This is a genomic window from Sorangium sp. So ce1504 (assembly GCF_051521635.1).
Classification (GTDB): domain Bacteria; phylum Myxococcota_A; class Polyangia; order Polyangiales; family Polyangiaceae; genus Sorangium; species Sorangium cellulosum_B.
In genome coordinates this window covers 8,835,962-8,893,029 of the sequence record NZ_CP150365.1, presented here as the reverse complement: position 1 = coordinate 8,893,029, position 57,068 = coordinate 8,835,962, and the positions used below count along the sequence as shown (strand labels likewise).

Sequence of the window (57,068 nt, the reverse complement as noted above, 5' to 3'; positions counted from 1 at the left end):
CGCGTACCGTGTTTTCCGAGAAGGGGTATCACGAGGCGAAGGTCGACGACATCGTCGCGCTCGCGAAGGTCGCGAAGGGGACGTTCTACCTCTACTTCCCCGACAAGCGCTCGGTGTTCGGCGAGCTCGTGCGCGGCCTCTTCTCGCGGCTCGGCGGCGCCATCCTGCGCGTGGACCCGTCGGCGGACGTCGAGGCGCAGGTCAAGCACAACATCCGCGCGATCGTGGCCGTCCTGCTCGACGATCCGGCGCTGACGAGCATCCTCCTGTCGCACGCGGCCGGGCTCGACCCGGCGTTCGTCAAGGAGCTGCGGGCGTTCCGCCAGGAGGTGAAGCTCCTGCTGCAGCAGAGCCTCGCGGAGGGGCAGCGGCTCGGCGTCATCGAGCCGGGGGACACCGAGCTCTACGCGACGTTCACGATCGGCGCGCTGAAGGAGGTGCTGTTCGAGAACGCCCTCGAGGAGCAGGCCCGCCCGCGCGAGCGGATCGTGACGGCGCTCCACGATTTCCTGCGGCGCGGCTACCTCCGGATGGACCCCGCGGCCGGGCTCGCGGCGCGGGGCCCGGAGGGCGAGCGTGCCGCGCCCGCGACGGGGGACGCCGCCGGCGAGGCGCAGGAGCGGGTGAGCCCGTCGCGCGGTCGGCGGGCCAGGTCGAGAGGCGACTGACCGGCGCGTCAGTCAGGGCGAGGACTACCCAGGTCAGGTCGGCGGCGTAGGGATCAGGCGCCGCGCACGACCACGTGCCGGATGAAATTGTGCAGCGTCCGTGTGCCGAGCTGATCCGGCGCGATGGGGGCGAGGAGCGCCGGGACGTCGCGGCCCTCGGCCTGCAGGATCTCGCGCCGCCACGCGATGTAGCCGGCGATGACGTCGTGGTCCATCTCGGGGTGGAACTGCACGCCGTAGCACGTGTTCGTGAAGCGGATGACCTGGTGGTCGTCGAGCTCGGTGAACGCGAGGCTCGTGGCGCCCTCGGGGAGCGTGCCGACCGTGTCGACGTGGGTCGCGTGCGTCTCGAAGCTCGACGGCAGGCCGTCGAAGAGCGGGTCGTCGGCGCGGCGCTGGACGCGGATCCTGCCGATCTCGCGGCCGCGCGGGTTGCGGACGACCTCGCCGCCGAGGGCCTGGGCGAGGATCTGGTGGCCGAAGCAGATGCCGAACGTCGGGGTGCCGGCGTGCACGACGCCGCGCAGCCACGCCTCGCAGCGGAGCATCCAGGGCTCGCGGTGGGGGACGTTGGCCGACGAACCGGTGACGACGAAGGCGGCGGTCTCGGGGGCGCCGGGCGCGGGGAGCTCGTCCGTGCGGGCGTCGACGGTGGCGTATCCGCCGCCCCAGCTGGCGCCGATCGTGTGCTCGATCAGGTCCGCGAACTGGCCGCGTCGCTCGAGGACCGGGGGGACGGGCTCGCCGGTCTTCACGATGACGATCTTCTTGCGATGTCGCACCCTTCCAACATAGCGCAGCGTCGCCGCCGGGCGAGGGCGGGGCTTGGCAGCGCGGGGCCGGGGCGCGAAGATGCGCCCCGATGTCCGCATACGTCGTGTCTCGCCCCGTCTGGCGCCGGTTTCGCCCGCGTTTCCTGAGCCGCGCAGCGGCGCACGTGAGGGCCGGCGGGCACGCGGCCATCGTGCTGCCGGACGAGCGGGTCGACCTCCTGCTCTCCATCGGCGAGGACGGGAAGCTCACGGAGCTCGGGCTGTGGTCGCTCCTGTCGATCGAGCAGCAGCGCTTTCGCCGCGTGGGCGAGGGGCCGGCCAAGGGGCTCGCGACGGCGCGGGTGAAGCGGCAGTACGAGGGCTCGGTCCTCGACTGGTGCGAGCGCGACAGCACGCACCCGGGGGCGATGCGCGAGGTGGCGCTCGACTGCCTGGCGTGCGGCGCCTGCTGCCACGACGCCAACGTGCTGCTCGACGAGGTGGACCTCGCGCGCTTCCGGGGCGCCGGGCGCGGCGATCTCACGGGGCGCGCCTACGTGCGGCGGGCGCGGGACGGGAAGATCACGCTGCGCTTCGCGGCGAGCGGGCGGTGCCAGCACCTCTGCGAGGACCGGCGCTGCGCCATCTACGAGATCAGGCCGGACAACTGCCGCGCGTTCGTCGTGGGGAGCGAGGCGTGCCTGTCGGCGCGCGAGGAGACGCTCGGGATACGGGACGGGGCGCCCGCGGAGCCGTGAGCGCGCTTCAAAACAGGAGCCGGACGCTTCCGCCGAGCGGACCGAGCTGCAGCTCGGCCCGGGTCGTGGCGCGATCGATTTTCATCTGACCGGTGATCCAGAGCGGTACACCCGTGAGGGCCATCGCGCCTCCGACGCTCATGAGCACGGTGGGAAAGACCCATGCGCGGGATGCGCAACCGCAGGAATCATCCCCGCTCGGTCGGGTGAGGAAGAACATGCCCGCTCCGACGGAACCGAGGACCAGTCCGCCCACGGACAGGCCGGTGCCCACGTCGCGCCGGGTGGTGTCGACGGCGGGCGCTGGCGCCGTCGACTCGGCGTGCGCGTTGCCCACGAGCAACAGGATCACCCCGAACGCGGCGAAACGCATGCCGGCGAGGATCCCTGGTCGCGGCGCGCCCGTCAAGACGAGGCCACGATGCCCTGGGCCGGGAGCTCACGTCCGAACGCTCGTGAGCTGGCCCGCGACCGCGGCCTCATGGAACGCCGAGAGGTCGTGATGGGCGGCCGCCGGGTCCGGCAGGCCGCTGGTGGCCAGCCAGGCAATGCCTTCCTCGACGCTGGCGAAGACACGATGTGGAAACTGCTGGCGTCCCAGGGCGTTGAGCCCCGTGACGATGCTGCGCACGACGGACGCGCGAAAGCCCGACCCGATGTGAATCACCGCCGAGTGGGACACGATGCCATCCACCGAAGACAACATCCCGGCGAGAGCGCTGCGGCTGCGCGTGTCGGGTACGATGGCTTCCGGGGTCACGATCTGCAGCAGCCACACCTTGCGGGACGGGGAGCTTGCCTGCGCCCCCACGATCGCCGCCTTCAGGGAGGCGGCGTGGTGCGGGTGGGTCGTCTTCATCCAGACCGCGGTGGCCAGGGAGCTCCAATAGCCTACCGCAACATCCACCGTCGCCTCGACGACCTGACAGCTCGCGCGCAGCTGGTGCTGCTCACCCGCCTGGGTGAGCGACCGCTGCGGCGCGTCGATGAGAGGCCCCCGTGACGTCGACGATCTGTCCACTCCGCTCGATTCTACGCGAACCTGGCGAAGATCACCGACAAGAGTGGCGTCGAGCAGGTCGATCGCAAGCTGGATGACTTAGGATCGAACCGCTCGGATGCAGTTGATGAAAAGCCACATCCGACGGAGCCGAGGACCAGTCCGCCCACGGAGAGGCCGGCGCCCACGTCGCGCCGGGCGGTGTCGACGGCGGGAGCTGGCGTCGTTGACTCGGCGCGCGCGGCGACGGCCGCACGAGGGAGCGGCTCGACCGATGGGAACACACGGGGGCACCTGAACGAAAGAACATGTTGTGAAGTTCCGGAGGGGCGGTACGATGCCGGGTTATGCGGCTTGGGTACTGGCTCGTCGTTGGAATGGCGATGTTCGCGGCGCCTTCGGCCAGGGCAGAGGCGCCGAAGACGGACGCCGCGATCCGGAAGGCGCTCATCGCCGAGTCACGAGCGGCGTACAGCGGGAGCTGCCCGTGTCCTTACGATACCGATCGAGCGGGCAGACAATGCGGCAAGCGCAGCGCCTACTCGCGGCCGGGAGGCACCGCGCCTCTCTGTTATGATCACGACGTGACGAAGGAGATGATCGCCGAGTACCGCGCGCGCGACGCCGGTCCTTGAGCTGTCTCGAGCGAGCTTGCGGCGCGGCTCGCGACGAGCACGACTACTGGAGTGTAGGAGTCTCCCAGGGAATCCAGGTGTCGGTGTCGATCGTGTACTTGGAGCGCAGGATGTCCGTGTCGACGTCCTCCTTACCAAGGAGATACCTGTCGACGTACGCCTCGAGGTCGGGCGTGAAGCCGTTGTGCCAGACGCAGTGGTTGGTGTTCTCCTCCGATGCGCCCAGCCGGAACGGGACCCCGAGAGCCGCCCAGATTTCGCGCGCCGCCAGCGCGTCGACCCGGGCCGCTTCGGCCCCCATTCGCGCGATCGCGGTGCTCTCGATCGCCAGCAGGGCGCGAGGAGCCACCATGGCCATCAGCTCATGGTGATCGTAGGGGAGCTTGTCGGGCGCGTTGTTGAACTGCATGAGGGCCGCCGCGTACCAGGGGGCCCCCTGCGCGTGCAGCAGGTTCTCCACCTCGGTTTTATCACGCTTTTCGAGCATGTCGGAGTAGCGCCACGAGATCGTCCCCCCGCCTCCGGACTCATGGGGGATGGTGAGCGCGATGCGCTCATCGAAGGCACCGGAATAGAGGGCTATCTTGCCCTGGAACGAGCAGCCGGACACCGCGATGTGCTTGGTGTCGATGTTGGCCTCGGGGAGCATCTCGAGCGCATCGATGATGCGGCTGATCCCCCAGGCCCAGCGGATCATGGATCCCGCGGTGGTGCCCGGGTAAAGCTTGTAGAAGTTTCCGTCGGTCCGCGAGCCGCCGGAGAAGCCGTTCGACATCAGCTGGTCGGAGTTGAACGTGATCGTGGCGATGCCTCGGCTGCTGAAGACCTGGGCAGGAAGGCTGCCCGTGGGCGAGTTGACGCCGATGATCGCAGGGATCGGGCCGTTTGGCGCGCCCGCGGGTCGGTTGATGGGTGCGGTGATGGTGAACGAGCTGCCTCCCTCACCCACCTTGATGCTGAGCGTGTTGCCGCTGAGGCTCGCCTCGAACGTGCCCGGCTTGCCCGGCTTTTCCCCTGCCCCGTACTTCTCGATCTCGGCCTTGATCTCGGCGCGCCGGCAGCGCCAGTCTGAAACCGAGCTGATGCGATCCCCGCTTGCCATCTCGAATGGATCGGGCAGGTGCGAGATCGACTCGAGCTCGCTGAACGCAGGGAGCGGCGGTTCTGGGCAGTCCTCGCCGGTGTCCTCCACGTCATGGACGAGCGGCGGCGGACCGCTGCTCTGGCCCCCTGTCGAGGTCGTGCTCGTGCTGCTGGACCCGTCCGTCCCGCCCGTGCCAGCGGCCACGCTACCTGTCGAAGAGCCGCTGCCCACCGCCGAGGTTTCGCCGCTGGCCCCGCTGCTGGCGCTGGCTCCGCCGCTCCCGGGCCCGACGGCGGACCCGCCGCTTCCCGCAGGGTCAGGGCCCGTTCCGCTCTCGGAGCTGCAGCCGATGAGTCCAAAAAGGATGAGCAAACTTGCGGATGCGGTCAGTTCAGCGCGCATAAATCCTCGCTTGTACGTTGCAGAAAAGACGGCGGCAGAGCGGTGGGGACGCGTCATTCTGCTACCAGTGTCGTGCTGGCCTCGGCCAGACCATTCGACTTCGCGCTCACGACGATCTGCCCCTTCTGTCCAGCCTTGGCTCGAACAATCGCGAGCGCCAGCCCGTTGAACGCCTTGCGATCCTTCGACGGAAAAGCTGTCATGTCCGTCGGATCGCCGTTGTCCGTCGCGACGATCTCGCCCGGTCCGCTCACCTCGAAATGGATCGAGTTCATCGCGCGAGGGGCCATTCGATCCTCGTCGTCTGCCACCGCGACCGTCACGAACGAGAGATCTCTCCCATCCCCCGCGATGGTCGACCTGTCAGGCGTCAGGAGGAGCTTGCTGGCGGCGCCGGCGGTCTTCACCGAAGCCGTCGCCCATTCCATCCCGGATTTGTAAGCAACGACGGCCAGCTCACCCGCCTCGTACCTCACGTCATCCCAGCGCAGGCGGTACTCGAGCTGCGCCTTCCGCTTGCGTCCGAGCGACTGGCCATTGAGGAACAGCTCCGCCTCGTCCCCTGAGGTGTACACATGGACTGGCGTGACCTGGCCTGTCCGCTCCGGCCATGTCCAGTGCGGCAGGATGTGAGCCATGGGGAGCTCGGGGCGCCAATACGCCTGATAGAGGTAGAAGCGATCCTTCTTGAATCCCGCCAGATCGATGATCCCGAAGTAGGAGCTCCGCGAGGAGTCAAAGGGCGTCGGCTCTCCCAGGTAGTCGAAGCCAGACCAGACGAACTCTCCGCCCACGAAGGAGTACCTGTCCTGTGACGCGAATTCCTTGTCGGGGGAATAGGCCCAGGACGCAAAGTACAGATCGTAGGAGCTGACCTGTCGACCTGGACTGTCTTGGCCCGCGGTGTCCGACGCCGGAACGCCGGCGCCAGAGGCGACAGGGAACGTATAGACCCCTCTGCTGCTCAGGGTGGCTGTGGTCTCGGTGCCCACGATGAACTTGTCCGGGAAGCTGGAATGAAACACCGGGTATTGTGCCGGCCCGCTGCGAACCCCGGTCCCCTGGTAGTTCAGGCCCACGGCATCGATCGGCCCAGGAAATGGACCGTCGGCCTTGGCAGAGTTCATGCCGCTCACCGTCGGGCGCGTCGGGTCCTCTTCATGACAGATACCCGTGAGCTCCTTGGCGATCGCGGCGCCTTCCGCGCCACCGCCCTGTTCACCGACCTCGTTGCCGATGCTCCACATCACCACGGAAGGATGATTGCGGTCCCTCCTCAACAGGGACCGCAGGTCCTGCTCGTGCCAATCCGGAAAGATCTGGTGAAAGTCCAGAGCCGCCTTTTCGCGCACCCACACATCGAACGCCTCGTCCATGACGAGGAAGCCCATCTTATCGGCAAGCTCGAGGAGCTCCGGCGCAGGGGGATTGTGGGCGGTCCGCAGGGCGTTGCACCCCATCTCCGCCAGCATCTCCAGCTGCCGCTCCAGCGCGCGGACATTCACGGCGGCCCCCAGCGCGCCCAGATCATGATGATTGTTCACTCCGTTCAGCTTGATGTGCTCGCCGTTCAGAAAGAAGCCCGCGTCGGGGTCAAACTTGAGCGTTCGAACACCGAACGGCGTCTCATGGACATCGACGGTCTCGCCTTCCTGCTGCACGGTCGTCACCGCCACGTATCGGTTGGGCCTCTGATGAGGGCCGGTTCCCCATAACCTCGGGCTGGCGATCGCCCCCTCGGTGTCGGCCGTGGCGCTCGTGCCGGCGGGGATCTGCAGAGCCACGGGCGCGATGGATGCCACGGCGACGTCCGACCTGCGACCGTCTGCGTCGAGCTCGAAGATGGCTGTCGCCACGCTCACGTCGGCATCCTGCTTCGAGTCATTGTCGACGGTCAGCTTCAGGGCGACGGTCGCCGATGTCTCGGACACCTCCGGCGTGGTGATGTAGGCGCCCCACTGAGCCACATGCACGGGATCCGTCTTCACGAGCCATACGCTCCGATAGATGCCTGCTCCTGGATACCAGCGGGAGGAACCTGATTGCCAGTTGGAGTCCCTGGGGACTGGATTGTCGAGCCGGATCGCCAGGACGTTGTCTTCGCCGGGCTTCACGTAAGGCGTCAGGTCGAGGCGATAGGAGGCGTATCCGTAGGGCCACCCGCCCACGAACTGGCCGTTCAACCAGACCATGCTGTACGACATGGCGCCGTCGATATCGATAAATATGGACTTTCCGGCGTCGCTCGCTGGCAGGCTCAGCTTCTTCCGGTACCACGCGACTCCCGGAGAAGGCAGGCGTCCCATGCTGCCGCTGACGCTCGTGGTGAACGGGCCTTCGATGGCGTAGTCGTGCGGCAGGTTCACGCTCTTCCATGAGCTGTCATCATGGCTCGCCGTGACGTAGGCCACGCCGTCCCCGAGATTGCCGTCCGGACGCGCCGCCCTCTTCGCCGGATCGTTGAGAAAATCATTCCCGCTGGGCAGCACCCAGGATCTCACGGCAGGTGTCGAGTAAGCGAGGTCTGTCGTGCTCCCTGGCGGATCGCCCTTGGTAAAACGCCAATCATCATCGATCAGCAATCGCGTCCGCGGTCGAGCACCTCCGCCGGGCTCCTCCGGTCCCCCGCCGTTTCCGGAGCTCCCGCCATTTCCGCCTGAGCCGGGGGTCGCCCCGCCGTTGCCGGCCGAGCCGGGGGTCGCCCCGCCGTTGCCGGCCGCGCCAGGGGTCGCCCCGCCGTTGCCGCCGTATTTGCCGCCGGCGCCAGCCTCACCGCCGCTGGAATCATTGCTGCAACCAAGGTTGCCATGGGCGAGGACTGCGAGCCCGACCGCGAGCAACGTGATCGACCTTGATCTCATGACCGTCTCCGTGGGTTTCCTGGAACACCGTCCGCTCGAGGTCGTGGCTTGTGCCATCGGAAGAACGAGGCGAACTCCAGGGAGTGCCGCCTCGCGGTGGGCGTGACATCGCCTATCTGCCCCCGTCGGGCTGGAGCGCGCCCGCCCCCAGGCAGCGGGCCGCAGGGGAGGGAAGAAAAAACGCGAGCGCGCGAGCGTCAGTGGAGCTTCCGTCAAGCAGTAGCGGCTGGCCCTCGAACCGGCTCACGACGAGAGCGAATGGCGCCAGGATGAAATGTTGCCGTCAGAGCGTGGGCCTGCTCGCCGCGACGTGGCACGCTTCGCTGCGACTCCCGAAGCAGAGCGTTGTCACCGCTGGTTTTGCTCTCGCGGTGAGCCGATCCGAGGGCGAGCCGCTACTGCCTGACGCGTGCTCCGCTGGCTCTTCACGTGGGGTCGCGCAGGCAGGCGAGCTCTTGACGAAGGAAGGCGTGCGCGCGCACGCCGAGCGCAGCTACGTTCGGAGTACGCAAGAAGGCCTGACATGCAGCAGTCGCGCACACCGCACCGCACCATCACCGGGACGTTCAGCGCGACGGCCATGGCGGGCAGACGCGCGGCGCCCCGCTGCCTGGCCGCGGTCGCGTCGCTCGGGCTCGCGGCCTGCGAGCAGGGGCCGATCGACGCCGTCGAGCTGACGCCGACGACGTTGACCCAGGGCATGGTCGCCTACTGGACGTTCGACGAGGGCGAAGGGACGATCGTGACCGACTGGTCCGGCAACCGGCGCGACGGCGAGCTCACCGGCGGCACGTGGGTGGAGGGCGGCCGCTTTGGGCGGGCGCTGCACCTCGATGAGGGCGAGTTCATGACGGTGGGCGACTTCCCGAACGCCACCTCGAGCTGGACCGTCTCGGCGTGGGTTCGCGCGCTGGCGGGCGAGCCCCCGGCCAACGACACCCTGAGGACCGTCATCAGCACGGAGAACACCGGCGGATGGGAGCTCAACATCGACTACGACGGCGAGGCGCGGGGCATGGACTTCGGGTTCTGGAAGGGGCCCGAAACCAGCGACCACCACCGCGTCCAGTGTTCCTGCCTTGAGCTCCAGCGGTGGACGCACGCCGCCGGGGTCGTCGACGGCGAGGGGCTCTCCATGAGCCTCTACATCGATGGGCGCCTCTACCGCACCGAGCCCATCGAGAGGACGATCTCGCCCGGCTCCACCAGCCTCCACGTCGGTCGATGGCCGCAGGAGGGGCGGCTCCTCGTCGGGGATGTCGACGACATCGCGATCTACAGCCGCGCGCTCGTTCCGGAGGAGATCGCCGAGCTCTTCCAGCACGCCGTCCCGGCGGAGGTCGAGGCGGACCTCTCGACGGGCACCACCTACACCCTGGTCGGCGTCCAGAGCGGGCGCTGCGTGGACGTCGACGCCGCCGTGGACATGGCCGACGACCTCGTCCTGCAGCTCTGGAATTGCAACGGCGGCACCAACCAGCACTTCCGCTTCGAGGCGGTGGACGGCGGGTATCACCGGATCCGCAGCGTCAGGAGCGACAAGTGTCTCGACGTCCGCGGCGGGTCGACCGCCGACGGCGCCTTCATCGTCCAGCTCCCCTGCGACGGCGATCCCAGCCAGCAATGGTCCGTCACCGATCCCGGCGGCGGTGCCGTCCGCATCACGTCGCGCCTCAGCGGCAAGGTCATCGACGCTCACGGCTCCCCGCCGACCGACGGCACCGCCCTCTTCCAGAGGGCTTCCAGCGGCGGCAGCAGCCAGCTGTTCACGCTGAACCCGGTCGGAACCGGCACCGACGCCGGTGCGGGCACCACCGGCGGCCCGGAGCCGTGACACCCCCTTCGATCACAGCCACCCCATGAGGCTGAGGCTGCCGAGCAGCGCCGGGCGCGCGCCGCGCGCCGCCTCGGTCTCGATGAAGCGGACCACCGGATACGGGTGCGCGACGAGCGCGTGCGCCTCGAGGACGACGTCGAGCCGCCTCACGATCCCGAGCTCGACGCCGGCGCCGGCGTCCGCGGCGAACGCCCATTGCGCGCTGTGGACCCCCTGGTACGGCCACGATGCCTCGCCGTCGACGGCGACGTGGAGCGCCCCGAGGCCCACCGAGAACCTCGGGCGCAAGCGCAGCTCGGGCCAGGGGAGCGCCGCGAGCTCGACGAGCCCGAACCGCTGCTGCACGGTCGCGCTGCCCTGCGGCCCAGCGACGCGCGGCGCCGTCCCGAGCCCGGCGAACGAGAGGCGCGCCTCGAGCGGACCGATCGGACCGAGCGGCGCGAAGCGCAGACGCGCGACAAGGAGCAGCGCCGGGCCGATGCCGCCCGGGCTCGCGAGGAGCCCGCCCCCCAGCTCGACGCCCCACGTCGATCGGCGCGACGCGTAGACGCGCGGCCGCTCTGCCTGTCGAGGCACCTGCTGGCTCGCCTTGCTCGGGGGCGGGGCGGCGGCGGGCGCGGGCGCCGCCGAGCGCTGCGAGGACATCAGGAGCTCGAGCAGGCTCGCGCGGAGCAGCTCGACAGCGCGCACAGCGAGCACCTCGACGATGTGCTCCCGCGCCTCGCCGCGCGTGTCGATCCGCCGCACGAGCGTCTCGTGCGTCCGCGGGTCGACCACCCAGAGCTCGGCGGCCTGACCGTCCGGCGCCAGGAACAGCCCGATCAGGGCCGCGGAGCCGGCCTGCTGCCCGGCGTCGTCCATCGTCGGCCGGGGGGCGGAGGCCGCCGACTGCGCCGCATCGAGGACCTCCACGTCGAATCCATCGGCGACGAGCTCCCCTCGGATGCGGATCAGCGCCTCGGAGATCGACGGATCGGCGGCGGCTGGCCGCACGAGGACCACACGCGCAGGCTCCCCCGACGCCGCGGGGCTCGCCGCGCAGAGGAGGAGCGTGAGGGCCCCGGCCAGCGCCTGCGCCCGCGCGAACCTCACGGCGTTCGAGCGAGGGCCCGCGCCGCCTGCGCGTAGGTTCCGCCTGGGAACCGGCGCAGGTACGCCCGCGCGACGGCCTCGGCCTGCGCGTCGCCGTGGAGCCGCTGCACGATCACCATCTTGCGCCCGAGCGCTTCGGAGGCATAAGCCCCCTGCGGGGCCTCCTTGAGGTAGGTCTCGAACCAGGCGAGCGCCGCGGCGCCTCCCTCCTGGGCCTCCGCGAGGCGGCCGAGCAGGAACGCCGCCTCCTTGCCCCGTTGCGTCGCCGGAAAGCGCCGGCGCTGGGCGAGGAGCGCCTGCCGCGCGATGTCGTTCCGCCTCGTGTAGCGCGCCGCGTCCGCGAGGACCGAGAGCTCCTCGTTGCTGCTCTCCGCGAGCGAGACGTCGAGCCCGCGGCGCTGCGCCTCGTCGACGATGACGTCGAGCTTCCCGGCCGCGAGCTTCCCGGCCCAGTCGCGCCTCGGCTCGGCCGAGAGCGCCGACGCGGTCGGGCTCGCGGGCATCCCGGGCGGAGCCGGAACCGGCGCCGCGCCGGGCTCCTCGGTGCGGTCGGACGACGGCGGGGCGGGCGCCGGCGACGCCTCCGCGCCCTGCTGAAGATCGAGATCGCGCAGGAGCACCTCTCCCGTGCGCTGCCGCAGGGTCAGCCACTGCCCGGCGCGCACCGCGATCGGCTTGCCGGACAGCGGCCCGCTGACGACGACGGCGCCATTCTCGAGCCGCAGATCGAGGCGCTCGTCCTCCGGCGCCCAGGAGAGCGCGAAGGCCGTCCCGGTCACGGTCACGAGGAACGGCCCCGCGTCGAACAGCCACTGCGCCTCCGACCGATGGACCACGCGCGCGTGGACCTCTCCCCGGTCGAGGGCGACCCTGGCGCCCTGCTCGTTCACCGACACGATGTGCGCGCGCGCCATCTCGGCGAGCTGAACCTCGGTGCCATCGGAGAACCGGACCTTCGGACGGCTCGATGTGTCCGCCTGGACGGAGCCGTCCTGCTGCACGGCGCCGCCCTCCACCTCGTAGGAGAGCCGATCGGAGCGCGTTCCCCGCTGCCACCCGTTGACGCCGAGCAGGACCGCGGCGGCCGCCGCGAGCGCGAGCGCTCCGGCCCGGAGGGGCGACAGCCGGAAGCCCGGGCGCCTCGCCGTCCGCTCCGTCACGCGGAGCAGCCCCTGGACACGCTGCTGGGGAGACATCACGCCGAGCGAGCTGCGAGCGAGCTCGACCGCGCGCGCGGCCTTCGGGCCGAGCGCCGCGTCCTTCTCCTCGTCAAGCGTCATCCCGCGCCTCCGGCCTCATGCAGTAAGCGGCGAGGGACGTGTCGTTCTCGACCTGGGACGAAACGCGCTCCGTCGCCCGGCTGAGCCTCCGCTTCACGGTGGCCAGCGATACCCCGGTTGCCTCCGCGATCTCCGGCAGGCTCATCCCTTCCATGTGGCGGAGCACGAACGCGGTCCGGTCGTCCGCGCTCAGCGTGTCGAGGATCGCATAGAGGCGGCCCAGCGCCTCGCGCGCCTCGCTGTCCGCCGGCTCGACCGCCTGCTCCGGGAGCTCGGCCGTGTCCGCGAGCTGGAGGATGCGCCTCACGCGCCTGCGGCGGAGCTCCCATTTCAGGAGTCGAACGGTCACCGAGAACACGAAGCTCCCCAGCGCATCGGGGTCTCTCAGCCCGGATACTCTGGAGAACACGCGAACAAAGACCTCCTGGGTGACGTCCTCTGCGTCGGCGCCGGGCCCGAGCACGCGCGCGACGATCCGGAACACCTTGGGCGCATGTGCGTTCCACACGGCGGTTGCCGCCCATGGTTCCCCTTCGATGAGCGCGCGAACCACCTCACTTGCGTCAGTACCGCCACGCTCTGACGGAGCGATGGCAAGGCTGGCTCTACGCACGACGTCATCGCTCCGAGGGCTCGTGACTTCGCAGATCGGTCGTGATGAGCGAGCACAGTACCGAGCCGAGGTTCCCGGCGCAAGGCGGTCCGCGGGCGCCGCCGGGGAGGTCGTTCCGGCGAGCTGCCCTGGTCCCAGCACGGGGGGTGGCGCGATCGTCGCCGCCACCATCGGAGTGAGCCGCGCGACGCAGCCGGCAGCGAGGTCCCTGTACACCCGGACCGCGGCGACGGCCCACCGGATGACCTGGAGTGGAGTCAACATCGCATCGGACGCTCGCCATCTGCGTTGCCCGGATCCCGGCACGGCGACCGCCACGGATGTCCGCGGAGGCCGCAAGGATCTGGGTAGGTACTTCGACCCAGCCAGCCAAGCGCACGTCTGTCAGGCAGTAGCGGCGCGCCCTCGAACCGGCTCACCGCGAGAATAAATATCGTGATGGCGGAAAATTCCTGTCGTGAAGACGGAAACGGCGCGGCGCGGGAGGAGAGGAGCGCGCGGATGCGCCTGCCCCGCCGAACCTCGGCCCAAAACACGCGCGATTCGGCGGCGCCTCAGAGGTACGCGCAGGCCTTGGAGCAGGTCATACGGTACGGGCAATCATCCAGCGTGCTGCAGTACGTGTCCTCGGGGCACTCCGAGGAGGATTCGCACAAGAACAAGCAGCTACCGCGGTAGCAGGTGGCGCCCTCCATACACGCCGTGTCGGAGATGCAGCCCGTGTTCGCTTGACACACGCCGAACGTGTCGATCGTGGAGCCCTGGCAGAGCTGACCCGCGGGGCAATCGCTGTCGGCGGTGCACGTACCGGGCGCGCCGCATTCCCCCGGGCTGTTCGTCCCATACGGGAAGACGCAGATCAGGCCTTCATTGCACCAGTCGTCGTCTTCGCACTCGCCGCCCAGCGGGCTCGTCGGCGGCGGCTCTTGCAAGAGCAGGCACCCTCCCGGCAGCAGAAAGAGCAGCGCAGCACACAGCGTGCGGAGCAACATCAGAACGTCCCCATGATGGAAAGTGAGGTGAGCCCGATGCCGGGCGCGCCGACACCGGCGGCGAAGGTGCGGCCGGGCGTCGAACGCCCCCCGGTCGCGGGCGGCTCCTTGTCCGGCGCAAAGACGTACGAGCTCAGCACCATGCCCGCGCCGAGCCCGGCGACGGCCCAACCTACGGTGTTCCAGGTGCGGAGCGTGCCGAAGCTGGAGGGCGTACTGCCGATGTTCAGGAGCGCGGTCGTACCGACCGTGGCGCCGCCGGCGACGATCGTCACCCAGCCCCAGCCGCGCGTCTGCCCGACCCAACCCGGCGTCTTGCCGGGCGCGTCCTTGCCCACATAAAACCAGGGCGGATCGGGCTTGTCGGCCGCGCCGCTGAGCGCGAGCCCGCCCGACGCCGTTTTACGCTCGACACGCTCGACTTTGAGCGCCCCGGTCTTCTCGCCGAAGCTCAGCCCGAGCGACGACAGCGCGGTGGCCGAAGGCACGCCGAAGCCCAGGCCCTCGATGCCCTGCCCGGTCGCCTTGAACGTCATGATAGCGACCACCTGACCCTCGTCGTCGACCAGCGGCCCGCCGCTGTTGCCTGGGCTGATGCTGGTGTCGGTCTGGATCAAGCTGTTGCCGTCGAACGTGCGCTGGCCGCTGACGATGCCGCGCGTCACAGAGAACGACAGCCTTTCGCCGCCGGGCGCGCCGAGCGCAAACACGTCGTCGCCGGTGCTGGGGGGCGGCATGCGCAGCGTCAAGCACGGCGTCTCGCGCGAGCCATCCTTCAGCTGCAAGAGCGCGACGTCCGACTGCTCGTTGACGCGCATCACGGTCGCCGGAAGCTCCTTGCCGTCGCGGAAGCGCACCACCACCTCGGGCGTCGTCGCCACGTGCGCCGCGGTGAGCAGCAAGCCATCCGGAGAGATCACGACCGCGCTGCCGACGCCGTCGTTGAGCTTGACCAGCGCCGTGGCGTTCAAGACGTCCTCGCTCATCTTCGGCATCGCCAGGGTGCGGGCCGGGCAGCCGCGCATCTCCCCGGGCGGAAACTCGGGCGCGGCCGGCGCCTCCGCAGGGGCGCCCGAGCCCCGGAGGGCCTGCACGAACATCGGCCGGGCGAGCAGCGAGCGCAGGCTGCCGAGCAGCAGCGCGTTGCCGGCCGCCGCGCGGTCGAGCTCGCGCATCTCCATCTCCTCGTGGTTCGACGTCATCTGATAGACCACGGTCTTGGAGGAGCGATCGAGCAGCTCCCACTTGATGGTGATGCCGCAGGTGAGGCCTCGCTCGTCGGCGCAGTCCGCCGCCGTCATCGTCCCGGCCAGGATGAAAGCCGCCTCGCTCGAGCGATCCAGGTTCAGCGCCAGGTTCTCGCGGCCGAGCGCGCGGTAGCCGAGCTCGCGCATCTCCTCCAGAAACATCACCAGGAATTTTTCCTTGACGATCAGCACGTCGTCCAGGTTCGGCGCCTTCAGAATGACGTTCGAGATCGTGATCGTCCCGAGCTCGCTGCCGTTCACCTTGATCGGCTCCACCGGCCGCACCGACTTCGCCTCCGCGAAGCGCGGCGCCAGCAACAACGCCGAAACGCCGAATCCGAACCGCAACGCGCAGCGCAACCAAACCCCGAGGGTCCGCAATTGGTTCATCCCGTGCTCACGAAATCCTGAAACCTAGCCTCTGAGCTGCCTCTCCGCGTTCGCAGCTCCGGCTGGAAGCCATTTCCAGCGACCAAGAAGCCCTATGCTCCTCGGTAGCGCCCACGATATCTACCTCAGGCGCGGTGTCGAGCCCCATGGCTCAGTCCGCCACCGCAATCGACGCGGAAGTTTTCCCTTTCAACGGACAGGCAATCCCGGATTGGACGCCCCCGTGCGCGGCTGCGGCTCATCGTTTCTGGTGGCAGTTGATGTCGACTCGGCATCACAGCCCGGGTTGGATCGCCGGCCGCCACTCAGGTGGAGCGGCTGGACCTCGCGAGGCGCCGGCGCAGCTGCGCGGTGGCGAGCGCCCCGAGGGCGAGCAGCCAGGCCGGCGCGCCCTGGCTGCCTGGCGTCATGCGGCAGCCGCCGCCCCCTCCTGCGCTCGGGAGGTCGCCGCCGCCGCTGCTCTGCGCGCCGGTTGCGCCGGTGCCGGCGCTGCTGGCGTCATCGCCGCCGGCGGCGGTCGTGCTGGTCGTGGTGGATGTGGCGCCAACTTCACTGCTGGCACCTCCGCCGTCGCCGCCGGTGGCAGCGCCGCCTTCGCCACCGCCACCGCTGGTCGGGTCGCCGCCACCACCGCTGGTCGCATCGCCGCCGGCGCCGCTGGTTGAATTTGCGCTGGCACTGCCGGTTGCGCTGCCGCCGCCACCGCTGTTCGCGCCGCCGCCACCGCTGTTCGCGCCGCCGCCACCGCTGTTCGGGTCGCCGCCACCACCGCTGTTCGCGCCGCCGCCGACGCCAGCGCTGATGCCACCGCCGTCACCGCTTGTGGCCGTGCCTCCCGCCCCGCCGTCGCCGCCCGTACCGCTGCCCGCGCCGCCGCCCGCGCCGTCTCCGCTCGTGCCGCCTCCACCCGGCACGCAGGCGCCCGCCTGGCACGCCCCGCCCGACGCGGGCTGCGCCGGGACATAGAGCCACGCATGGTCGATCTTCTGATACGGCTCGGCCAGAGAGCCGGCGGCGCCGCCGGCGATCAGGACACGACCGTCGTTGAGCAGCGCCGTCGCGTGGCCGTGGACCATCACGGCCAGCGCCGGCCCGAGCGCCCAGGTGTCGCTCGCCGGATCGTAGAGCTCGACGGCGAGGGCCCCATCGTTCACGTCCTGCGAGCTGCCCGCGACCATGACCCTGCCGTCGGCGAAGAGCACCGCTCCATGAGCTCTCCGCGCCGTGGCCATCTCCGTCGCCGAGGCCCACGTGTCGGTCGCAGGATCGTAGATCTCGGCCGTCTTGCCGCTGTCAGCGCCCCAGCTTCCGGCCACGAGCACCCGGCCGTCTGGAAGCCGCGTCGCCGTGTGCCGCATGCGAGCCCAGCGCATCGAGGCGACGGGCGTCCACGCGTCGGTCGCCGGGTCGTACACCTCCGCGCTCGTCAGGTGGTGCTCCGGTCTCTCGGAGGGATACCCGTCAGCGCCGCCCGCGACGAGGACCCGGCCATCCTGAAGCAGCGTCGCCGAGTGGCCCTGTCGCGCAACGTTCATGGGCGCTCTCGCGGTCCACGTGTCGGCGACCGGATCGTAGATCTCGACCAGGACGCCGCCGGGACCGCCGGGCTGGTCGCCGCCGGCGACGAGCACCAGGCCGTCCTGGAGCAGCGTGGCCGTGTGACCGAAGCGCGGCGCGACCGTGGACGCGGCCGGCGTCCACACGCCCGTCGCCGGGTCGAAGCGCCTCGTCGGCGCGGGGCCATAATCGGGGTACACGAACGGGCTGTCGCCGATCACCAGGACCGTCCCGTCCGGAAGCAATGTGGGCGTCAGCAAGCTCCGCAAGCCGTCGATCGGTTCGGTCGGCGCCCACGCGCCCGTGCTCGGATCGTAGCGGGTCCAGACACGCCGAGTTTCGTTCCGGCCGGGCACCGGGGCCCCGCCGATGACGAGGACCGTCCCGTCCAGGAGCACCGTGGTCTGCAACCCGGAGAGGATGGAGCGGTCGATCCGCGCCGTCTCCTGCCACCGATCCTTGGTGCCCGGGAAAGCGCAGGGGGTGCCGTCCGGCAGCGCGGGTCCGGGCGCCGCGCACCCGGCCGCGGGGTCGCACGCCGGCGCCTCGTGGCACTCGTCGGCGGGCAGGCACACCACGAGGCTCGACCCCACGCAGGCCCCGCCCACGCAGGCGCTCGCCGTCGAGCACACGTCGCCGTCGCCGCATGGCGTCCCGTCCGGCGCCGCCGCGCCCCCGACGCACGCGCCCGCCTCGCAGACCCCGCCCGCGAGGCACGCGTCCGCGTCGTCACAGGCGACGCCCGTGACCGGCGTGCAGGCGCCGTCCTGCGACGCGCCTGACGCGGCCGCGCAGGCGTCGCAGGGGCCGTCGCAGCGCGCGTCGCAGCACACCGAGCCCGCGCAGAAGCCGCTGCCACAGTCGCTGTCCGTCGCGCAGCCCGCGCCGAGCGGCGAGCGCTCGTGGAAGAGCACGGCCGAGGCCGTCGGGGTCGTGGCGTCGACGTACCCGCCGGCGATGAGCACGCTGCCGTCCCTGAGGACCGTCGAGGAGTGGAGCGCGCGCGCCAGGGTGACCGGCGATTCCAGGTCGAGGCTCGACCAGGCGAGGGTCGCCTCGTCGAAGAGCGCCTTCGTCCCGTAGAACGGAACTCTGTACGTGCTCGTACCGTACGTGCCGCAGGTCTCCAGGCCTCCGGTCAGCAGCACCTTCCCGCTCGGGAGCAGCGATGTGCGCGTCCCCCGGACGCTCCATCCCGGGGCCGTCTCGCACGACGAGGCCGGAGCATAGGGCCCGGACGTCGCCGCCCAGCGGTCCTCTTCGGGGAAGTAGACCTGCGAGAAGGCGTGGACCGCCGGGTCGGGACCGAAGAGGGTGCCTCCCGTGACGAGGACACCGCCGCTCGCGAGCGTCATCGCGTCAGGGTACCTGTACGCCGACGTCGGCAGCACCGACCCGTGCTCGTAAGTCCAGAGCCGGGTCTCCAGGTCATAGATGCTGCAGCGGCTCCCGACCGACATCACCCGCCCGTCGTGGAGCAGCGTCGCGCTCACGGGGTTGATCGTCGAGTCGAGGCAGAAGGCCGTTTCCGTCCAGGAGCGCGACGCCGGGTCGTAGACGGCCGCGTTCATCTCGTCGATGAACAGCAAGTTGGACCAGGCCATGCCGACCAGCACGGGCCTGCCGTCGACGAGCACCATCGAGGGCACGGGGTGGGGCTTGGCCAGGTTCGCCACCTTGGTCCAGGTGTCGTTCGTCGGGTCATACAGCTCCGCCGAGCCGAGCTCTGTCCCGCTCTGCTCGCTTCTGAGCCGGCCGCCCGCCACGAGGACCTGGCCGTTCGGCAGGAGGACGGCCGCGTGACCGCGCCGGCCCTGGTAGAGCGGCGCCGCAGGCGCCCACGTCCTGGTGGCGGGGTCGTAGATCTCGACCGCCGTGAGGCCCACCGCCGTGCGCGCTGCGTACGGCGTCCCGTCGTCCACCTCCGTGAATCCACCCGCGACGAGCACGCGGCCGTCCTGGAGCACCGTGGCCGAGTGCTCGGCCCGCGGGGTGATCATCGAGGGCACGGCCTCCCACGACGGCGTGCTGGCCGCCCACGCGGCGCCCGCGGGCAGCGCCACGAGCCCGCAGGCGAGGGCGGCTCCGAACCTCCAACTCGATCGCATGGTCCTCTTGGCCTCCGCGGCCTCTGTTGCGCGGGGTCGCGTGAACATTCACCGCGCGCGGAATATCCCGTCCGTCGGCGGAGGGGGCGGCGCGCGGACAGGAGGTGTCGTGTTCGATCTCCTCCCTGCCGCGCGCCGCAATCGCGTCCGGGGCGAGGCCTCAGCGCCCCTCGACGCTGCGCCCCGTGCGCTCGCTATCGGATCGTCGGCGCCCCCCGGAGCTGGCGCACGCGGGATGCGGCGCCTGGACGTCGGGGGCTACGCGTCTTTGGCAAGAGACTTTCCTTCTGCTTCGAGGGCAGCCTTGATGACCCCGATCGCCTTGGGGCCCACGCCATGAAGCGCCATGAGCTGGGCTTCCGTGAGCCGAGCGACCTGGTCCAGGCGAGAGACGCCGGCCGAAGCGAGCGCCCGCAGCGCTGGCTTCCCGATGCCCTTCGGAAGTGGAGATTCCGGTCGTTCTTTCGTTCTGCTCGGCATGCGCCTCGTTCCATGTCGGTCGTCGCCTGGGTCGCTGGCGCTCAGCTTCGCCGGTGAGCCCCAGCGTCATGAACACGTACAGCATGTCGAGGACAGCGACCGTGGTACAACATCGCAGCGTTCCCGGGCCGGGGTAGCAGCGGCCGGGGCCGTGCCGCACCCGGCGAGCCTCCGGCGGACGGCGGCGCGACCGGACCCAGGTCCCTGTTGCCGAGCATGGCAGTCCTCGAGGAGCCCGTCGCATGAACGCCGACGCCATCGTCCTGCAGACGCCGCCTGGCGCACCGTTCACCTTCGGAGTCACCGTCGACGGCGGGGGGCCGCGCAGCTTCCAGGTGACCGAGCCGGGGCAGGACACGCGGCGTTATGAGCTCGCCCGGGTGGAGCAGACGGACTACCTCGACCTCTTCGAGGCGCTGGCGCGCGACCTCGGGACCCGCATGCCGCTCGCCCGCACCCCGCCGCCGCCGCGGAAGTGCGGGGCGCCGCTGCGGCCCCTGCTGACCGAGTCCATCGCGCCGGAGATCCTCTACGGCTATGGCGACCCGTGCGTGGTGCGGGTGGGCGAGCGCGCGTGGCGCTTGCTCGTGACCTCGAACGACGCGCCGAACGCCTTTCCCATCCTGGCCTCGAACGACCTGACGACCTGGCGGTTGACCGGCTTCGTCTTCCCGGAGGGGCGCGCGCCGGCCTGGACGCTGACCGGCCGCAACCAGGCGGATTTCTGGGCGCCGGAGATGCACCGGGTCGGGAACGAAACCTGGCTCTGCTTCACGGCCCGCATGCACGACCGCTCGCTCGCGATCGGCCTCGCCCGAGGCGCGAGCCCGGACGGCCCCTTCGAGGCGGAACACGCGCCGATCGTCACCGGGGACGTGATCGACGCCCACATCCTCGTCGACGCCCACGGCGCGCCCTGGCTGGTCTGGAAAAAGGATGACAACGGCGTGTGGCCCCGCCAGCTGGCCGCCTTGCTTCACCGGGAGCCCGCCCTGGTGCGCGAGCTGTTCGTGGCCCGCAAAGACCAGCGCACAGCGGTCCTGGCGCTGACGCTGTGGCCGTGGGTGGCGACGCTCGATCCCATGGAGCAATTCTTCGTCCTGCAGCCGCTGATCGAGGCGGCGACCGCGGAGTTCACGGGGTTCGCGGGGCGGCTGGAGGAGCTGCGGGCGCGGGCGTGCGGCGCGGAGGCGGAGGAGATCGCCGGGATATCGCGGGCGCTCAGGACCCGCATCTACGCCCAGCGGCTGTCGGCCGACGGCCGCAGGCTGGAGGGGGAGCCCGCCGTCATCCTCGAGAACGACCAGCCCTGGGAAGCGCACCTCATCGAGGGCGCCTGGATCACCCAGGAGGGCGGGCGCTATTATCTGCTTTACGCCGGCAACGACTTCTCGACCGCGAACTACGGCATCGGCGCGGCCGTGGCGGACGCCCCCACGGGCCCGTACCGCAAGTCGTCGGAGGTCTTCCTGAGCTCCAGTGAAGAATGGTGGGGGCCAGGGCACCCGTCCGTGGCCGTGGGCGCCGACGGGCGCCACCACGTGTTCCTGCACGCCTTCCGCCCGGGGGTGGCAGGGTACAAGGCGTTCCGGGCGCTGCTTGCCGCGCCGATCCGCTTCGAGGGCGGCGTCGTCTCGCTGGACACGTCGGTATGGCCGGCGGCGCGACCCGACCCAGGTTGAGGTGACCGCCTGCTACGTGTGCGGCGCGTGAGATCACGCCGAGGTCTCGCGACGCGTATTCGGCCCCTTCGCCGCACGTCTCCACTCGCCGGGCGACTGTCCGGTCTTCTGCCGGAAGAGCTTCGAGAAGTGCTGTGGGTGCTCGAATCCGAGCGCGTAGGCCACCGCGCTCGCGCTCGCGTCCGACGCGAGGAGCCGTGCCTTGGCGGCCTCGATGAGGGCTCGGTGGATGTGGTCGCGCGCGCTCGTTCCTGTCTCCGCGCGGAGGAGATCGCTCAGGTAGTCGGGCGAGTACCCGAGCGCGCGCGCGCAGGATCGAACCGTGGGGAGCCCGCCTTCGACCTGCGCGGCCGACGCGAAGCACGCGTCGAGGTGGCGGTCGAGTCGCTCCGCCACGCCGCCCGCCCGCGCTCGGACCTCGAGCTGGCGCGCGTACGCGCGCTGGCAGTACGTGAAGAGGAGCTGGAGCTGCGCCGAGAGCACGTCCGGCGCGAACGAGTCGGGAGGGACCGAGGACTCGCGCTCGAGCTGCCGGACGAGGCCCGTGAACGTCTCTCGCTCCGGCCGTGTGAGGTGGAGCGCCTCGTGCGTCGCGTAGCCGAAGAACCGGTACTGGTGCATCGCGTCCGAGAGCGGCGTGTCGCGTAGCACGTCGGGGTGGAAGACGACGGTCCAGCCCTCACCCTCGTGAGCGAGCTCGCTCTCGCCGCCGATCGGCGTGATCACCTGGCCCGGTGACGCGAAGACGAGGATGCCCTCCTGCCCGTCGTGCACCTGTCGCCCGAACTCGGCGTGGCATTCGTCCCCGCGCTTCAGGCTGATCACGTAGAGCCCGGACTCGATGGGACGCCCGATGATCGGGATCTCGATGCGCAGCGGCTCCTGCCACGACGCGGCGATCACGGAGATCAGCGGATGCGCGGGCGGCGGGCGCCCGATGAGCCCGTGGATCTGCTCGATCGACCCGAGCCTCAGCGCGTCGCGTGTGCTCACGCGAATCGGGGTATCACGCGCCTACCTCGATCACAACGTTGCCCCGCTTGCGTCCCGTCTCGACGTACCTGTGCGCATCCGCGATGGCCTCGAGCGCGTAGCGCCGGTCGATGACCGGCCGGAGCGCTCCGCGCGCGACGAGCTCCGAGACCTCGGGGAGCGCGGTCTTCTTGTCGACGGACATTCCGAAGACGAGCTTCCTGCTCCCGAAGAGCCGGCTCCATGCGTCGCGCAGGTAGAGCTCGGCGCCCCCGACCGTGATCAGGTATCGGCCTCCGCGCGAGAGGCAGCGCCGCGCGCGCGCGAACGAGCTCGCGCCGACCGTGTCGAACACGACGTCGAACGCGTCGGCGCGCGCCGCGTAGTCGTCTCGCGTGTAGTCGACGACGTGGTGCGCGCCGAGCGAACGCACGAGCTCGGCGTTTCGCCCGCTGCAGACCGCCGTCACCTCCGCGCCGAGGTGCCGCGCGACCTGGACGGCCGCCGTGCCGATGCTCCCGGACGCGCCGACGATCGCGATCCGCTCGGCGGTCCGGAGCCGCGCCCGGTCGCGGAGGAAGTAGAGCGCGGTGGTCGGTCCGTCGACGAGCGAGCACGCTTCTTCGTGGCTCAGGCCGGCGGGGGCGTGCGCGATCGACGCGTCCTCGGACAGGCACACGTACTGCGCGTACCCGCCGGACCCGAACCCGGTGAAGCCGAACACGCGATCGCCGGGGCGGAACCGCGTGACGCGCCGGCCGACGCGCTCCACGGTGCCGGCGACCTCGATCCCGAGCACCCGGAAGCGCCGCCGCGGCCGGAAGAAGCCGAGTACGACCCGCGCCATGAGCGTGTCGCCTCGCCGCATCATCTGGCACGCCGCCGTCGCCGTGGTCGCATGCACTCGGATGCGCACCTGATCGTCCCGCGGCTCCGGCGCGGGCATCTCGCGCAGCTCGAGGACCGATGGAGAACCGTATCGCTCGTAGACGGCTGCCTTCATCTGCATGCAAAGCAGACTAAGGACGCGGCGGGGGGGCCCGAAAGCATCGGATCCGGGAAAGATGGATCTCTTTCCGGGATGTGCTCAGCGCGGGCGCGCCGGCGCGGGATCTCACGGGGCGATGCGCCACGCCCGAACCGCCCGGCGGGCCTGTCAGTCGGTCTCGGCGACGTCCGCGCGCTCGTACCTGTCCAGGTCCTCGCGGCAGCCTCCCTCCGGGATGCTATCGAGATCGATCCGGGTGGCCGCACGCGACGCCGGGCTGCGCTGCCGCCACAGGGTCGTCGCGTCGCGCCCCACCGCCTCGCACAGACCGTGGGTGATCGCCTCGAGCACGCCGTTGCCGGAGGCCAGGCCGTTCGAGCTCGCGACGAAGCCGGCCATGGTCCGGGTCTGGCCGTACCAGGCGAGCGGACACATTTCGGAGGGGATCGAGCGCTTCGGCGCTCACCAGAACTGATGGGACGACGATGTCCGCGCGATCCCTGCTCGGCGCGCGCCGGCGCCGCAAGCCCATCGTGGACGGCGGCGGCGTGCAAGGCGATCGATAATCCCATTGCCTCTACCAAGTGCGTAAAACGTTCTATCGATTTCCTGGGTAAATGAGTGAACCTAGAACTTCCTCCGGTGTTTCATCGACGACATGCGAATGGGCGCTCGTTGTGATTGCTGTTCCATGGCCTCTCGCTTCCATGGTCAGAATAGATTCCGGGCGATAGTAGGCCCACGGATGCTGGCTGTTGTAGTCTGATGGAACGTTCGTGCCGCGTCCGGTCGAATTGCGAGTCAGTCGAATGAATGACGTCAAATCAAGCTGAGCTATGAGTTTGTCGATCGGATCGACCGTGTCGAGACCTGAAAATGGGGTGCCGATGTGGGTGTCCAGGCCTAGCCCCGGATTTCTCGGGACAATCGCATGGATCGTGTCCCGATCCAGCACCCAATCGTATCTATATTCCGATCCGCCTTGTCCGGCGGCGCATTGCGCGAAAGACACCGGATGCGCGATCGAGCATGCTTTCAGTACCGCCTCGGCCGGTAGGCCTGCAAGCTTGACTGCGCCGTGTAATTCAATGGTTCCGCTTTGGTCCGTCCGGAAGCCTTTTATCCGGTTCGCCCGAAAAAATGCTCGACCGTCTTTGGCCTGAGCGGCAGTCATGTTCATTGTCCAATTCGGCTCGAGCTGGTCGCTGTGCACGCTCTCCCGGCTGTCGAAGGTGTAAACGTAGGTGGACGAATCTTCGAGGGGAGACGCTCCGAGCAATCGCTCGCGACGAAAGTAAATGGCTTGTCCCTCGTTGCCGTGCATGCAATCGAATGTCTCGTCGGGAAACCTGGCCATGAGCTCGCTCGGCGGCTCTGCGGCCATGTAATCTCGGCCGCTTGACGTGTGGACCGTCGTTGTGTCGTTGATGTTCGTGATGTACTCAATTGCGCTGAGGCGAAGATATCCCCATGCGTGTGTCGAGTTCTTTGAGAATGGAATTTTTGCGAATGGATCATCCCCTTGGATGGCGCTCAGCAAGGGTTCGATCGGGCGACTTTCCAGGTAGCGTCGTCCATGAAGTTCATTGAGGAGCGTTCCCTTCTCCTCTTGTAGTAGAAATTCGATGGCGAGAGGTCGAATGTAAAGAGGCGGGCGGTTGCCCGAGGAATGTGCCAGCGTGATGAATGTCATTGATGGCCCTCCTGAAATTTCAGGGGCCAGGCATCATAGGAACCTGGCGTCCGCAAGGTCAATCCTGCTGCGGGTTGACGCTGGCTGAGCACCACGCCGGTGAGATCGGTTCGCTCGCTCGATCCGGCGGCGAGCGGGCCCGACGCCCGTCAGATCGCGCCGCCGTCCTCGAAGCGTTGGTCCGGGGTCCGCGTCCACGGGTTTCCGTCCCCGACCGGTGAGGGCGCTCCCGGCGTTCGCGAGCCCGGGGGCGGCCGGCGTCGGCGATGCCCGGACGCCGGCGAGTTGGACTCTTGCGGTGTGGTGGACAGCGACGGGATGCGCGCCGATCCTCGCGAGCCGTGGGAGCCGAGCAGCGACGACGATGGCTACCGCTTGCCCTCGCCGCCTGCACCAGCGACCACGGTGACGGCCCGGATGTCAACGAATACCGGAGCCAGCTCGTCCTCGTGGCGGATCTCATGCGGCTGCCAGCGAGTCCTTGAATCCAGGCATGGCTTGAGGAGATGGATGATGCGTTGGAACCACATCGCGACGTGTGTGCTGCTGTGCTCTTCGCTCGCAGCGTGCATCGGCCCCGTGCAGGGCGGGAGCAACGGCGGCGGTGACGGCGGTGACGGCGGAGCCGGCGGCAGCGGCGGCGCCGGTGCTCAGGGCGGCTGCGACGATGACGGGGATGGCGGCAGCGGCGGCGGCGCGCCCGACCCGAGCGACACGGATCGCGACGGCGACGGATACGACGACGACATCGACAACTGCCCCGAGGCCCCGAACCACGGCCAGAGCGACGTCGATCGGGACGGGCTTGGCGACGCGTGCGATGACGACCTCGACGACGACGGCGTGCCCAACGCGGTCGACAACTGCGTCGCGGTCGGCAACGCCGACCAGGCGGACTTCGACCTTGACCTGTACGGCGACGCCTGCGACGACGATGACGACGACGACGGCGCCGTGGATGCGTCGGACAGCTGCCCGTGGGTCTCCAACGCCGACCAGGCCGACATGGATGGAGACGGCAGGGGCGACGCCTGTGACGACGACGTCGACGGCGACGGGGTCTCCAACACGCTGGACAACTGCCCCCACGTGGCGAACGCGGACCTGGCGGACTTCGACGGCGATGCCCTCGGGGACGTGTGCGACGAGGACGACGACGGCGATGGCGTGGCCGACCTGGAGGACAACTGCCCGTTCGACGTGAACCCGGACCAGCTCGACATGAACGGCAATCGGATCGGCGACGCCTGCGACCTGGGCATCGACGAGCGCGGCGGGGCATGCCTGGCCGTCGGGGTCGTCGATCCCGACCACGACACGAGCTGGCCGAACCCTGCCAGCCCCCCGAGCCCCGAGACCATCGACACGGCGAACTTCGGCCGGTACTACGGCGGGAGCGCCTCGGGGACGTCGATGCCGATCATGGGCATCCACGCGGAGTACCGGCTCAGCGACGGCAGCGCGTGGGGTGGCGGCGCCGGGAGCACCTCCCTGGGTCAGATGAGCCTCGGCTGGGTCACGGTCGAGGGCTCGACGATCCGCTATCACATGGTGCCGGAGAGCTTCCTCATCATCGAGAAGACCGACTACAACAGCGGCGACCACTCCGCCCACTTCCGCTTCGAGACGCTGGGGCCGCTGGTGATCGTCGCCGAGCGCGGGTCGACGGTCGGCACCCTCGAGACGGAGGCGCTCCTCGTGATGGACCGGCCCGCGAACTACCGCGATGATCGCTTCAACTACCTCTCCGCCCCGCTCTGCTCCGCCGTGCCGCTCACGGTGACCTACGAGCTCCGCGGGACGACATTCGAGGAGACCACGATGTCGGGCTCCTTCGAGTTCTACTCGGAGGCGACCTTCGACCTCAGCGGCCACCGGCCCTGAGGCGCTGCCGCGACGAGGCGCTCGCCCCCCCGGATCACGGCCGACCTCGAGCTTCCTGGCCCGCAGGAGGCCCTCGCCCCCGGCGAGGCGGTGAGCGTCGTTGTCGGCCAGGCGATCGATGGACGGAGTCGGGCGAGTCTCCTCGTCGCTTGACCCTGGCGGCGACGTGTCTTGTTCGGCGGGCTGTACCGCGCGCGGGATCGCGGCCTGTTCTGGCCGCGCATCAACGACATAGTCCGCGTCCGCCGGGCTTGCACGCCGAGGCTGGTGTCCTTGCCTCACCCATGGTATCAGTCTCTGCGCAGCGCTCCGTCATGGTGTGTCTCATCGCGTTGGAGCTGTGCGAAAGGTCGTAGATGCGAAGAATTCATATTGCTCTGGGCGTGCGTTCACTGACGGATTCCATTGCGGATTACACGCAGCGCCTGGCGGCCCAGCCGCACGTGATCGTGCCGGACCAGTACGCGCTCTGGCGCACCGACACGGTGAACTTCTCCATTCGTCAGATCCCCGCCGGCGAAGCTCCGGCGTTGCGTCATCTGGGCTGGGAGGACGACGCCGCCAGCGCCTTCTCGGACACGCGGGATTGCAATGGGATTGTCTGGGAGGAGTTCGGTCCCGAGCAGCAGTTGCAAGAGATCCTCGGGCTCTGGCCTGACGCCCAGATCAAGCGCTGACTCGGAGATGGCAACGAATCTGCCGGAAGGACGTAGACGGCTGGCGTCCCGAGGGACCCGCCTCGGCGGCCTGCGCAGCGGATCGGTCGCCGCGGGGACCGGCCGACGCTCGCGGACGCTCGTGAACCGGTCCATTCCAGCGCCGACGTGGCGCCCGCCGTACTGGAAGAGCACCGTCGTGCGCCGCAAGGCGCTTGGGGACGCTGCGTAGCCGCAAGAGCATCCCGGGCCAGACCAACGCCCGGAGGGCGACGTGTGCCCGCGGCACGTCGATGCGCCCCTTTTCGCGCTCTGCGCCGCGCGGGGCCCGCTCTTTCGACCCATGGACGAGGGACGATGCGTCGCGACGCGCGCGCTCCCGCCACTTCGGTTCGCCGCGCACCACGTTGCCCCGCCTTGCCTCGCCGTCCCACCCCGGGCAGGCTTTGCCCATGGGGCAGCCCGCCGAGAAGCAGCGCCGCGCCACGTACGCCGACCTCGAGGCCGTCCCGCCGAACAGGGTGGCGGAGCTCATTCGCGGCACCCTGCATGTGTTCCCCCGTCCGGCGCCGCGGCACGCGCGCGCAAGCTCGGGCCTGGGTGCCGAGCTGACCGGCCCGTTCGACCATGGCAAGGGCGGTCCGGGAGGCTGGTGGATCCTGGACGAGCCCGAGCTGCACTTCCCCGACCCGATGGCGCCTGGCGAGATCGACGCGCTCGTGCCCGACCTCGCCGGCTGGCGCCGCGAGCGCATGTCCGAGCTGCCGGAGACGGCGTATTTCGCGCTCGCCCCGGACTGGATCTGCGAGGTCCTGAGCCCGTCGACCGAGGACGTCGACCGCACGGAGAAGATGCCGATCTACGCGCGCGAGGGCGTGCGGTACGCGTGGCTGGTCGACCCGATCGCACGCACGCTCGAGGTGTCCTCTCTCGTGTCCGGTCGCAGCTGGGAGCGCGGTCCGATCCACCGCGACGCCGCGCGCGTTCGCGTCGCGCCCTTCGAGGCGATCGAGCTCGACCTTTCGGTCCTCTGGGCGAAGTAGTAGCTCCTCGGTTGCCTGGCGACGGGAGGTTCTGTTCGACGCTCTTGGTAGCGGGTCTCGTCGTGGTCGGTCAGCTGGGGCGGCGGCTCGGCGCTGGTGTAGCGGGGGCCCCGGGATCAGCGGCACCGAGACATCTCAGCCAGGAAACTGACTGAATCTAGACGGAATCTAGAGAATCAACTCTGTACTCTGGCTAAATGAAAGCTCCGCTCAGAATTGAATCTCTCGGATCCAGGTGATCGAAAGCCACAACGAGAGAATCGACTCTGGGAACCAGATCAATTTACCCAGGATCCAGAAAAAACGCTCAGGAATCGAGCGAAACGCCCCGCCCCGGCCCTGTCGGATCGATGATTTGTGGGCGCACGGCACCGGATCCGGCCATGCCGCGCGGGAGGACGAGGAGCGCGGCGCTTCAGCTCAGGGCGCCGCCGCTCCCTGCTCGCCCGGCGCAGCCTGCGGCGCGGGGGCGGGCGGCTGCGCGGCGGCGTCCTCCTGCGCCGGCGCATCCATGGCGCAGCGGAAGCCGATCCACGCGTGCGCGGTGACCGGCGCCGCGGCGGTGCGGTACGTGGCGGAGAGCTTCTCGGGGCCGTCCAGGAAGCTGCCGCCGCGCACGACCTTGAGCGGGAAGGACGGGTCGCCCTGCGGGTTCTCGCCGCCGGGCGGCGGGAAGACGAGGCCGTCCGAGACCCACTCGGACACGTTGCCGGCGAGATCGTAGACGCCCTCCGGGGTGCGATCGCTCGGGTGGGCGCCGGACGCGCAGGTCGAGACGTCGGCGCCGCGCGCGAGGCAGCCCTCGTTGCGATCGTAGCAGGCGCGCTCGCAGGCCGGCGCCTCGTCGCCCCAGACGAAGGCCCGGCCGGCAGCGCCGCGCGCGGCGACCTCCCACTCCGCCTCGGTGGGCAGCCGCCGGCCCCGGAAGCGGCAGTAGCTCTCGGCCTGGGAATAGTCGACGCAGTTGATCGGGTGCCCTGTCGCGTTGCGGGGCTCGTTGCAGCGCCGCGTCCAGAGCTCGACCTCCCGCTGCTCCTCTGGCGCCGCCGGCGCCTGCGCGCCGGGCAGGAGCTCGGGCGTCAGCGAGACGTGATCCGCCGTGGAGCACATGCGCTGCTGCATGCAGGCCCGGTAGGCGCGGACGGTCACCTCGTTGCGATCGATGTAGAACCCGCGGGTGAGCGTCACCTGGCGCGCCTCGCCCGCGGCGCCGATCGTGGTCGAGATGGGCCCGACGAAGACCATGTCCGCCGGCGGCGCCGCGGGCGCGGCGGGCTCGGCGGAAGGCGCCGCGCCCGAGGCGCTCGCGGTCGGCGCGGCGCTGGCGGGCGCCGGCACGCCCGCCGCGGTCTTCGCGGCGCGCCCGGCGGACGACGCCGCGGTGGCGCGTGCGGCCGGCGCCTTCGCCGGCTTCTTGTCGGGCGCCCGCGTCAGGACATACGCCGTGGCGCCGGCGCCGCCGAGCACGAGCGCCGCCACGAACCAGGGAAGCGCTGCGCGCGCGGCGCTGCGGCGCTGCGGCGGCGCTGCGACCGGCGGCGCGGCGTGCGGCGGTCCGCCCGCCGCGGCCTGAGGGTGCGGGGCCGCGCCGGGATGCGGGGCCGCGCCGGGATGCGGGGCCGCGCCGGCCGCAGGGGGGCTGGCGGGCGCGACCGTCTCGATCATGGAGTCCTCGACCTGCGCGGTCCTGGAGCCCCCCGTCGCCAGCGCGCCGCCCCCGTCTCTCGCCCGAGGCGCCGCGCCGCCCGTCGCGCCGGCGGCCGGCAGCCCGCTCGCGCCGGCGGCCAGCGGCCCGCTCGCGCCGTGGCTCACCTTGACGACGGCAGGCCGCACCGGGGCGGGCGCGTGCGCGTCGGCGAGCATCGTCGGCTCGCTCGGCCCGACGGCCACGCCGAGCCCCTGCGCGGCGGCGTACTCCGCGGTCGACTGCCCCGCCGCGTGCTCCGCCGAGGGGCCGCCGCGACCCGCGAAGGCCCCCGCGCGCTCGCCGTGCGCCGCGGCCGAGAGCGCGTCCCAGAACTCGCCTGCGCTCGTGAAGCGGTGCTTGGGCTCGATCGCGAGCGCCTTGTCGAGCACGCGCTCGATCGCCTCGGGCGCGTCCGGGAGCCCGCGCGCGCGCAGCGTCGGGCGCACCGCCGGATCGGCGGAGGCGACGTAGAGCTGCGTGGGGTCGTCCCCCTCGAGCGCGCGCCTGCCGCTCACGAGCTCGACAAAGATGAGCCCGAGCGCGAACACGTCGGTCCACGGGCCCGTCGCGCCGCGGGCCTTGTTGAACTGCTCGGGCGCGCCGTAGCGCGGCGTGAACGCGCTCGGCCCCTGCCGGGTCGCGGCGAGCGCCTCGGTGAACGTCGGGTGGTCGGACAGCACCTTGGCGATGCCGAAATCGAGCACCTTCAGCGTCCGCGCCCCGCCGACGTGGGTGAGGAACAGGTTCGCCGGCTTCACGTCCCGGTGCGCGACCTTGTGCGCGTGCGCGACGGCGAGCGCGCGCGCGGCCGGGGTGAGCAGCTGGATCGCCTCGGCGATCGACATGCCGGCCTCGCCCCGCTCGCGCCGCTCCCGGAGGTATTGCCCGAGCGTCTGGCCCTCCAGCCACTCCAGCACCAGGTAGGGCACCCACACGCCGGCCTGGGTGGTGAACGCGCCGACGTCGAGCGCCTGCACGATGCCCGAGGTGGCCCGCGACAGCCGGTGCAGGATCCGCCCCTCGCCCCGCAGCGTCTCGAGCAGCGCGTCGCGCTCCGCGGCGTCGAGCGAGGCCGGCAGCTTCAGGCACTTGATCGCGATGAGCTCGCCGAAGCCCTCGTGCATCCCCCGGTAGACGACGCCGAACCCGCCGTCGCCGATGACGGCGGCGACGCGGTACTTCCCCTCGATGGTCTGCCCCGAGAGGCCAAACGGATCGTCGGACGGCTCCGCCATGCCCCGCTCCTAGCGCGTCGCCGTGCCCAGGCAAAGGGGCTTCCGCGCCGCCCGCCACCGCAAGCTCGCGCGCGCTTGCATCGGCTCGCACCTGCTTGCATGCGCTCGCTCAGCCTGCGTCCGCGCAGCGCTCGGTTTGTACTTGGTCTGCGTCCGGCTTGCGTCCGGCTTGCATCCGGCGGCCCGCGGCCCCATGCCGACGCCGATGAAGACGCCGCGAGCGCTCGTGATCCTTGCCGAGGGAGCCGAGGAGATGGAAACGACGATCATCGTTGATGTCCTGCGCCGCGCCGAGGTCGAGGTCGTCCTCGCCGGGCTCGATGGCCCGGGCCCGGTGCGCTGCAGCCGAGGCGTGCGCCTCGTGCCGGACGCTGATCTCTCGGCGGTGACGGGCGACTTCGACGTGGTGGTCCTCCCGGGCGGCAAGGGCGGGGCCGACCGGCTCGCCAGCTCGCCGGCCGTCGGGGAGCGCCTTCATGCGCAGGCGCAGGCGGGCCGGGTCGTCGCGGCGATCTGCGCCGCGCCGATCGCGCTCGCGGCGCACGGGCTCTTCCAGGGCCGCAGGATGGCGTGCCACCCGTCCGTGAACGACGTGGTGTCGGCGCACGGCGAGCTCCTCGCGAGCCCGGTCGTCGAGGACGGGCTGCTCGTCACGAGCCAGGGGCCGGGCACCGCGATGGCGTTCGCGCTCGCGCTCGTCGCGCGGCTCCGGGGCGAGGAGATCGCCGAGAAGGTGCGCGCGCCGATGATGCTGACGGACTGAGCGAGATCGGCGCTCGGTCGGCCGAAGTTCCTCTGGGCAATCAAGGACGTTGGATCTGCTTTCCGCAGTCACGGAGGTCGAGATGAAGCTTATTTCCAAGAGCGCAATTGTTACCGGGGGTGGTCAGGGGATCGGTCTCGAGATCGCGAAAGACCTCATGAGTCGCGGCAGCAACGTGCTGCTCTTCGGCCGGACGGCGGCGAAGGTCGAGGCGGCGGCCGAGGCGCTGAACCGAGCGGCCGACGGCCCGGCGCGCGCGCTGCCCTTCCTGGGCGACGCGTCCCGCGCCGAAGACGTGTCGCGCGCCGTCGAGGCGGCGACGTCGGCGTTCGGATTGCCGGGGATCCTCGTGAACAACGCGGGGATCGCCACGCTCGCGCTCCTGACGGACCTGCCGGAGGAGGATTTCGACAGCGTCCTCGGCACCAACCTGAAGGGCCCCTTCCTCTTCATGAAGGCGGTCGCCCGCGGCCTCATCGCCGCGAAACAGCCGGGCGCCTTCGTCAACATCAGCTCCATCAACCAGGTGCTGGCGACCGACGGCCTGTCGCATTACTGCGCCTCCAAGGCGGCCCTCGCGCAGCTCACCAAGGTGGCCGCGTCCGAGCTCGGCCGCCACGGCATCCGGGTGAACGTGGTGGCGCCGGGGCTCATCCGGACCCCGCTCGTCGACGACTTCGGGCTCACGGCGGGGCTCAGCGCCCAGAGGTTCCTCGAGCGCACGCCGCTCGGGCGGATCGGGGAGACGACCGACGTGGCGCCCGTGGTCTCGTTCCTCTGCAGCGAGGAGTCGCGCTGGATCACCGGCGATACGGTGTTCGTCGACGGCGGGAACAACCTCCGTGGGCTGCACAGCTACTGGGACACGCTGAACGCCAGCGTCTGAGGGCCGCGCGTCTCCGAGGGGGCTCCTCCGGACGGCACCATCGGGCTCTCTGGCGTCGTGGAGCCTTGCATCGACCCGGAGCCCCGAGGCGCCGCCGATGCGGCCGAGCCCTCTTGCTCGCGGCCTTCGCGGGGCATGGGCGGGGGCCTGCGCCCGTCCGGCGACCCACCGCCGCCCTTCCCCTTCGTTTGCCGGACCACTGTCGCCCGCGGATGGCCTTATACTCCGCCGCGTGCTGCCGCTGCTCGCCCTGACCGTCATCGTCGTGCTGTGCCTTGGCTACCGCTTCTACGGGCGGATCGTCGCGCGCAACTACGCGCTCGACGACGGCGCCGTGACGCCCGCGGTCAAGGTGAACGACGGTGAGGACTACGTCCCCACGAAGCCGTTCTACCTCTTCGGGCAGCACTTCAGCGCCATCGCCGCCGCCGGGCCGATCGCCGGCCCCATCCTCGCCGGCCAGGCGTTCGGATGGCTCCCGTGCATCCTCTGGATCGCCATCGGCGTCGTGTTCATCGGCGCGGTGCACGACTTCTCCGCGCTCATCGCGAGCGTCCGCCACGAGGCGGAGAGCGTCGCCGAGATCGCGAAGCGGCACATCGGCCGGCGCGCCTGGCTGTCGATGATGATCTTCATCTGGCTCGCGCTGTCCTACGTGATCGTCGCCTTCACGGACATCACGGCGAGCACCTTCGTCGGCAAGACCGAGGAGTTCGAGGGCGGCGCGTTCCAGTTCAACCCCGGCGGCGCCGTCGCCGCGGCGAGCGCCGCCTACCTCGGCCTCTCCATCGTCATGGGCCTGGTCGAGCGGTATCTCAAGCCGCCGCTCTGGCTCACCACGCTCCTCTTCGTGCCCGCGACGCTCGGCGTCGTCTGGCTCGGCACGAAGATCTCGACAGCGTTCGTCCTGCCGCTCGACAACCCGCAGCGCGCGTTCGGCCTCATCATCCTCGTCTACTGCCTCATCGCCTCGCTCCTGCCGGTCTGGCTGCTCCTCCAGCCGCGCGGCTACCTGGGCGGGTTCGTCCTCTACATCGCGCTCGCGGTCGGCGTGATCGGCATCTTCTTTGGAAACCTCCGTTACCCCGGGGAGTTCGAGCTGCGGCAGCCCGCGTTCACCACGTTCAACACCGGCGGCGCGACCGGCATGCTCTTCCCGTTCCTGTTCGTCACCATCGCCTGCGGCGCCTGCTCCGGCTTCCACGGGCTCGTCTGCTCGGGGACGACGTCGAAGCAGATCTCGAAGGAGACGCACACCCACCCGGTGGGCTACGGCGCGATGCTGGCCGAGGCGTTCGTCGCGCTGATCGCGCTCGCGACGCTCGTCATCGTGGCGCAGGGGACGAAGCTGCCCGGGCCGGGCAAGATCTACGGCGACGGGATCGGCAAGTTCCTCACCGTCATCATCGGCAAGGAGCACTTCCTGTTCGCCGCGACGTTCGGCGCCATGGCGTTCTCCACCTTCGTGTTCGACACGCTCGACGTCTCGACGCGCCTCAGCCGCTACATCCTCCAGGAGCTCTTCAACTGGAAGGGGCGCGTGGTGTCCGCGGCCGCGACCGCGATCTCGCTGGCGCCGCCCACGCTGTTCATCATGACCGCGCGCCCGCCCGCGCCCGGCGTGCGGCCCGCGTACCTCGACTTCTGGACGCTGTTCGGCACGAGCAACCAGCTGCTCGCGGCGCTGACGCTCCTCGCGGTCACCGTCTGGCTGCACCGCGAGAAGCGGCGCATCTGGTACACGGCGATCCCGATGGTGTTCGTCATGACGATCACGGTGTGGGCCCTCATCCTCCAGGTGCGGACCGCGTTCGCCGCCGTGCGGACCGAGGGGCTCGCGCTGAACGCGACGACGATGAACGGCGTCGTGGGGCTCGCGCTGATCGGGCTCGCTGTGTCGCTGATGGTCGAGTCGGTGAAGGCGCTGAAGAACGGCCCGGCCACCGAGCCGGCGCTCCGCGACGCTCGTACCAGCGGCGGGGGGGAACCGCTCTAGCGATCACCCGGCGGCGGCGCGCTGCCGCAGGCGCGCCTCGGCCAGCCGCTCGGCGGCGAGCTGCGGCGAGACGCCGTCGCTCGCCGCGATCTCGAGGACCCTGAGGACCGTGTCGTAGATCGCCTGGACGCGCCGGTGGACCTCGGCGCGGGACCAGCCGAAGAGATCCGCGCCGCCGCTCAGCACGCCGCCTGCGTTGGCCACGACATCGGGGACGTAGAGGACGCCGCGGGCGGCGAGCGCGTCGCCGTGGCGCGGCTCGAGGAGCTGGTTGTTGGCCGCGCCCGCGACGATCTCGGCCCGCAGATCCTGCACGGCGCGGTCGTCGAGGACGCCGCCGAGCGCGCACGGGGCGAAGATGTCGGCCGGGGCCGAGGCGATCGCGTCCGGCGGCACGATCGTGGCGCCGAGCTCGGCGGCGACGTGGCGGGCGCGATCCGGGTCGACGTCCGCGACGAGCAGCCGCGCGCCCAGGCGGTGGAGCTCCGCCGCGAGCCGGGCGCCGACGCTGCCGCAGCCCTGGAGCGCGACGGTCCGGCCCGCGAGCTCGTCGCTGCCCCACCGGTGGCGGGCCCCGGCCTGGATCGCGCGGAGCACGCCCCGCGCGGTCCACGGCGACGGGTCGCCACCCTCGCCGGCGAGGCCCTTCACGTGGCACGTCTCGCGCCGGATGAGCTCCATGTCCGCGGGGGTGGTGCCCACGTCCTCGCCCGTGATGAACCTGCCGCCGAGGCGCTCGATGAAGCGCCCGTGCGCGCGGAACAGCCGCTCCCGGTCGAGCGGCCCCGCGCCGCTGCGGAGGACGACCGCCTTGCCGCCGCCGACGTCCATCCCGGCGAGCGCGTTCTTGTAGGTCATCCCGCGCGACAGGCGCAGCGCGTCCACCAGCGCCTCCTCGTCGCTCGCGTACCCGAGGAGCCGCGTCCCGCCGAGCGCCGGGCCCAGCGCGGTGCTGTGGATCGCGATGATCGCGCGGTAGCCCGCGGGCTCGTCCGCGCAGAACAGCACCTGCTCGTGCCCCATGGCGGCAAGGGTGTCGAACACGCTCTTCATGCCGCGCCGAGCGTACCATTCCGCGGCGGCCGCCAGGGCCGGCGCGCTCGGCGGGCGTCCCGCGCCGAAGCGGCCTGTCGGGCCGGGGCGGTCGGGGGCGGCGGGACCCGTCCGCCCTCACAGGTCCGAAAAGCGCCAGAGCCGCGGCGGCACCCGCGCTACGACGCCTGCATGCGGATCGACGAGGACGCGTGCTACCGCGCGCTCGAGACCCGCGACCGTCGCTTCGACGGTCGCTTCTTCACGGGCGTGCGCTCGACGGGCATCTACTGCCGCCCGATCTGCCCCGCGCGCACGCCGAAGCGCGAGCGCTGCGTGTTCTTCCCCTCGGCGGCCGCCGCGCAGGAGGCCGGCTACCGCCCGTGCCTGCGCTGCCGCCCCGAGGCCTCGCCCGGGACGCCCGCGTGGCTGGGCACGTCAGCCCTCGTCTCGCGGGCGCTCCGGCTCATCGCGGAGGGCGCGCTCGACGACGCGGACGCCCCGGCGCTCGCGGCGCGGCTCGGCGTGGGCGAGCGCCACCTGCGCCGGCTCTTCCTGCGGCACGTCGGCGCCTCCCCGCTCGCGGTGGCGCAGACGCGGCGCCTGCTCTTCGCGAAGAAGCTCCTCGACGAGACCGCGCTCTCCATGACCGAGGTGGCGCTCTCGTCGGGCTTCTCCAGCGTCCGCCGCTTCAACGACGCGATCCGCGCCGCCTACGAGCGCTCGCCGCGCGAGCTGCGAAAGGCCGTGTCGAAGCGGGGCGGGGGAGGGGAGGGTGGGGGCGGGGCGGGCGGCGCGCCGGACATCGCGCTCCGCCTCCCGTTCCGGCCGCCGCTCGACTGGGGCGCGCTCGCGGGCTTCCTCGGGGCGCGCGCGATCCCCGGCGTGGAGTCGGCGGGCCCCGGCGCGTACCGCCGCACGGTGCGCGTCGCCGGCGGCCACGGCGTCGTCGAGGTGCGCCCGGCGCCCGGCGAGCCGTACCTCCTCGCGCGGCTGCGGCTGCCCGGCACGGAGGGGCTCATCCACTGCGCGGAGCGGCTGCGGCGGCTCTTCGACCTCGGCGCCGATCCCGACGCGATCGCCGCGCACCTCGGGGCCGATCCGCGGCTCGCCCCGCGGGTCCTCGCGATGCCGGGCGTGCGCGTGCCGGGCGCGTGGGACGGCTTCGAGCTCGCGGTGCGGGCGATCCTGGGCCAGCAGGTGAGCGTCCGCGCCGCGACGCAGCTCGCGGGCCGCCTTGTCGAGCGGCACGGCGAGCCGCTCGCGGTCCGCGGCGGCCTGCCCGAGGGCGCCGAGGGGCTCCGCTTCGTCTTCCCGGCGCCCGAGGCGCTCGCCGCGGCCGATCTGACGGACCTCGGCCTGCCGCGCGCCCGCGCCGCGACGATTGCGGCGCTCGCGGCGCGCGTGGCCTCCGGTGAGGTCGCGCTCGACGCCTCGCGCGGCTTGGAGGAGACGGTGCGCGCGCTCTGCGCGGTCCCTGGCGTCGGCGCGTGGACCGCGCACTACATCGCGATGCGCGCGCTGCGCGAGCCGGACGCGTTCCCGGCCACGGATCTCGGCCTGCGGCGCGCGCTCGGCGGCGTCTCCGGCGCGGATCTCGCGGCGATGGCGGAGGCGTGGCGCCCGTGGCGCGCCTACGCCGCGGTGCTGTTGTGGACGGCGGACGCGCAGGGCGCGCGGCCCGTAGAGACGGAGGTATCGGATGGATCTCTCGCTGGATGAGGTGGAGTCGCCTGTCGGGGTCATCCTCTTGGCCGCCGGGGGCGGCGCGATTCACGCGCTCGATTTCGCGGATCACGCGCAGCGCCTCCGCGGCTCGCTGGAGGCGCGGTATGGCGCCGTCGCGCTGCACGGCGCCGCCGATCCCGGCGGCTTCTCCAGCCGGATGAAAGCCTATCTGTGCGGCGATCTCGGCGCGCTCTCAGGCATCCCGGTCGAGCCCGGCGGCACGCCGTTCCAGCGCCGCGTCTGGGCGGAGGTCCAGCGCATTCCTCCCGGCGCGACGCGCTCCTACGGCGAGGTCGCGGCGTCCCTCGGGCAGCCGTCGGCGTCCCGCGCGGTGGGCCTGGCGAACGGCAGGAACCCGGTCTGCCTGGTCATCCCCTGCCACCGCGTCGTTGGCGCCCGCGGCGACCTCACGGGCTACGCGGGCGGCATCGAGCGGAAGCGGTGGTTGCTCGCGCACGAGGGCGCCTCAGGGGAAGCAGGAGAGCGGCTCCTCCGCCACTAGGAAGAAGCCGCACTCCGTCGCGTCGGAGCAGCTATAAAACGCGTCGAGCTCCTCGCCGCACTGGCCCTCGCACAGTTTGTCGATGACCCCGCGGCAGCGCTCCACGACGCAGCAAGACGCCACGGACAGGCTCCGCTGGCACATCCGCGACGTGCAGGCCTGGATCTGATGGTCGACGCAGCCGGCGCAGTCGAACGACACACCGCGGTACGCGCGGGGAGCCGTGGTGTCCGCCGCGAAGCAGTCGTCGACACACGAGCTCACCGTGCACGCGTCGATGCACGGCTCCGTGTCGGCCGAGCACCGCGGGAGGTGGGTGTCCGGCAGCGCCTCGATCGGCTCCGCGCACGCCTTCACGACGCACGTGCCGCCCTCCCCACACTCGCTGAGGACGTCCCGGCAGCTCACGCCGTCGCAGCAGGGCTCGCCGACATCGCCGCACGCCGTGCAGGCGCCGTCGATGCAGTCCATCTCGCCGCACGCCTCGCCGCACGCGCCGCAGTTGCGCTCGTCCTCGGAGAGGTCGACGCACGTGGACCCGCACAGCGCGAGGCCATCCGCGCACGTGCACTGCCCGCCGACGCAGGTCGTGATCGAGGGACACGGCGCCCCGCAGGCGCCGCAGTTCTCCGGGTCGGACTGAACGTCGATGCAGTGGAACCCCGTGGCGGACTCGAGCGGACAGTACCCCTGCCCGGCCGGGCACTCGCAGCGCCCGCTCACGCAGCGCGCGCCGTCGGCGCCGCAGAGGGCGCTGTCCTCGCCCTCGTCGGCCGCGCCGTTGCAGTTGTTGTCGGCGCCGTCGCACAGCTCGGTGAGCGTCGGGGCGTTGCGCGGATCGGCATCGTCGCAGTCCGCGCCGCCGCAGATCACGGGCAGCGCGTCGTCCCCGTCGCCGTCCAGCCCCTCGAAGACGCATTGCCGGAGCGACTCGTTGCAGCGCTCTTCCTGGGTGCACGGATCCGCGTCCACGCAGTCGGCCGGCGTCGCGCACGCCTTGTCGTTGACGCAGGCGCCCCTCGCCCGATCACAGCGCCCGCCCGGACAGCGGGTGTCGTCCGCCTCCGACGCGCACCGACCGCCGACGCAGCGATCGACCGTACAGGGGACGCCGTCCGCGCAGTCCTGCGCGCTCTCGCAGGGATCGCCTGACCCTTGCTGCGGGGCGCTGCCCTTGCAGCTCGCGAAGAGCAGCGCCGTCGACGCGACCAGCGAGGACAGACGAAAGAGAAAGGCGAACCGGCGTCTCAGCAGGGAGGTTTTCACGAGGGCGCTCCCTCGACGATAGGTTCGACCTCGACCTCCGCTCAAGCCGAGCGCCGCTTTGCGACGGCGCGCCTCGAGGAGCGCCCCCGCCTACTGCTTCTTCGGCCCCAGGAGCGCCGCGATCGTCGGATAGTCGCCGTCCTCGACGGCGCCCTGGATCACGCACGTCACCTGCCCGCTCGGCGCCGCGATCGCGTGGATCGGCAGCTCGGTCGTCTCCTTCACGCCGAGCGGCCGCAGCCACCCGGCCCGCTGGGGCCCGTCGGGCAGCCAGTACGAGGCGCGCACCCCCGTGCCCGGCTGCGCCTCCAGGAACCGCGACAGCTGCCGCTCGTCGTCGTCGATCGAGACGAACGCCAGGTCGACGAGCACGCCGGCCGCCCGCAGCTTCTGCTGCCACCCGAGCAGCCGCGGCATCTCCTCCAGGCACGGCTTGCACCACGCCGCCCAGAAGTTCACCCACACCCATTTGCCGACGCCGAACCCGATGTTCGCCGGCAGCTTCTCCGCGCCGCCGGCGGCGACCGCCGTGAGCCCGCCCGACGAGGGCGCAGGCCGCGGAGACTGCCCCGCGCACAGGAGCCGCGGCGCGGCCGGCGCCGCCTCCGCCGTGGCGCTCGCCGGCGCCTTGGCGCTCGCGGGCGCCGCGGCCCCCGGCGCCGTCACCGCGTTGCTCCGCCCCTGGCCGGGCGTCGGGGGCGGCGGCAGGTCGGCCTTCCTGTCCGCGTCGCACCCGCCCGCGAGCCCCGCGGCCACGGCGAGGGCCACGAAGGCGCCCCGGAGGGCGCTGCTCCTCCTCGCGGAGCTCACAGCTGACAGTCCACCCATGAGACGAAAGCGCTCCGGTTGATGGCCTCCGCCGCACATGCCTTGTTCTTGCGCGAGACGTTCCATTGGCAGTATTCCGCGCCGAGCTGCGCGAACTCGTTCCCGAGCCACAGCATCCCGACCTTCTTGTCCAGGTCCTGCTCCTTGAACTTGTCGGAGATGTCGAAGAACGCGCTGTTCGCGCGCTTGTGCGACAGCGTCCGGTTGAACTCCGGCGTCCCCGTCTTCGACGCGCGAGCGACGATGAAGAAATAGCGGGCGCCCCGCCGGTCGAGCCACATCTCCTCGAGCATCTTCTTCCCGTCGTCGTCGAGCTTCTCCGAGCCGTCGTCGAACATCACGACCCCGCCGCGCTGCTTCAGCGGCGTGAAGAGCGCGTTGAAGTCGTCGTCGCTGATCGACGCGAGCGTCTTCACGTCGGCCGGCTGGCAGCCGCGCCGCGCCTCCGCCCCGACCAGGCCGCACGCGTTGAGCACCCGCTGCAGCACCGTCTTGAACGCGGGCGTGCAATACGGCGCCTCGGCGTCGTTGGCGATGGCCACGGCCGGCTTCACCGCCGCGGCCACACCCGTCTTCAGGCGCTGCGACGCGGCCTGCACCTCGCTGTGCACCGTCACCCCGGACGCGACCAGAAGCGCGCACCCGGCCACGATCCCGATGATCCCTGCGCCTCTCATGAACACCTCACTTCGTCCGGAGCGCCGGCGCGAGCTGCCTTATCGCATACGACATCCCGATGTCCGTATCTTCGTCGCAGAGCCGCGTCGTGCCCAGGAACATCTGTGGCGTCGAGACAGGGAGCTTGTTGTCCACGATGTAGCGGAGCATACGGTTCAGCCGCAGCGCCGTCTCCTTCGAGTCCATGCATGCGTCGAGCCCTGGCCAGCGCTGCCGGATCGCCGCCTGCACGTTGGCGGTGCCCGCGCCCGCCTTCGCGCCCTCGAGCAGCGTCTCCTGGTTCTCGTAGGCCCACTCGAGCACATCCATCGCCCGGTGATCGCTGCACAGGATGGCCTTCGAGAGGAGGCACGAGCCCGGGTGCACCGGCCGGTCGAGCATCCAGTTGCACTCGCTGTCCAGCGGGAAGAGCACCAGCGTCGCGTCGAGCTTGTCGAACACCCCCTCGGACACGAGCCGCTGGTGGAACGCCTTGCAGGTCGGGCAGAGCGGGTCGACGAAGAGGGTCGCCGGCTGCACCGCGCCCGGGCGCGTCACGTGGAGCAGGGCGCCGTTGGGCTCGGTCGGCTTCTCCAGCTTGCCGCAGCCGGTCATGTAGCTCGCGTAGCTCGGCAGCGCGCTCGCGTAGAGCAGCGCCGGCGTCACCGTGCACACGGCGAGCGCGACGAGCCACCCCGGCAGGAGCAGCAGCGAGCCCACGCGGCGCGGGGGGCCGGCGGGCGCTGCGGCGGCGCCGCCCGGCCCGTCGACCCCGAGGGGCGCCCCGGGGACGGTGGGCCCCACCCCGGCCGCGCCTGCCGACGAGGGCGCGCGCGGCGCCGCGCTGGACCAGGCCGCGGCGCGGGCCGCCCTGCGGTCCTCGAGGAACGCCCAGACGCCGCCGGCCGCGAGCAGCGCCGACGAGATGTACATGCCGACGCACGTCTTGCAGAACACCCCGAGGCGCATCGCCGAGATGGTCGCCATCAGGAGCGACACGGCGAGCGGCGTGAGGCCCGCGACGAACAGGAAGTGCGCCGCGCGCCGCGGCGCGTGCTGGGCCGAGAGCAGCACATAGAGCGCGAACGCCGCGAAGAACGCGAACGCGCCCAGGGCGAACAGCGAGATGGGGATACCGCCCCAGAAGCTCTCGCGGAACAGCGCGGAGTAGGGGCTGTACATGGCCACGCGGCACGCGGTGTCGGCGCCCGCCTGCGCGCCGAGCCCCGGGACGAAGCTGCAGTGCAGGTCGTGGACCTGCCGGTCGAGGTGCCGGATGTAATCGAACGTCGATGAGGCGCTGAACGCGAGTCCCAGGAGCGACCCGCTGAGCGCGAGCGCTGCAGGCCCGCGAGGACCACGACTGCCTGACATGGCCGAGTGGATTACGCGACGTCGGGCAACGCGTCAAATAAGGACGCCTGTGCGCGCGGGCGTCGCCCGCGCGCGATGACGCACGCGCACGCGCGCCGCGCGGCCCAGGGGGCGATCGTCCCCGCGCCGCGCTGAGCCCGCCGGCAGGCTTCGCCGAGCCCGCCGGCCCAGCGCCTCGCGGCGCGCGCCGCGAGACGCGGGGCGCTGGTCGGCGTTGCCCACGCGATCGGCCGCTGCTAGGAGCCGGCCCGGGGGGATTCGGGATCCCAGAGCCAACCGATGACGACCTCTGCACCCGGCGCGGCGAGCGGCGCGCCCCTTCCTGTGAAGCTCGGTCCGTTCGACGCCGAGTTCCTCGCGGACCTCCCTTACGACCCCTCGGTGCTCTTCTTCGACGAGCTCCTCGAGGTGGACGCCGAGAAGGGCCTCGTGCGCTGTCGTATGCCGACCGACAGGCCGATGCCGCTCGTCGACGCGCAGCGGGCGCATCCGCTGCTGCACCCGCGCCACGTCGCCGGCGGCATCATGGTGCACGCGACGGGGATGCTCGGCTTCGTGCACGCCTACCACCTGCTCGGGTTGCGCCACCGCGAGGGCTGGATCGGTTATGGCACCAACATTCACCGGGTGGTCTTTCGCAAGCTGGTCCAGCCGGGCGCGCCCATCGAGGCGACGTGCGTGGCGACGCGCTCCCGGCTCGGCGTCAAGCGGCACATGATCCGCTATTCGTTCGAGTTCCGTCACGAAGGCAGCGTCTGCTACGAGGGCGATCAGACCGCCGTGTGGATGCGCGTGCACGACGTTCCAGCCACGGATTCCCGACCCGCGCTCGAGGACCCAGAGCGATCCCTCGCTTGACCCGCGCGTTCGTCTCGTCTACCCGCCCTCCCCATGCAGGATTTCGATGCAGGATCGATCGTCCCGTCCACACGCGATCTTCTCCAGGTGATCTCCACCCGCAGGAAGAACATGGCTCTTGTCGGGCTCGTCGGCTCGGAGGCGCCCGCGGAGGATGCGGCGCGGCTGCATGAGCTCAACATCTCCGCGCTCGCGTTCGCCGAGGCGGGGCCCGCCATGCAGGGGGCCGCGCTGGCGACGAGGACGGTGCCGTCGCTCTGCCTGTCGCGGGTGAGCGATCGCGACGGCGCCCTCGCGGCGCGCTACCACGGGGCGGACGGGGTCTGCATCGACGCGACGCTGCCGCTCGACGACTGGGACCGCCTCGCGAAGGGGGCGAGGACGATGCGTATGCTCCCGCTCGCGCTGGCGGAGAGCAAGGAGGGGGCCGAGGCCGCCGCGAAGGTCGGCGCGCGCGTGGTCCTTGTCCGGTGCGCGTCGGCGGACGCGGTGATCGAGGCCGTCGCGTCGCTCCCGAGGGCGCTCACCGTCGTCGCCGAGGTGCTCTCGGCCGACGTCGACGCGCTCCGCCGCCTCGTCGGCCACGTCGACGCGGCGATCGTCCCGCCGGGCGTCCACAAGTCGGCTCAGTTCCCGGCGCTCGTCGCCGAGGTCGATCCCTGAGCGCTGAAAGTTCGGGCCGCCCCTCGACGGCGCGGGCTCCCTCCTCCACGATCCGGCCTCGATGAGCAACGCTCACGGACTGGAAGAGCGGCGGCGCGCGCTTCGCGAAGGGGCGCTCGTGCAGGCCATGCCCGAGCTCGGGACGCTGATCGTCACCGGCTCGGACCGGCAGACCTGGTTGAACGGCCTGGTCACCTGCGATCTCGCGCCGCAGAAGCCGCTGCCTGCCGGGGCGAAGGCCGCGCCTCCCGCGGGCGGCGCGTACGGGCTCAACGTGGGGAAGACCGGGAGGATCTTCGCCGAGGTGTGGATCGTGATCGCGGCCGATCGCATCTACGTCGGCGCGCTGCGGGAGCGCGTCGAGCAGCTCCGGGAGATCTTCGAGCGCTACCTCATCATGGAGGACGCCGAGGTCCAGGACGCCTCCGGCGAGCACGCCTGGGCGTTCGTCCACGGCCCGCGGTCCGCCGAGCTCGCGGCGGCCGGGCGCGCGGCCGGCGCCGAGGCCGCGATCGTCGACTGGACCGGCCTCGGGGGCGCGCTGCTCGTGGCGCCCCGGCAGGCCGAGGGCGCCGTCGTCGAGGCGCTCCTCGCCGAGGGCGAGGCCCGCGCGGTCCTGCCGGTGACGGCGGCGGCGTGGGAGGTGCTCCGGGTCGAGAACAACGTCCCGCGGTTCGGGGTCGACTTCGACGACCAGAACTTCCCGCAGGAGGCCTCGATCGAGGAGCGCGCCGTGTCGTTCAACAAGGGGTGCTACCTGGGGCAGGAGACGGTGTTCATGCTCCAGGCGCGCGGCCACGCCAAGAAGCGGCTCGTGCAGCTCGCCGTGGAGGGGGAGGGCGGCGTGCCCGCGGGCGCGGAGATCGCGCTGCCCGACGGCGCGGCCGTCGGCACCGTCACGAGCCAGGTCGAGGATCCGCGCGGGACAGGGCTGCTCGCGCTCGGCTACGTCAAATACAAACACGCCGTCCAGGGCGCCGCGCTCCGGGTCGCCGGCCGGGCGGCCGAGATCACGCGCGCGCCGAGGGCGGGGGACGGGCCGGGTCGGGCCAAGGTCTAGCGCCCCGCCGTCGCGGACGGACGGCGGGCCGGAGGAGCGCGGACAAGCGATCTCAGGGGAAGATCTCGCGCTCGCCATACACCGCGGCGAGCCGCTGCAGCGCCACGGCATAGGCGGCGAGGCGCAGCGTGCACTTCTTCTGCCGCGCCAGCTCGGTCACCTCGCGGTAGGCCCGCTTCATCGCCTTCTCGAGCCGGGAGTCGACCTCCTCGAGCGTCCATGTCTCCGAGCGCTTGTTCTGCACCCACTCGTAGTAGCTCACCGTGACGCCGCCCGAGTTGGCGAGGACGTCGGGCAGGATATGGATCCCGCGCTCCAGGAGGAACTTCTCCCCCTCGGGCGTGCACGGCCCGTTCGCGCCCTCGGCCACGAGGCGGACCTGCAGCCAGCTCGCCTCCTCCACGCCGACCTGGTTCTCCAGGGCCGCCGGGATGAAGATGTCCGCCTTGAGCCGGAAGAACTCCTCTCGGCTGATCGGCTTGCCGGCAGGGTAGCCCGCGATCGAGCGGTTCTTCTTCACGTAGTCCTGCAGCTTGTGCGGATTGAACCCTTCCGGATTGTAGAGATACCCGGTGTGATCGCCGACAGCGACGGTCGAGGCGCCGAGCTTCGACAGGAGCACGGCCGTGTGCGAGCCGACGTTGCCGAAGCCCTGCACGAGCAGCGTTGAGCCGCCGAGGTTCACGTCGTTGTCCTCGGCCCACTCGGTGATGCAGTGGACGACGCCCTGGCCCGTCGCCTTCTCGCGACCGTACGTGCCGCCCGACGCCACCGGCTTGCCCGTCACGACGCCCTTCACCGCCTGCTTGAAGAGCTGGCCAACGGTGTTCATGTACGTGTCCATGGCCCAGGCCATGGTCTTTGCGTCGGTGCCCATGTCGGGAGCCGGGATGTCCGTCTCCGGGCCGATGTTTCCGCCGAGCGCATGGAAGAAGCGGCGGGTGATCCGCTGGAGCTCGGCGCGCGACACCTCGTTCGGGTTGAACTTGATCCCCCCTTTTCCGCCGCCGAGCGGCAGGTTCATGAGCGCGCACTTCCACGTCATCATCGCGGCCAGCGCCTTGAGATCATCGAGCGATACCGTCTCGTGATATCGAATGCCCCCCTTGAACGGCCCGAGGAGGTTGTTGTGCTGGATCCTGTAACCCTTGAAGAGCCGGATGCTGCCGTCATCCATCCGTACAGGGAAATTGACGATGATCTCGTTCTTCGGCTGGCTCAGGATCGTGGTGATGTAACCCGGCAGCTCGATCAGTCGGGCAGCCTCGTCGAGGTAACCCTGGACGACTTTGAAGAACTCGTATTTGTGCCTGTGGCTCGGAGCAGCAGGGACGCTCACTGGCGGAGTCGTGGTCTTGGTACTGAGCTGTTCTTCCATGGCTATGTAACTTTCTAGTGCGCTGAGCCCTTCCGTTCAACGTCGGGCGCAACCATGCGATGCGTCATCGCGGTTCCGGACGGGCGGAGCGATGCGTCAGGCTGCCAGTGTGCGAGGAGGCGCCGCGTTGACGGCAGGAGAGCCGCGTCGGGGGCGAGGCTGCGGCGCGTGCGTGCGATGCGGGTGTCGCGCATCGATGGATGCGCGGTGTTGGGACGGCGCACGGCGCACGGCGCGCGGCGCCGTTCAGGGCCTCGACCACAGGACATACAGATACGTGATGGTCCCGGTCACGAGCAGGGCATCGACGCGGTCGAGGATGCCGCCGTGGCCGGGCACGATCCCGCCAGAGTCCTTGATCCCGAAGGAGCGCTTGAACAGGGACTCCCCGAGGTCTCCCGCCTGACCGAGGCCGCCCGCGACGATCGCGAGCGCGAGCGCGTCCACGAGCGGCAGCGACCGGAGGAACCAGAAGTGAGCAAGGAGCGCGCCGATCACGGCGAAGAGCAGGCCGCCGAGCGCGCCCTCGACGGTCTTCTTCGGGCTCACGGCCTCGTAGAGCTTGCGCCGGCCGAGGAAGCGGCCGGCGAAGTAGGCGCCGGTGTCGGAGAACCAGGAGAGAAGCATCGCCAGCACGACGAACGAGGGGCCGTCGGCGCCCCCGTCGCGGCGGAGGAGCGCCAGCGCGCCGAGACCGCCGCCCACGTAGAGCGGGCCGAAGGTCATCGCCAGCACGCGCAGCGCCGCGGTGCGCATCTCGCCGAGGCGCACCAGCGTGATGAGCATCGCGACGAACGGGAGCAGGAAGATCAGCGCGAGGAGCGCGCCCGGAGAGCCGCTGAATCGCCAGATCACGCCGAGGACGGCGAGGGTGAGCGCGACGCCGATGGCCCGCGCGACGCGGTCGTCCGCGTGCGTCATCGCGAAGAACTCGAGCGCGCCGATGGCGGAGGCGACCGCGACGAGCGCCGCCCAGCCCCAGCTCGGGCCGAGGTAGAGCAGCGAGAGGAGCAGGGGAGCGGCCACGAGCGCGGTGAGCACCCGCATCGTGAGGTTGGAAGCAGCCAATCTCAGACCCCCGTCCGTGAGCCATCGTGGGAAGCATGCGAAGCGGGCGCGGCGATCTCGTGCGCGCGCCACGGCCGCTCCGCGTCGAGCGCGCCCCGCGCGCTGGCCGGCTCGCCCCCGGCGCCACCCTCCGCGTCGTGCGCGGGCGAGTCGGCGCTGTCGCGCCGCTGGTAGGCCGCGATGGCGGCGAACAGGTCGTCCTCGGTGAAGTCGGGCCACAGCCGCTCGGTGAACGACAGCTCGGCGTACGCGGCCCCGTAGAGCAGGAAGTTGGAGAGCCGCTGCTCGCCGCCGGTGCGGATGATGAGATCCGGCTCGCCCACGCTCAGGCTCGGCAGCCGCGCGGCGAGCAGCGCCCCATCGATCGACTCCGGATCGAGCCTGCCGGCGACCGCCTCCATCGCGAGCTCGCGCGCCGCGGCGGCGATCTCCTCGCGCGCGCCGTAGGACAGCGCCAGCGCGAGCGTCATCTGGCGGTTCGTCGCGGACGCCTTCCGGAGCGGGTCGAGCACGTCGCGCACGCCCTCGGGGAGCCGGCTGATGTCGCCGATCGCGACCAGGCGGATGTCGTTCTCGAGGATCTCGCAGCGCTCGCTCATCAGGTACTCGCGCAGCAGCCCCATCAGCGCGTCGACCTCGTTCCGAGGCCGCGCCCAGTTCTGCTCGCTGAACGCGTACAGCGTCAGCGCCTCGACGCCGAGCCTCCGGCACACGCGCACGATCCGCCGCACGGCGGCGCTGCCGGCCTTGTGTCCGGCCTCGCGCGGCTCGCCGCGCAGCTCTGCCCAGCGACCGTTGCCATCCATGATGATTCCGACGTGGCGCGGGAGATTTCTGGCTTCTACGAGGTTCATCGGCGGGGGCAGTTTCCTCTGTTGACTACCGACTGTCGACTGTTGAGTCTTCACGCCCATGAGCACAGGGGTTGGTCTCACGGTCACGCTGCGCGTCAGGATGGGCGCGCACGACGCACATTACGCGGGCGAGCTGTGCGATGGAGCGCGTATTCTCGCGCTCTTCGGCGACGTCGCCACCGAGCTCCTGATCCGTCTCGACGGCGACGAGGGGCTCTTCCGCGCGTACGAGGCGGTCGAGTTCCTCGCCCCGGTCAGAGCAGGCGACTTCATCGAGGCGACCGGGGTGGTCACCAAGGTCGGCGCCACGTCGCGCGCGATGGCGTTCGAGGCGCGCAAGGTCGTCGCCAGCGTCCGCGAAGCCGGGGTGGCGCCCTCGGCGGCCGACGCGCTGGCCGAGCCGGTCATCGTCTGCCGGGCGCTCGGCACCTGTGTCGTCCCGAAGGAGCTCCAGCGCCGGCCGCGCCTCGTCCTGCCGGCGCTGTCGGCGCCGCCCCCGGACCACGCGCAGCTCCCGGAGCCGCGGCCCATCATCACGCCGCCCCCCCGGATCCTGGTCACGCCGCCGCAGAGCGCCCTCATCCTGACGGCCGCGATCGTCGGCGCGGAGACGACCCGGGCGCAGACGCCGCACCTCCCCATCACGGCGCGCGAGCTCGCCGACGAGGCCGCCCGCTGCCGCGACGCGGGCGCCTCGGTGGTCCACCTGCACGTCAGGAACCCGGACGGGTCGCCGAGCCAGTCGCGCGCGCTGTTCGCCGAGGCGATCGCCGCGATCAACGAGAAGACGGACGTCATCGTCCAGACGTCGACCGGGGGCGCCGTCGGGATGGGCGTCGACGAGCGCGCCCAGCCGCTGCTCTGCAGCCCCGAGATGGCCACCCTGAACTGCGGCACGATCAACTTCGGCGACGGGATCTTCGACAACACCCGGCCCCTCATCCGGGACATGGCGGCCCGCATCCACGCCGGGGGGAGCGTCGCCGAGCTCGAGTGCTATGAGGTCGGCCATATCCATGAGGCGCTCAGCCTTTTCGCCGAGGGGCTGCTTGCGGAGCCGCTCCACTTCCAGTTCGTCCTGGGGGTGCCCGGCGGCATCGCGGCGCGCGAGGACGTGCTCCGGTTCATGATCACCCAGATCCCCCAAGGCGCCACCTGGGGCGTCGCCGCCGTCGGCCGCCACCAGCGCCCGATGACCGAGCTCGCCATGCAGCTCGGCGGGCACGCGCGGGTCGGGCTGGAGGACAACATCTACCTGGACAAGGGCGTGCTCGCCGAGGGGAGCGCGCCGCTCGTCGCGCGCGCCGCCGCCTTCGCGCGGAGCGTCGGCCGCGAGGTGGTCGAGCCGGACCGCGCGCGCCAGCTCCTCGGGATCCGCCCGCGCACCGCGGCGGCCCAGGCCGGCGCGGCCTCCGGAGGGAGCGCGCGCGCGCAGGGATGACGGACCGACCGCTCTCGCCGTGGATCGATCACCTGCGCGGTCGGCTCCCGATCGCGCTCGGCGTCGCTCTTCTCGGGGCCGTCGTGCGGCTCTCGACCCCGCCCCCGCCGGCGCGGACCGCGGACGCCATCGCCGGGATGCTTGGGGAGGCGATCGGCGGCGCCGTCAATCCGGACGACTTCGTATGGGAGGAGCGCGGCGGGTTCTTCTCCGACGCGCTTCTGGGCCGCCGGGTGCTGTTCCTTGGCGTCCCGCGCGTCCCGCGCGTCGCGCGCCCGGGCGCCGCGGAGCGCGGGCCCGAGGCGGAGCGCGCGCCTGACGGGCGCGGCGCCGCCGACCTGTACCGGGCGCGCGTGCGGCTCACCCGCTCCGGCCGGCCGGTGAGCCTGGACGGCGTGCGCAACCTGACCGGGACGCCCCTCGGCGACGATCGCGGCCTCGTCGCCCGCGGCAGCCGCGTCGCCGTGACCACCACCGCCTTCGGCGTCGTGCAGGGGATCACGCAGCTCGATCTGGGCGGCGATGGGCGCGCGGGAGCGCGGCCCGTCGGCGAGCGGCTCCGCGCGGCGATCGACGGCTGGCTCGAGACCGGGAGCGTGGACGGCGCGTCGCGCACCGAGATCTCGTTCGACGACCCGCCCGCGTCTGCGCGGCTCGACCTCGTGGACGAGGGCCTGGTGATGGCGCTCGGGCCGGAGGCGGTCCCGGCGGCGCTCAACGCCAGCACCGGCGAGGTCGACACGGGCGGACGTGATCCGTTCGTCGCCCGCGCGCACCACCTCCCGCGCCGCGTGCCCTCGCTCAGCGAGCTCGCCGGGCCGTCCGCCGAGCGCCTGCTCGGTCCGACGGCGGCGGCCGCGGTCGAGCGGCTCGTGCTCGCCGCGGATCGCGCGGCGGCGAAGCTGCGCGCCGCGCCGGCCGCCGCGTACGTGACCCGCGGCCCCGCGTCTGCCGAGCCCGCGCCGGAGGGGTGGCCTTCGCTCTGGCCGCCGCCGCCGGTCGCGCCGGCGGTCGATCCCCCGCTCCCGGGGGAGGGCGCCTGGGTGCTGGTGGCTCCCTCGCTCCCGCGCGCGCTCCCCGGCGTCGAGGAGGATCCGCAGCGCCCCTCCAGCCCGTTCGCCGCGACGACCCTCCGGCCCGATCCGCGGCGGCCAGAGCTGCGCGTCCACCTGCTCGCGATCGACACGCGGCACATCCGGTTCACCTTGCAGGCGGGATACGAGGCCCCCAGGCCGACCGTCGGCCCGCGCGGCACGGGGCAGCTCCCCCACGCGTCGACGCTCCGCGGCGCCATCGGCCTCGGCGCCTCCACGCGCGAGCCGGGCGCGCCCCACGCGGGGACGGAGGCGCTCGGCATGGTCGTCGGCGGCCGCGCGCTCGTGCCCCCGCGCGACGGCGCGGCGACGCTCGGGGTCGACCTCTCGGGCCGGCCGTACTTCGGCGCGTGGCCGTCCGGCGGGGACGTCGAGCGCGTCCCCTGGGCGCTATGGCAGCGTCCGGCGGCGGCGAGCCCCGGCGCGCCCCGCGCGGAGGGAGCCACGCGCTTCCCCTGGGCGCTCTGGCAGGGCTCTTCGCTCTTCGAGGCGGGGAGCGCCGCGGCCCCGCTCGCCATCCTCGCCGGCCCTCCCGCGGAGCGCGCCCCGGCCAGCGCGACGCTCTCTCCCGGCGACGGCGACGACCTCGTCGTCGAGCGCACGGCGCTGTGCATGACCGACCGCGGCTTCGTGGTCCACGCGTGGGGCAGCGCCCTCGACGCGGCCGCGCTCCGGGCGGCGCTCGAGCGCGCCGGGTGCCTCGCCGGCGTCTCGCTGGGCAGGGCGCCGGACCCCCTCGGCGTCGCCTTCCTGAGCCCCCAGCAGGACGGCGTCTTGACCGCCGAGCGCCTCTCGCCCGCGATGTCGATCGCGCCGCCGGAGCACGCCGCGGCCGCGTCGCCGCGCCCTTTTCTCTTCTTCGAGTCGCGCTGGACGCACGGTCCCCCGGCGCCGGACCTGTCGCTGCCGGGCGAGAGCGTGGGCTGGGCCGAGGACGGCGGCGCGCAGCCGCCCCCGGCGTGGAGCCCGGCCGTGTACGCCGCCGACACCGTGCACCTCGGCGCGCAGGTCCGCGTCCACGCCTTCGCTCCGGGCCGGTTCCTGTTCCGACTCCGCGCCGGCTCGCGCGAGATCTCGCCGCGGAGCGCGCCGAAGCTCGACGCCGAGGTGCCGGCCGACGAGCGGCGGCAGGTCCTCGCGGCGATCGGCGTCGGCACCGGCCGGCGGCGGGGCCCGCGCGGGCTCGCCGTGGGCGGCACCGTCGGCCTTCGCTTCCGCGGCGAGGGAGGCTTGCTGCTGGTCCGCCAGGGCCGCGTCGAGATCCGCCCGGCGGGCGGCACCCCGCTCGCGCCGGGCGCGGACGCGACCGAGCTGCCGCTCACCGCCGACGACGGCAGGCTGCGGCCGGAAGCGCGCGAGATCGGGACCATGCGCCGGCGCAGCGCTGCCTGCGTGCTCGACGACGGCACGCTGCTCGTGGCCACGACCACCTTCGACAGCGACGAGGCGACGACCGAGGCGCTGCTCGACCTCGGCTGCGCCCGCGTGGTCGCGCTCGATCGCGGCGCGCACCGCAACGCGTTCGTGCACCGGGCCTCCGGGGACCCCGCCCTCCAGCAGACCTACGAGGAAACCGCGCTCTTCGCGGTCGGCGTCGCGATGCCCGGCCGGGCGCGCCGGCTCGTCCCCTGAGCGCGGGCGGCGGTCAGGCGTGGGACAGCATGCCTCGCAGCATGCCGAGCGCGCGCGTGTGCAGCTGCGAGACGCGTGGCTCGCCGATCCCGAGCTCTGCGCCAATGTCCTTCAGCTTCGCCCCTTCGAAGTAGTACATGCCGATCACGCGCCGCTCCCGCTCCGGGAGCTGCGCGATCGCGAAGGACAGCGCCCGCCGGGTCGCCTGCGCCGAGATCGCCTCGATCGGGTCGTCTTCGCCGGACATGTGCACCGACTCCTCGGTCGGGGTCACCTCGCTCAGGCTCACGAAGACCGTCGCGCCGCCGACCCTGCTGGCGGCTTCCGCCTCGACCGCCTCGCGCGCTCGCCGCGAGAGCCAGTCCTGCGCGCGGAGCTCGTCGACGATCGCGCCGCGGATCCGGAGCTTCGCGTAGCCGGCGAACGTCTCGCCGTCGCTCCCGCCGTTCTTGCGGAGCGAGTCGACGAGCCCGAGCATCCCTGCGCTGAGCAGGTCGTCGCGCTGCACGTTGGGCGGCAGGTGGCGCGACACCTGCCGCACCAGCTTGCGGACGAGCGGGAAGTACCCCCGCAGCACCTCCGGGCGGAGCGGCGCGCACGTCGGCTCGTGGTCGCGCGGCCCGCCCGTGCAGGCCGCCTCGGGACAGCGCGGCAAGCTACACGGGCCGCTGTCCGGCTCGACGTTCGGCTCGCTGTCTGGCTCCAACAGCTGCCACGGACCCTCGTAGGTGCAGGCCGACGTGACCTCCACGGATTCCCAAATTTCGTGCGCGCATCTTGACGCGGCCTCCGCCGACTCCCAAAGCTCGCGGGAGAGCGACGCCCCCGGCTCCTGCACCGCGACGCTCGGCGCTCCATCGAGGCCGAGGGCAGAAGGCGCCTCGATCAGTGCGTGCTCACACGGAACGACCGGACACGTCGCGCCAAAAGCGACCGGCTGGACGAACCCGCCCGCATCACAGCATGCGGGGAGCGACATGGGAGGAGCGAGCCCCTCCCGCTGCAGTCGGGTCGATTGCTGCACGTGAGGAGGATTGGTGCCACAACTCTCGCAGCGTGCAAGGCAGAGCCGTGCAATTGTGTCTGGTGCGTATGTTCAGTGTGTGGATTATAGCCAGCGGCCGGGACAGCTCACCTTTTCGCGGGCGAAGTTTCAGGAGCAGGGGTGGGTGAACCTGACCCCAGGACCTTCTCCGTCTCGTTACCGCCGCGCACCGTGTCCGAGTTTGTCCCTGTAGTATTCATGGGTTGCGGCTGAGGGACACGGGGCTCGCCTGACCCATATACCTCTTCTTCTGCGGACACGGGGACATCGCGCGCCGCTTCATCAGCCGCAACAGAACCCTTCGCTCCCCCGTAGCGCGGCGCCTCTCCAGGTCCCGAGTAATCCACCCAGTACACTTTATCTGATCTGACGTCCAGGTGAACGAACGTAGAGTTGGGATAATATCCGACACCTGCGTTGCGGAAACCTCGGCAGAAATCGCGGACCACGGTGTTGGGTACGCCCTCGACCATGAAATCGACGGCGCGACCGTGGTTGTGGTTGGAGTGCGGGGTGTACTGGGTGGGTGAGTAGGGGCGATAACCGCTGACGACGCGGAGGGGCCTGCCGCCGAAGTGGTCGCTCACCATGCCAATCAGCGTGGCGAGCCGCGGATCGATGGGAATCGAGGCGGTGGGGGACGCGCGCATCAGCCGGCTGAGCTTGGGGAGGGCCTTGGGCACGAGCCGCCCCTTCGGCGTGAGCAGCCGGACGTCCAGCCGCTCGGCGCCTCGCACCAGGCGGACCCATCCGGGGCGCTTGGGGCGCTGCGCATAGCGCTTGTTGGGCGGCATCGCCCCGTCCCTCTTCGTCGACCCCTTCCCAGGGGGACGGCCCTCGGCGTCGCGCTCCTTCGCGCTGGCGCCGCGGCTCCGCTCCCGCTCGTCGCGCAGCGCGGCGGCCCGGCCGGGCGCGGCGCGCGTGGACCGCGCGCGCGCGCCGGGCTCACCCCGCTCCGGGATCACGAGGACGAGGCCCGGATGGATCCGCTGGCCAGGCTTGAGCCCGTTCGCCTCGCGGAGCGCGTCGACCGTGATGCGGTACCGCTTCGCGATCTTTCCGAGCGTCTGCCCGGCGTAGACCGTGTGCTGGCCGTCCTCGGCGAGCGCCGCGCCGGGCGCGGCGCTCAGGAGAAAGGCCGCCGCGAGGGCGGCGAGCGCACATCGCAGCCGCGACGGCGGCGATGACCAAGAGGTGGGCTCCATCGCGGCCCCGGCGCGGGGGCCGATGCCGCAGAAACGGGAGAACTCCGGATGCATGAGGGGACTCTGACCTGACGTCATCCGTGCCCGACGACCGAGCCCCGGACGGTGCTACCCTGGGCTGGCGCGCGCTCGCCGGCCCGAGCCGGCGGCGCCGCACCGCATATCGAACTTCGATAGGCGGGCGGGAGGCGAGCGTAAAGCGGTTTTTTGCCCAGCGATCGTCGGTGGTGCGAAGCTTCGCCAGAAGCGACCAGAGGCGATCACAGGGGATCGGGCGCCCGGGAGCCGGGCAACGCAGCCCGGGCTTCCCTTGCTTCACCACGGCGGGCGCGGAGCAGGACGGACGGGATGTCGGAAGGCAAGAACTTGATCGGGGTCGATATCGGATCGAGCGCGATCAAGATCGCTCAGATCAAGGAAGGCCGCAGGGGCTATGGCCTCGTGCGGCTCGGTTACGCGCCGCTCGCGCCGCAGGCCATCGTCGACGGCCACGTCATGAACGCGCAGGCCATCGTCGAGGCGCTCGGCCGGGCCTTCTCCGAGGCCAAGATCCGCCAGCGCGAGATCGCGCTCAGCATCAGCGGCCAGGCGGTCATCATCCGCAAGATCACGGTGCCGCTCATGACCGCCGCCGAGCTGGACGAGCAGATCCAGTGGGAGGCCGAGCAGCACATCCCCTTCGACATCAAGGACGTCCACGTCGACTACGAGGTGCTGCGCCGGCGCCCCGAGGCCGGGCAGATGGACCTCCTGCTCGTCGCCGCGAAGCGCGACGAGATCAACGACTACACCCAGATCGCCAGGACGGCGAAGCTCAAGCCCATGGTGGTCGACATCGACGCGTTCACCGTCCAGAACCTGTTCGAGGTGAACCGCGGCATCCCGCCGGACCAGACGTTCGCCATCATCAACGTCGGCGCGAGCCTCGCGTCGATCAACATCGTGTCGCGCGGCGCGAGCGCGTTCACCCGCGACATCGGCAACGGCGGCAACTACATCACCGAGCAGATCCAGCGGAAGCTCGGCATCAGCTTCGAGCAGGCCGAGGAGTTCAAGTGCGCCAGCGTGACCTCGGGGCCGGGCGGCGTGCCCGCGCAGGTCATCGAGACCATCGAGCAGGTGTGCGACTCGATCGCGGGGGAGATCCAGCGCTCGCTCGACTTCTTCCTGGCGACGAGCGGTGAGGGCGACATGCACCGCATCTACCTGACCGGCGGCTCGTCCAACCTGCCGGCGCTGCCCGCCGCGATCGGGCGGCGCGCCCGGGTGGCCGTCGAGCTGATCCAGCCGATGGAGCGCATCACCGTGGAAGCGAAGGAAGTCAACCAGGAGCTGCTCCGGCTCCGGGCGGCGCAGTTCTGCGTCTCGCTCGGGCTCGCGATGCGCAAGGACCGGGAGAAGCGCTCGTGATTCGCGTCAACCTTCTCCCGCAGCGGCGCGGCACGCGCGGGGCCGCGCCCCAGGCGAGCCAGCGGTGGCTGCTCGTCACGCTCGGCGTCGTGATCCTCGAGATCGTCGCGCTCTTCCTCTTCCACCAGACGAAGGTCGAGGAGCTCGACGAGCAGAACCGGAAGAACTCGCTGCTGCAGAGCCAGATCCAGGACATCCGCACGCTCGTGGCGAACCACGAGGAGATCAAGAAGGCGCTCGAGGTGCTGCGCGCGCGCGAGGACGCGATCGCGAAGCTCCAGGCCGCGCGCAGCGGGCCGACCGCGGTGCTCCTCGAGCTCGCGCAGCTGCTCACGAACGGCAAGGGGCCGACCGCCGACCCGGACAAGCTCGCGCAGCTCCGCAAGGAGAACCCGCTCGCCGTCTACAACCCGTCCTGGGACAGCCGCCGGCTGTGGCTCACGAGCTACGTCGAGTCCGAGCGGACCGTGCGCGTCGAGGGGCTCGCGCGCGACGGCACCGACGTCTACGAGCTCGCCCAGCGGCTGAAGCTGTCCTCGTACTTCTACGACGTGCAGCTGCTCCCGGGGAAGAAGGAGAACGAGAAGGAGTCGCGGCTCGAGCTCGTCTCGTTCGCGCTGCAGCTGAAGGTGAGGTACTGATGGCCACGAAGCCCATGCCCGTGCAGGCCGGCTCGGCGCTCGACCGGCTGCCGCCGCTCGCCAAGCTCGGCGTCGGCGCGCTCTTCGCGGC

At 71.3% G+C, this 57,068-nt stretch carries 48 protein-coding genes (2 of these 48 running past the window's edge); 21 read left to right on the top strand and 27 right to left on the bottom strand.

Annotated features, from left to right (window positions below):
• Positions 1-668 carry the 3' portion of a TetR/AcrR family transcriptional regulator gene (locus WMF39_RS33500; RefSeq protein WP_437740537.1) on the top strand. The gene continues 40 nt to the left of window position 1, outside the view, so the window shows 668 of its 708 coding nt (coding positions 41-708); the start codon falls outside the window, past its left edge; its stop codon occupies positions 666-668.
• A 53-nt stretch (positions 669-721) separates the two neighbouring features.
• Here the strand turns inward: WMF39_RS33500 and WMF39_RS33495 are convergent, their stop codons facing one another.
• On the bottom strand, positions 722-1,450 hold the full coding sequence (locus tag WMF39_RS33495) for a glutamine amidotransferase (protein ID WP_437740536.1): 729 nt from the start codon (positions 1,448-1,450) through the stop codon (positions 722-724).
• An 80-nt stretch (positions 1,451-1,530) separates the two neighbouring features.
• On the opposite strand from WMF39_RS33495, the gene WMF39_RS33490 reads away from it, so the two are divergent.
• The gene (locus tag WMF39_RS33490) at positions 1,531-2,178 is read left to right on the top strand and encodes a YkgJ family cysteine cluster protein (protein WP_437740535.1); all 648 of its coding nucleotides are present in this window, start codon (positions 1,531-1,533) and stop codon (positions 2,176-2,178) included.
• 7 nt (positions 2,179-2,185) lie between these two features.
• Here WMF39_RS33490 and WMF39_RS33485 read toward each other — a convergent pair whose 3' ends face one another.
• Positions 2,186-2,587 (bottom strand): hypothetical protein, encoded by a 402-nt coding sequence (locus tag WMF39_RS33485; RefSeq protein WP_437740534.1) that lies wholly within the window; start codon positions 2,585-2,587, stop codon positions 2,186-2,188.
• Between the two features lie 30 nt (positions 2,588-2,617).
• Entirely contained in the window at positions 2,618-3,199 is a 582-nt protein-coding gene (locus tag WMF39_RS33480; RefSeq protein ID WP_437740533.1) for a hypothetical protein, read from the bottom strand.
• 356 nt (positions 3,200-3,555) lie between these two features.
• On the opposite strand from WMF39_RS33480, the gene WMF39_RS33475 reads away from it, so the two are divergent.
• Positions 3,556-3,813 carry a hypothetical protein gene (locus WMF39_RS33475; RefSeq protein ID WP_437748060.1) on the top strand — a complete coding sequence of 86 codons (258 nt, stop codon included), beginning with the start codon at positions 3,556-3,558 and terminating at the stop codon, positions 3,811-3,813.
• Between the two features lie 43 nt (positions 3,814-3,856).
• Here WMF39_RS33475 and WMF39_RS33470 read toward each other — a convergent pair whose 3' ends face one another.
• Positions 3,857-5,299 carry a glucuronyl esterase domain-containing protein gene (locus tag WMF39_RS33470; protein WP_437740532.1) on the bottom strand — a complete coding sequence of 481 codons (1,443 nt, stop codon included), beginning with the start codon at positions 5,297-5,299 and terminating at the stop codon, positions 3,857-3,859.
• Positions 5,300-5,352: 53 nt separating this feature from the next.
• Positions 5,353-8,160 carry a beta-galactosidase GalB gene (gene galB / locus WMF39_RS33465; RefSeq protein WP_437740531.1) on the bottom strand — a complete coding sequence of 936 codons (2,808 nt, stop codon included), beginning with the start codon at positions 8,158-8,160 and terminating at the stop codon, positions 5,353-5,355.
• A 523-nt stretch (positions 8,161-8,683) separates the two neighbouring features.
• Here galB and WMF39_RS33460 point away from each other — a divergent pair.
• A complete protein-coding gene (locus WMF39_RS33460; protein WP_437740530.1) occupies positions 8,684-9,994 on the top strand; it encodes an RICIN domain-containing protein in 1,311 nt (436 codons plus the stop codon).
• 12 nt (positions 9,995-10,006) lie between these two features.
• Here WMF39_RS33460 and WMF39_RS33455 read toward each other — a convergent pair whose 3' ends face one another.
• The 7 genes from WMF39_RS33455 to WMF39_RS33425 form a co-directional block, all read right to left on the bottom strand.
• A complete protein-coding gene (locus WMF39_RS33455) occupies positions 10,007-11,089 on the bottom strand; it encodes a hypothetical protein (protein WP_437740529.1) in 1,083 nt (360 codons plus the stop codon).
• The gene (locus WMF39_RS33450; RefSeq protein WP_437740528.1) at positions 11,086-12,369 is read right to left on the bottom strand and encodes a FecR domain-containing protein; all 1,284 of its coding nucleotides are present in this window, start codon (positions 12,367-12,369) and stop codon (positions 11,086-11,088) included. Before WMF39_RS33450 ends, WMF39_RS33455 begins: the two co-directional genes overlap by 4 nt.
• On the bottom strand, positions 12,359-13,153 hold the full coding sequence (locus WMF39_RS33445; protein ID WP_437748059.1) for an RNA polymerase sigma factor: 795 nt from the start codon (positions 13,151-13,153) through the stop codon (positions 12,359-12,361). Before WMF39_RS33445 ends, WMF39_RS33450 begins: the two co-directional genes overlap by 11 nt.
• A gap of 383 nt (positions 13,154-13,536) precedes the next feature.
• Entirely contained in the window at positions 13,537-13,974 is a 438-nt protein-coding gene (locus tag WMF39_RS33440; protein ID WP_437740527.1) for a hypothetical protein, read from the bottom strand.
• On the bottom strand, positions 13,974-15,542 hold the full coding sequence (locus tag WMF39_RS33435; protein ID WP_437740526.1) for a S1C family serine protease: 1,569 nt from the start codon (positions 15,540-15,542) through the stop codon (positions 13,974-13,976). Before WMF39_RS33435 ends, WMF39_RS33440 begins: the two co-directional genes overlap by 1 nt.
• 374 nt (positions 15,543-15,916) lie before the next feature.
• Positions 15,917-19,276: a Kelch repeat-containing protein gene (locus WMF39_RS33430; RefSeq protein WP_437740525.1), complete on the bottom strand. Its 3,360-nt coding sequence runs from the start codon at positions 19,274-19,276 to the stop codon at positions 15,917-15,919.
• A gap of 258 nt (positions 19,277-19,534) precedes the next feature.
• Positions 19,535-19,756: a helix-hairpin-helix domain-containing protein gene (locus WMF39_RS33425; protein WP_437740524.1), complete on the bottom strand. Its 222-nt coding sequence runs from the start codon at positions 19,754-19,756 to the stop codon at positions 19,535-19,537.
• Between the two features lie 242 nt (positions 19,757-19,998).
• Here WMF39_RS33425 and WMF39_RS33420 point away from each other — a divergent pair, with 242 nt between their 5' ends.
• Complete coding sequence (locus WMF39_RS33420; RefSeq protein ID WP_437740523.1) at positions 19,999-21,438, top strand: family 43 glycosylhydrolase; 1,440 nt, start codon at positions 19,999-20,001, stop codon at positions 21,436-21,438.
• Between the two features lie 33 nt (positions 21,439-21,471).
• On the opposite strand, the gene WMF39_RS33415 is transcribed toward WMF39_RS33420, so the two are convergent.
• The 4 genes from WMF39_RS33415 to WMF39_RS33400 all read right to left on the bottom strand — a co-directional run bounded on the left by WMF39_RS33415 (position 21,472) and on the right by WMF39_RS33400 (position 25,091).
• Entirely contained in the window at positions 21,472-22,431 is a 960-nt protein-coding gene (locus tag WMF39_RS33415; RefSeq protein WP_437740522.1) for a helix-turn-helix domain-containing protein, read from the bottom strand.
• 13 nt (positions 22,432-22,444) lie between these two features.
• Positions 22,445-23,413 carry an NAD(P)-dependent alcohol dehydrogenase gene (locus WMF39_RS33410; RefSeq protein WP_437748058.1) on the bottom strand — a complete coding sequence of 323 codons (969 nt, stop codon included), beginning with the start codon at positions 23,411-23,413 and terminating at the stop codon, positions 22,445-22,447.
• A gap of 153 nt (positions 23,414-23,566) precedes the next feature.
• Positions 23,567-23,845 carry a YcaO-like family protein gene (locus WMF39_RS33405; protein WP_437748057.1) on the bottom strand — a complete coding sequence of 93 codons (279 nt, stop codon included), beginning with the start codon at positions 23,843-23,845 and terminating at the stop codon, positions 23,567-23,569.
• Between the two features lie 151 nt (positions 23,846-23,996).
• Entirely contained in the window at positions 23,997-25,091 is a 1,095-nt protein-coding gene (locus WMF39_RS33400; RefSeq protein WP_437740521.1) for a hypothetical protein, read from the bottom strand.
• Positions 25,092-25,604: 513 nt separating this feature from the next.
• Between WMF39_RS33400 and WMF39_RS33395 the strand changes: the two genes are divergently transcribed.
• The 3 genes from WMF39_RS33395 (at position 25,605) to WMF39_RS33385 (ending at position 28,674) form a co-directional block, all read left to right on the top strand.
• Positions 25,605-26,975, top strand: coding sequence for a thrombospondin type 3 repeat-containing protein (locus tag WMF39_RS33395; RefSeq protein ID WP_437740520.1), 1,371 nt, complete (start codon positions 25,605-25,607; stop codon positions 26,973-26,975).
• Between the two features lie 356 nt (positions 26,976-27,331).
• Positions 27,332-27,652: a hypothetical protein gene (locus tag WMF39_RS33390; protein WP_437740519.1), complete on the top strand. Its 321-nt coding sequence runs from the start codon at positions 27,332-27,334 to the stop codon at positions 27,650-27,652.
• 431 nt (positions 27,653-28,083) lie between these two features.
• Positions 28,084-28,674: a Uma2 family endonuclease gene (locus tag WMF39_RS33385; protein ID WP_437740518.1), complete on the top strand. Its 591-nt coding sequence runs from the start codon at positions 28,084-28,086 to the stop codon at positions 28,672-28,674.
• Between the two features lie 420 nt (positions 28,675-29,094).
• On the opposite strand, the gene WMF39_RS33380 is transcribed toward WMF39_RS33385, so the two are convergent.
• The gene (locus WMF39_RS33380) at positions 29,095-31,596 is read right to left on the bottom strand and encodes an SUMF1/EgtB/PvdO family nonheme iron enzyme (RefSeq protein ID WP_437740517.1); all 2,502 of its coding nucleotides are present in this window, start codon (positions 31,594-31,596) and stop codon (positions 29,095-29,097) included.
• A gap of 205 nt (positions 31,597-31,801) precedes the next feature.
• Between WMF39_RS33380 and WMF39_RS33375 the strand changes: the two genes are divergently transcribed.
• The 3 genes from WMF39_RS33375 (at position 31,802) to WMF39_RS33365 (ending at position 35,241) form a co-directional block, all read left to right on the top strand.
• Complete coding sequence (locus WMF39_RS33375; protein ID WP_437740516.1) at positions 31,802-32,359, top strand: DJ-1 family glyoxalase III; 558 nt, start codon at positions 31,802-31,804, stop codon at positions 32,357-32,359.
• An 82-nt stretch (positions 32,360-32,441) separates the two neighbouring features.
• A complete protein-coding gene (locus WMF39_RS33370) occupies positions 32,442-33,245 on the top strand; it encodes an SDR family NAD(P)-dependent oxidoreductase (protein WP_437740515.1) in 804 nt (267 codons plus the stop codon).
• Between the two features lie 232 nt (positions 33,246-33,477).
• Entirely contained in the window at positions 33,478-35,241 is a 1,764-nt protein-coding gene (locus WMF39_RS33365; RefSeq protein ID WP_437740514.1) for a carbon starvation CstA family protein, read from the top strand.
• A gap of 3 nt (positions 35,242-35,244) precedes the next feature.
• On the opposite strand, the gene WMF39_RS33360 is transcribed toward WMF39_RS33365, so the two are convergent.
• A complete protein-coding gene (locus WMF39_RS33360; RefSeq protein WP_437740513.1) occupies positions 35,245-36,294 on the bottom strand; it encodes a Glu/Leu/Phe/Val dehydrogenase dimerization domain-containing protein in 1,050 nt (349 codons plus the stop codon).
• 171 nt (positions 36,295-36,465) lie between these two features.
• Here WMF39_RS33360 and WMF39_RS33355 point away from each other — a divergent pair, with 171 nt between their 5' ends.
• Positions 36,466-37,995 carry an AlkA N-terminal domain-containing protein gene (locus WMF39_RS33355; protein WP_437740512.1) on the top strand — a complete coding sequence of 510 codons (1,530 nt, stop codon included), beginning with the start codon at positions 36,466-36,468 and terminating at the stop codon, positions 37,993-37,995.
• Positions 37,976-38,503 (top strand): methylated-DNA--[protein]-cysteine S-methyltransferase, encoded by a 528-nt coding sequence (locus tag WMF39_RS33350; protein WP_437740511.1) that lies wholly within the window; start codon positions 37,976-37,978, stop codon positions 38,501-38,503. Before WMF39_RS33355 ends, WMF39_RS33350 begins: the two co-directional genes overlap by 20 nt.
• Here WMF39_RS33350 and WMF39_RS33345 read toward each other — a convergent pair.
• The 4 genes from WMF39_RS33345 to WMF39_RS33330 all read right to left on the bottom strand — a co-directional run bounded on the left by WMF39_RS33345 (position 38,468) and on the right by WMF39_RS33330 (position 42,628).
• Positions 38,468-39,769: a MopE-related protein gene (locus WMF39_RS33345; protein ID WP_437740510.1), complete on the bottom strand. Its 1,302-nt coding sequence runs from the start codon at positions 39,767-39,769 to the stop codon at positions 38,468-38,470. The two genes, WMF39_RS33350 and WMF39_RS33345, sit on opposite strands and share 36 nt — an antisense overlap.
• A gap of 90 nt (positions 39,770-39,859) precedes the next feature.
• Complete coding sequence (locus WMF39_RS33340; RefSeq protein WP_437740509.1) at positions 39,860-40,579, bottom strand: thioredoxin-like domain-containing protein; 720 nt, start codon at positions 40,577-40,579, stop codon at positions 39,860-39,862.
• Positions 40,576-41,274, bottom strand: a complete 699-nt coding sequence (locus tag WMF39_RS33335; RefSeq protein ID WP_437740508.1) for a hypothetical protein — start codon at positions 41,272-41,274, stop codon at positions 40,576-40,578. The genes WMF39_RS33340 and WMF39_RS33335 overlap by 4 nt, the downstream gene beginning before the upstream one ends.
• A 7-nt stretch (positions 41,275-41,281) precedes the next feature.
• Positions 41,282-42,628, bottom strand: a complete 1,347-nt coding sequence (locus WMF39_RS33330; RefSeq protein WP_437740507.1) for a vitamin K epoxide reductase family protein — start codon at positions 42,626-42,628, stop codon at positions 41,282-41,284.
• Positions 42,629-42,907: 279 nt separating this feature from the next.
• On the opposite strand from WMF39_RS33330, the gene WMF39_RS33325 reads away from it, so the two are divergent.
• The 3 genes from WMF39_RS33325 (at position 42,908) to ygfZ (ending at position 45,209) form a co-directional block, all read left to right on the top strand.
• A complete protein-coding gene (locus tag WMF39_RS33325) occupies positions 42,908-43,486 on the top strand; it encodes a hypothetical protein (protein ID WP_437740506.1) in 579 nt (192 codons plus the stop codon).
• A gap of 33 nt (positions 43,487-43,519) precedes the next feature.
• Positions 43,520-44,149, top strand: coding sequence for a hypothetical protein (locus WMF39_RS33320; protein WP_437740505.1), 630 nt, complete (start codon positions 43,520-43,522; stop codon positions 44,147-44,149).
• Positions 44,150-44,210: 61 nt separating this feature from the next.
• Positions 44,211-45,209 carry a CAF17-like 4Fe-4S cluster assembly/insertion protein YgfZ gene (ygfZ, locus tag WMF39_RS33315; protein ID WP_437740504.1) on the top strand — a complete coding sequence of 333 codons (999 nt, stop codon included), beginning with the start codon at positions 44,211-44,213 and terminating at the stop codon, positions 45,207-45,209.
• Positions 45,210-45,261: 52 nt separating this feature from the next.
• Here the strand turns inward: ygfZ and WMF39_RS33310 are convergent, their stop codons facing one another.
• From WMF39_RS33310 to uppS, 3 genes are all read right to left on the bottom strand, one after another.
• Positions 45,262-46,587, bottom strand: coding sequence for a Glu/Leu/Phe/Val family dehydrogenase (locus WMF39_RS33310; RefSeq protein WP_437740503.1), 1,326 nt, complete (start codon positions 46,585-46,587; stop codon positions 45,262-45,264).
• Positions 46,588-46,833: 246 nt separating this feature from the next.
• Positions 46,834-47,655, bottom strand: a complete 822-nt coding sequence (locus WMF39_RS33305; RefSeq protein WP_437740502.1) for a phosphatidate cytidylyltransferase — start codon at positions 47,653-47,655, stop codon at positions 46,834-46,836.
• 2 nt (positions 47,656-47,657) lie between these two features.
• Positions 47,658-48,509 carry a polyprenyl diphosphate synthase gene (uppS, locus tag WMF39_RS33300; protein ID WP_437740501.1) on the bottom strand — a complete coding sequence of 284 codons (852 nt, stop codon included), beginning with the start codon at positions 48,507-48,509 and terminating at the stop codon, positions 47,658-47,660.
• Positions 48,510-48,567: 58 nt separating this feature from the next.
• Between uppS and WMF39_RS33295 the strand changes: the two genes are divergently transcribed.
• Together WMF39_RS33295 and WMF39_RS33290 are read left to right on the top strand one after the other, a co-directional pair.
• A complete protein-coding gene (locus WMF39_RS33295; protein ID WP_437740500.1) occupies positions 48,568-49,950 on the top strand; it encodes a 3-keto-5-aminohexanoate cleavage protein in 1,383 nt (460 codons plus the stop codon).
• A complete protein-coding gene (locus WMF39_RS33290; RefSeq protein WP_437740499.1) occupies positions 49,947-52,676 on the top strand; it encodes a hypothetical protein in 2,730 nt (909 codons plus the stop codon). The genes WMF39_RS33295 and WMF39_RS33290 overlap by 4 nt, the downstream gene beginning before the upstream one ends.
• 13 nt (positions 52,677-52,689) lie before the next feature.
• On the opposite strand, the gene WMF39_RS33285 is transcribed toward WMF39_RS33290, so the two are convergent.
• The gene (locus WMF39_RS33285) at positions 52,690-53,427 is read right to left on the bottom strand and encodes a sigma-70 family RNA polymerase sigma factor (protein ID WP_437740498.1); all 738 of its coding nucleotides are present in this window, start codon (positions 53,425-53,427) and stop codon (positions 52,690-52,692) included.
• Positions 53,428-53,807: 380 nt separating this feature from the next.
• Positions 53,808-54,926 (bottom strand): DUF882 domain-containing protein, encoded by a 1,119-nt coding sequence (locus WMF39_RS33280; protein ID WP_437740497.1) that lies wholly within the window; start codon positions 54,924-54,926, stop codon positions 53,808-53,810.
• Positions 54,927-55,274: 348 nt separating this feature from the next.
• On the opposite strand from WMF39_RS33280, the gene pilM reads away from it, so the two are divergent.
• The 3 genes in view from pilM to WMF39_RS33265 are tightly spaced (each overlapping or abutting the next) and all read left to right on the top strand, a layout consistent with a single transcriptional unit that may run on beyond the window.
• On the top strand, positions 55,275-56,336 hold the full coding sequence (gene pilM, locus WMF39_RS33275; RefSeq protein WP_012238809.1) for a type IV pilus assembly protein PilM: 1,062 nt from the start codon (positions 55,275-55,277) through the stop codon (positions 56,334-56,336).
• On the top strand, positions 56,333-56,977 hold the full coding sequence (locus WMF39_RS33270) for a PilN domain-containing protein (RefSeq protein WP_437709480.1): 645 nt from the start codon (positions 56,333-56,335) through the stop codon (positions 56,975-56,977). The genes pilM and WMF39_RS33270 overlap by 4 nt, the downstream gene beginning before the upstream one ends.
• On the top strand, positions 56,977-57,068 hold the 5' portion of the coding sequence (locus tag WMF39_RS33265) for a type 4a pilus biogenesis protein PilO (protein WP_437740496.1). Its footprint extends 547 nt past the window's final position; the window shows 92 of its 639 coding nt (coding positions 1-92); its start codon is at positions 56,977-56,979; its stop codon lies off the right edge, out of view. Before WMF39_RS33270 ends, WMF39_RS33265 begins: the two co-directional genes overlap by 1 nt.

Coding starts and splice junctions, on each gene's coding strand:
- WMF39_RS33330 (WP_437740507.1), bottom strand. CDS start 42,628: ATGTCAGGCAGTCGTGGTCCTCGCGGGCCTGCAGCGCTCGCGCTCAGC.
- WMF39_RS33375 (WP_437740516.1), top strand. CDS start 31,802: ATGAAGACGCCGCGAGCGCTCGTGATCCTTGCCGAGGGAGCCGAGGAG.
- WMF39_RS33445 (WP_437748059.1), bottom strand. CDS start 13,153: ATGGTGGCGGCGACGATCGCGCCACCCCCCGTGCTGGGACCAGGGCAG.
- WMF39_RS33280 (WP_437740497.1), bottom strand. CDS start 54,926: ATGGAGCCCACCTCTTGGTCATCGCCGCCGTCGCGGCTGCGATGTGCG.
- WMF39_RS33355 (WP_437740512.1), top strand. CDS start 36,466: ATGCGGATCGACGAGGACGCGTGCTACCGCGCGCTCGAGACCCGCGAC.
- WMF39_RS33450 (WP_437740528.1), bottom strand. CDS start 12,369: ATGACGCTTGACGAGGAGAAGGACGCGGCGCTCGGCCCGAAGGCCGCG.
- WMF39_RS33380 (WP_437740517.1), bottom strand. CDS start 31,596: ATGGCGGAGCCGTCCGACGATCCGTTTGGCCTCTCGGGGCAGACCATC.
- WMF39_RS33490 (WP_437740535.1), top strand. CDS start 1,531: ATGTCCGCATACGTCGTGTCTCGCCCCGTCTGGCGCCGGTTTCGCCCG.
- uppS (WP_437740501.1), bottom strand. CDS start 48,509: ATGAACCTCGTAGAAGCCAGAAATCTCCCGCGCCACGTCGGAATCATC.
- WMF39_RS33310 (WP_437740503.1), bottom strand. CDS start 46,587: ATGGAAGAACAGCTCAGTACCAAGACCACGACTCCGCCAGTGAGCGTC.
- galB (WP_437740531.1), bottom strand. CDS start 8,160: ATGAGATCAAGGTCGATCACGTTGCTCGCGGTCGGGCTCGCAGTCCTC.
- WMF39_RS33390 (WP_437740519.1), top strand. CDS start 27,332: ATGCGAAGAATTCATATTGCTCTGGGCGTGCGTTCACTGACGGATTCC.
- WMF39_RS33410 (WP_437748058.1), bottom strand. CDS start 23,413: ATGAAGGCAGCCGTCTACGAGCGATACGGTTCTCCATCGGTCCTCGAG.
- WMF39_RS33325 (WP_437740506.1), top strand. CDS start 42,908: ATGACGACCTCTGCACCCGGCGCGGCGAGCGGCGCGCCCCTTCCTGTG.
- WMF39_RS33350 (WP_437740511.1), top strand. CDS start 37,976: ATGGATCTCTCGCTGGATGAGGTGGAGTCGCCTGTCGGGGTCATCCTC.
- WMF39_RS33420 (WP_437740523.1), top strand. CDS start 19,999: ATGAACGCCGACGCCATCGTCCTGCAGACGCCGCCTGGCGCACCGTTC.
- WMF39_RS33395 (WP_437740520.1), top strand. CDS start 25,605: ATGCGTTGGAACCACATCGCGACGTGTGTGCTGCTGTGCTCTTCGCTC.
- WMF39_RS33385 (WP_437740518.1), top strand. CDS start 28,084: ATGGGGCAGCCCGCCGAGAAGCAGCGCCGCGCCACGTACGCCGACCTC.
- WMF39_RS33475 (WP_437748060.1), top strand. CDS start 3,556: ATGGCGATGTTCGCGGCGCCTTCGGCCAGGGCAGAGGCGCCGAAGACG.
- WMF39_RS33295 (WP_437740500.1), top strand. CDS start 48,568: ATGAGCACAGGGGTTGGTCTCACGGTCACGCTGCGCGTCAGGATGGGC.
- WMF39_RS33470 (WP_437740532.1), bottom strand. CDS start 5,299: ATGCGCGCTGAACTGACCGCATCCGCAAGTTTGCTCATCCTTTTTGGA.
- WMF39_RS33370 (WP_437740515.1), top strand. CDS start 32,442: ATGAAGCTTATTTCCAAGAGCGCAATTGTTACCGGGGGTGGTCAGGGG.
- pilM (WP_012238809.1), top strand. CDS start 55,275: ATGTCGGAAGGCAAGAACTTGATCGGGGTCGATATCGGATCGAGCGCG.
- ygfZ (WP_437740504.1), top strand. CDS start 44,211: ATGAGCAACGCTCACGGACTGGAAGAGCGGCGGCGCGCGCTTCGCGAA.
- WMF39_RS33440 (WP_437740527.1), bottom strand. CDS start 13,974: ATGTTGCTCCGCACGCTGTGTGCTGCGCTGCTCTTTCTGCTGCCGGGA.
- WMF39_RS33460 (WP_437740530.1), top strand. CDS start 8,684: ATGCAGCAGTCGCGCACACCGCACCGCACCATCACCGGGACGTTCAGC.
- WMF39_RS33425 (WP_437740524.1), bottom strand. CDS start 19,756: ATGCCGAGCAGAACGAAAGAACGACCGGAATCTCCACTTCCGAAGGGC.
- WMF39_RS33335 (WP_437740508.1), bottom strand. CDS start 41,274: ATGAGAGGCGCAGGGATCATCGGGATCGTGGCCGGGTGCGCGCTTCTG.
- WMF39_RS33360 (WP_437740513.1), bottom strand. CDS start 36,294: ATGAAGAGCGTGTTCGACACCCTTGCCGCCATGGGGCACGAGCAGGTG.
- WMF39_RS33400 (WP_437740521.1), bottom strand. CDS start 25,091: ATGACATTCATCACGCTGGCACATTCCTCGGGCAACCGCCCGCCTCTT.
- WMF39_RS33290 (WP_437740499.1), top strand. CDS start 49,947: ATGACGGACCGACCGCTCTCGCCGTGGATCGATCACCTGCGCGGTCGG.
- WMF39_RS33320 (WP_437740505.1), top strand. CDS start 43,520: ATGCAGGATTTCGATGCAGGATCGATCGTCCCGTCCACACGCGATCTT.
- WMF39_RS33430 (WP_437740525.1), bottom strand. CDS start 19,276: ATGCGATCGAGTTGGAGGTTCGGAGCCGCCCTCGCCTGCGGGCTCGTG.